This is a genomic window from Sphingomonas pollutisoli, assembly GCF_029167165.1.
Lineage (GTDB): Bacteria > Pseudomonadota > Alphaproteobacteria > Sphingomonadales > Sphingomonadaceae > Sphingomonas > Sphingomonas pollutisoli.
Map to the genome: position 1 here is coordinate 341745 of NZ_JARFNJ010000005.1, position 54023 is coordinate 395767.

General features: G+C 66.2%; 68 protein-coding genes and 1 pseudogene (2 of these 69 cut by a window edge). 46 read left to right on the forward strand and 23 right to left on the reverse strand.

Annotated features, from left to right (window positions below; genetic code table 11):
• The 4 genes from PX554_RS13450 to PX554_RS13465 all read left to right on the forward strand — a co-directional run.
• Positions 1-612, forward strand: the 3' portion of a protein-coding gene (locus PX554_RS13450) for a LacI family DNA-binding transcriptional regulator (protein ID WP_275502488.1). Its footprint begins 405 nt before the window's first position; the window shows 612 of its 1017 coding nt (coding positions 406-1017); its start codon lies beyond the left edge, outside the window; it ends in the stop codon at positions 610-612.
• On the forward strand, positions 612-1859 hold the full coding sequence (locus PX554_RS13455; RefSeq protein WP_275502490.1) for an MFS transporter: 1248 nt from the start codon (positions 612-614) through the stop codon (positions 1857-1859). Before PX554_RS13450 ends, PX554_RS13455 begins: the two co-directional genes overlap by 1 nt.
• An 84-nt stretch (positions 1860-1943) precedes the next feature.
• The gene (locus PX554_RS13460) at positions 1944-4433 is read left to right on the forward strand and encodes a glycoside hydrolase family 3 protein (protein WP_275502492.1); all 2490 of its coding nucleotides are present in this window, start codon (positions 1944-1946) and stop codon (positions 4431-4433) included.
• An 88-nt stretch (positions 4434-4521) separates the two neighbouring features.
• Positions 4522-4983: a GreA/GreB family elongation factor gene (locus tag PX554_RS13465; protein ID WP_275502496.1), complete on the forward strand. Its 462-nt coding sequence runs from the start codon at positions 4522-4524 to the stop codon at positions 4981-4983.
• Here PX554_RS13465 and PX554_RS13470 read toward each other — a convergent pair.
• Both PX554_RS13470 and PX554_RS13475 read right to left on the reverse strand, forming a co-directional pair.
• On the reverse strand, positions 4970-5377 hold the full coding sequence (locus PX554_RS13470; RefSeq protein ID WP_093222518.1) for a DUF805 domain-containing protein: 408 nt from the start codon (positions 5375-5377) through the stop codon (positions 4970-4972). The two genes, PX554_RS13465 and PX554_RS13470, sit on opposite strands and share 14 nt — an antisense overlap.
• Before the next feature lie 10 nt (positions 5378-5387).
• Positions 5388-6896 carry a YifB family Mg chelatase-like AAA ATPase gene (locus tag PX554_RS13475; RefSeq protein WP_275502498.1) on the reverse strand — a complete coding sequence of 503 codons (1509 nt, stop codon included), beginning with the start codon at positions 6894-6896 and terminating at the stop codon, positions 5388-5390.
• Positions 6897-7133: 237 nt separating this feature from the next.
• Between PX554_RS13475 and rpmH the strand changes: the two genes are divergently transcribed.
• From rpmH to PX554_RS13505, 6 genes and pseudogenes are all read left to right on the forward strand, one after another.
• On the forward strand, positions 7134-7268 hold the full coding sequence (gene rpmH / locus PX554_RS13480; RefSeq protein WP_083224946.1) for a 50S ribosomal protein L34: 135 nt from the start codon (positions 7134-7136) through the stop codon (positions 7266-7268).
• Between the two features lie 8 nt (positions 7269-7276).
• Positions 7277-7594 (forward strand): ribonuclease P protein component, encoded by a 318-nt coding sequence (gene rnpA / locus PX554_RS13485; protein ID WP_275502686.1) that lies wholly within the window; start codon positions 7277-7279, stop codon positions 7592-7594.
• A 109-nt stretch (positions 7595-7703) separates the two neighbouring features.
• Positions 7704-7916, forward strand: coding sequence for a membrane protein insertion efficiency factor YidD (yidD, locus tag PX554_RS13490; RefSeq protein WP_093222524.1), 213 nt, complete (start codon positions 7704-7706; stop codon positions 7914-7916).
• Positions 7917-7946: 30 nt separating this feature from the next.
• Positions 7947-9707 carry a membrane protein insertase YidC gene (gene yidC, locus PX554_RS13495; RefSeq protein ID WP_093222526.1) on the forward strand — a complete coding sequence of 587 codons (1761 nt, stop codon included), beginning with the start codon at positions 7947-7949 and terminating at the stop codon, positions 9705-9707.
• A complete protein-coding gene (yihA, locus tag PX554_RS13500) occupies positions 9704-10351 on the forward strand; it encodes a ribosome biogenesis GTP-binding protein YihA/YsxC (protein ID WP_275502502.1) in 648 nt (215 codons plus the stop codon). Before yidC ends, yihA begins: the two co-directional genes overlap by 4 nt.
• A 190-nt stretch (positions 10352-10541) precedes the next feature.
• Positions 10542-11204 (forward strand): annotated as a pseudogene (locus PX554_RS13505) (glutathione S-transferase family protein).
• 90 nt (positions 11205-11294) lie between these two features.
• Here the strand turns inward: PX554_RS13505 and PX554_RS13510 are convergent.
• A complete protein-coding gene (locus PX554_RS13510) occupies positions 11295-11759 on the reverse strand; it encodes a cupin domain-containing protein (protein ID WP_275502687.1) in 465 nt (154 codons plus the stop codon).
• A gap of 12 nt (positions 11760-11771) precedes the next feature.
• Between PX554_RS13510 and dapE the strand changes: the two genes are divergently transcribed.
• Positions 11772-12914, forward strand: a complete 1143-nt coding sequence (dapE, locus tag PX554_RS13515) for a succinyl-diaminopimelate desuccinylase (protein WP_275502504.1) — start codon at positions 11772-11774, stop codon at positions 12912-12914.
• 37 nt (positions 12915-12951) lie between these two features.
• Here the strand turns inward: dapE and PX554_RS13520 are convergent, their stop codons facing one another.
• Together PX554_RS13520 and PX554_RS13525 are read right to left on the reverse strand one after the other, a co-directional pair.
• Positions 12952-13689: a dienelactone hydrolase family protein gene (locus tag PX554_RS13520; protein ID WP_275502506.1), complete on the reverse strand. Its 738-nt coding sequence runs from the start codon at positions 13687-13689 to the stop codon at positions 12952-12954.
• A gap of 92 nt (positions 13690-13781) precedes the next feature.
• Positions 13782-14375: a cysteine hydrolase family protein gene (locus PX554_RS13525; protein ID WP_093222537.1), complete on the reverse strand. Its 594-nt coding sequence runs from the start codon at positions 14373-14375 to the stop codon at positions 13782-13784.
• Between the two features lie 77 nt (positions 14376-14452).
• Here PX554_RS13525 and PX554_RS13530 point away from each other — a divergent pair, with 77 nt between their 5' ends.
• The 4 genes from PX554_RS13530 to pncB all read left to right on the forward strand — a co-directional run bounded on the left by PX554_RS13530 (position 14453) and on the right by pncB (position 18538).
• Positions 14453-15166, forward strand: coding sequence for an NUDIX hydrolase (locus tag PX554_RS13530; RefSeq protein WP_275502510.1), 714 nt, complete (start codon positions 14453-14455; stop codon positions 15164-15166).
• A gap of 10 nt (positions 15167-15176) precedes the next feature.
• On the forward strand, positions 15177-16157 hold the full coding sequence (locus tag PX554_RS13535) for an SPFH domain-containing protein (RefSeq protein WP_275502512.1): 981 nt from the start codon (positions 15177-15179) through the stop codon (positions 16155-16157).
• A 171-nt stretch (positions 16158-16328) separates the two neighbouring features.
• Positions 16329-17222, forward strand: a complete 894-nt coding sequence (locus PX554_RS13540) for an NAD(+)/NADH kinase (RefSeq protein ID WP_275502514.1) — start codon at positions 16329-16331, stop codon at positions 17220-17222.
• Positions 17223-17233: 11 nt separating this feature from the next.
• The gene (gene pncB / locus PX554_RS13545) at positions 17234-18538 is read left to right on the forward strand and encodes a nicotinate phosphoribosyltransferase (RefSeq protein ID WP_275502516.1); all 1305 of its coding nucleotides are present in this window, start codon (positions 17234-17236) and stop codon (positions 18536-18538) included.
• A gap of 22 nt (positions 18539-18560) precedes the next feature.
• Here pncB and PX554_RS13550 read toward each other — a convergent pair whose 3' ends face one another.
• The 3 genes from PX554_RS13550 to PX554_RS13560 all read right to left on the reverse strand — a co-directional run bounded on the left by PX554_RS13550 (position 18561) and on the right by PX554_RS13560 (position 20671).
• On the reverse strand, positions 18561-18851 hold the full coding sequence (locus tag PX554_RS13550) for a type II toxin-antitoxin system RelE/ParE family toxin (RefSeq protein ID WP_093222550.1): 291 nt from the start codon (positions 18849-18851) through the stop codon (positions 18561-18563).
• Positions 18844-19089 (reverse strand): type II toxin-antitoxin system ParD family antitoxin, encoded by a 246-nt coding sequence (locus PX554_RS13555; protein ID WP_093222960.1) that lies wholly within the window; start codon positions 19087-19089, stop codon positions 18844-18846. The genes PX554_RS13550 and PX554_RS13555 overlap by 8 nt, the downstream gene beginning before the upstream one ends.
• Positions 19090-19165: 76 nt before the next feature.
• Positions 19166-20671: an adenosine deaminase family protein gene (locus PX554_RS13560; RefSeq protein ID WP_275502523.1), complete on the reverse strand. Its 1506-nt coding sequence runs from the start codon at positions 20669-20671 to the stop codon at positions 19166-19168.
• Between the two features lie 228 nt (positions 20672-20899).
• Here PX554_RS13560 and PX554_RS13565 point away from each other — a divergent pair, with 228 nt between their 5' ends.
• From PX554_RS13565 to PX554_RS13590, 6 genes are all read left to right on the forward strand, one after another.
• Positions 20900-23332 carry a DUF1592 domain-containing protein gene (locus PX554_RS13565; RefSeq protein ID WP_275502525.1) on the forward strand — a complete coding sequence of 811 codons (2433 nt, stop codon included), beginning with the start codon at positions 20900-20902 and terminating at the stop codon, positions 23330-23332.
• A gap of 121 nt (positions 23333-23453) precedes the next feature.
• Entirely contained in the window at positions 23454-24788 is a 1335-nt protein-coding gene (locus PX554_RS13570; protein WP_275502528.1) for a DUF1552 domain-containing protein, read from the forward strand.
• Entirely contained in the window at positions 24781-26151 is a 1371-nt protein-coding gene (locus tag PX554_RS13575; RefSeq protein ID WP_275502529.1) for an ankyrin repeat domain-containing protein, read from the forward strand. Before PX554_RS13570 ends, PX554_RS13575 begins: the two co-directional genes overlap by 8 nt.
• A 28-nt stretch (positions 26152-26179) precedes the next feature.
• A complete protein-coding gene (locus tag PX554_RS13580) occupies positions 26180-26647 on the forward strand; it encodes a c-type cytochrome (protein WP_275502531.1) in 468 nt (155 codons plus the stop codon).
• A gap of 9 nt (positions 26648-26656) precedes the next feature.
• Complete coding sequence (locus tag PX554_RS13585; protein WP_275502533.1) at positions 26657-27331, forward strand: cytochrome b/b6 domain-containing protein; 675 nt, start codon at positions 26657-26659, stop codon at positions 27329-27331.
• A gap of 9 nt (positions 27332-27340) precedes the next feature.
• Positions 27341-28084 carry a SapC family protein gene (locus PX554_RS13590; protein ID WP_275502535.1) on the forward strand — a complete coding sequence of 248 codons (744 nt, stop codon included), beginning with the start codon at positions 27341-27343 and terminating at the stop codon, positions 28082-28084.
• 256 nt (positions 28085-28340) lie between these two features.
• Here PX554_RS13590 and PX554_RS13595 read toward each other — a convergent pair whose 3' ends face one another.
• Entirely contained in the window at positions 28341-29762 is a 1422-nt protein-coding gene (locus PX554_RS13595; protein ID WP_275502536.1) for a M20/M25/M40 family metallo-hydrolase, read from the reverse strand.
• Between the two features lie 110 nt (positions 29763-29872).
• Between PX554_RS13595 and PX554_RS13600 the strand changes: the two genes are divergently transcribed.
• The 3 genes from PX554_RS13600 to PX554_RS13610 all read left to right on the forward strand — a co-directional run bounded on the left by PX554_RS13600 (position 29873) and on the right by PX554_RS13610 (position 32419).
• Entirely contained in the window at positions 29873-30553 is a 681-nt protein-coding gene (locus PX554_RS13600) for a Fe2+-dependent dioxygenase (protein ID WP_275502538.1), read from the forward strand.
• Entirely contained in the window at positions 30538-31659 is a 1122-nt protein-coding gene (locus PX554_RS13605) for an alpha-hydroxy acid oxidase (protein WP_275502540.1), read from the forward strand. Before PX554_RS13600 ends, PX554_RS13605 begins: the two co-directional genes overlap by 16 nt.
• Before the next feature lie 121 nt (positions 31660-31780).
• On the forward strand, positions 31781-32419 hold the full coding sequence (locus PX554_RS13610; RefSeq protein ID WP_275502542.1) for an outer membrane protein: 639 nt from the start codon (positions 31781-31783) through the stop codon (positions 32417-32419).
• A 340-nt stretch (positions 32420-32759) separates the two neighbouring features.
• Here the strand turns inward: PX554_RS13610 and PX554_RS13615 are convergent, their stop codons facing one another.
• From PX554_RS13615 to PX554_RS13655, 9 genes are all read right to left on the reverse strand, one after another.
• Entirely contained in the window at positions 32760-33065 is a 306-nt protein-coding gene (locus tag PX554_RS13615; protein ID WP_275502544.1) for a helix-turn-helix transcriptional regulator, read from the reverse strand.
• Positions 33065-33220, reverse strand: coding sequence for a hypothetical protein (locus PX554_RS13620; RefSeq protein ID WP_275502547.1), 156 nt, complete (start codon positions 33218-33220; stop codon positions 33065-33067). Before PX554_RS13620 ends, PX554_RS13615 begins: the two co-directional genes overlap by 1 nt.
• Before the next feature lie 504 nt (positions 33221-33724).
• Positions 33725-33892 carry a hypothetical protein gene (locus PX554_RS13625; protein WP_275502549.1) on the reverse strand — a complete coding sequence of 56 codons (168 nt, stop codon included), beginning with the start codon at positions 33890-33892 and terminating at the stop codon, positions 33725-33727.
• Positions 33892-34212, reverse strand: coding sequence for a hypothetical protein (locus PX554_RS13630; protein WP_275502550.1), 321 nt, complete (start codon positions 34210-34212; stop codon positions 33892-33894). The genes PX554_RS13625 and PX554_RS13630 overlap by 1 nt, the downstream gene beginning before the upstream one ends.
• Positions 34212-34451, reverse strand: a complete 240-nt coding sequence (locus tag PX554_RS13635) for a DUF2312 domain-containing protein (protein WP_275502552.1) — start codon at positions 34449-34451, stop codon at positions 34212-34214. The genes PX554_RS13630 and PX554_RS13635 overlap by 1 nt, the downstream gene beginning before the upstream one ends.
• Positions 34448-34663: a hypothetical protein gene (locus PX554_RS13640; RefSeq protein ID WP_275502554.1), complete on the reverse strand. Its 216-nt coding sequence runs from the start codon at positions 34661-34663 to the stop codon at positions 34448-34450. The genes PX554_RS13635 and PX554_RS13640 overlap by 4 nt, the downstream gene beginning before the upstream one ends.
• Entirely contained in the window at positions 34660-34857 is a 198-nt protein-coding gene (locus PX554_RS13645) for a hypothetical protein (RefSeq protein ID WP_275502556.1), read from the reverse strand. The genes PX554_RS13640 and PX554_RS13645 overlap by 4 nt, the downstream gene beginning before the upstream one ends.
• Positions 34854-35249, reverse strand: a complete 396-nt coding sequence (locus tag PX554_RS13650; protein ID WP_275502557.1) for an XRE family transcriptional regulator — start codon at positions 35247-35249, stop codon at positions 34854-34856. The genes PX554_RS13645 and PX554_RS13650 overlap by 4 nt, the downstream gene beginning before the upstream one ends.
• A gap of 127 nt (positions 35250-35376) precedes the next feature.
• A complete protein-coding gene (locus PX554_RS13655) occupies positions 35377-35841 on the reverse strand; it encodes a hypothetical protein (protein ID WP_275502559.1) in 465 nt (154 codons plus the stop codon).
• Positions 35842-36240: 399 nt separating this feature from the next.
• Here PX554_RS13655 and PX554_RS13660 point away from each other — a divergent pair, with 399 nt between their 5' ends.
• Positions 36241-36609 (forward strand): hypothetical protein, encoded by a 369-nt coding sequence (locus PX554_RS13660; RefSeq protein ID WP_275502562.1) that lies wholly within the window; start codon positions 36241-36243, stop codon positions 36607-36609.
• Here PX554_RS13660 and PX554_RS13665 read toward each other — a convergent pair.
• Positions 36566-36892 carry a hypothetical protein gene (locus PX554_RS13665; protein ID WP_275502563.1) on the reverse strand — a complete coding sequence of 109 codons (327 nt, stop codon included), beginning with the start codon at positions 36890-36892 and terminating at the stop codon, positions 36566-36568. The genes PX554_RS13660 and PX554_RS13665 overlap by 44 nt on opposite strands.
• 131 nt (positions 36893-37023) lie before the next feature.
• On the opposite strand from PX554_RS13665, the gene PX554_RS13670 reads away from it, so the two are divergent.
• Positions 37024-37227, forward strand: coding sequence for a hypothetical protein (locus PX554_RS13670; RefSeq protein WP_275502565.1), 204 nt, complete (start codon positions 37024-37026; stop codon positions 37225-37227).
• A gap of 7 nt (positions 37228-37234) precedes the next feature.
• On the opposite strand, the gene PX554_RS13675 is transcribed toward PX554_RS13670, so the two are convergent.
• Complete coding sequence (locus PX554_RS13675) at positions 37235-37432, reverse strand: hypothetical protein (protein ID WP_275502568.1); 198 nt, start codon at positions 37430-37432, stop codon at positions 37235-37237.
• On the reverse strand, positions 37429-37707 hold the full coding sequence (locus tag PX554_RS13680) for a transcriptional regulator (protein ID WP_275502569.1): 279 nt from the start codon (positions 37705-37707) through the stop codon (positions 37429-37431). Before PX554_RS13680 ends, PX554_RS13675 begins: the two co-directional genes overlap by 4 nt.
• A gap of 86 nt (positions 37708-37793) precedes the next feature.
• Between PX554_RS13680 and PX554_RS13685 the strand changes: the two genes are divergently transcribed.
• Both PX554_RS13685 and PX554_RS13690 read left to right on the forward strand, forming a co-directional pair.
• Positions 37794-38126, forward strand: coding sequence for a helix-turn-helix domain-containing protein (locus PX554_RS13685; RefSeq protein WP_275502571.1), 333 nt, complete (start codon positions 37794-37796; stop codon positions 38124-38126).
• A 331-nt stretch (positions 38127-38457) separates the two neighbouring features.
• On the forward strand, positions 38458-39087 hold the full coding sequence (locus PX554_RS13690) for an SOS response-associated peptidase family protein (RefSeq protein ID WP_275502573.1): 630 nt from the start codon (positions 38458-38460) through the stop codon (positions 39085-39087).
• Positions 39088-39182: 95 nt separating this feature from the next.
• On the opposite strand, the gene PX554_RS13695 is transcribed toward PX554_RS13690, so the two are convergent.
• Together PX554_RS13695 and PX554_RS13700 are read right to left on the reverse strand one after the other, a co-directional pair.
• Positions 39183-40115 carry a S1 family peptidase gene (locus tag PX554_RS13695; protein WP_275502576.1) on the reverse strand — a complete coding sequence of 311 codons (933 nt, stop codon included), beginning with the start codon at positions 40113-40115 and terminating at the stop codon, positions 39183-39185.
• A gap of 784 nt (positions 40116-40899) precedes the next feature.
• The gene (locus PX554_RS13700; protein ID WP_275502579.1) at positions 40900-41721 is read right to left on the reverse strand and encodes a hypothetical protein; all 822 of its coding nucleotides are present in this window, start codon (positions 41719-41721) and stop codon (positions 40900-40902) included.
• 128 nt (positions 41722-41849) lie between these two features.
• On the opposite strand from PX554_RS13700, the gene PX554_RS13705 reads away from it, so the two are divergent.
• The 18 genes from PX554_RS13705 to PX554_RS13790 all read left to right on the forward strand — a co-directional run.
• Positions 41850-43022, forward strand: a complete 1173-nt coding sequence (locus tag PX554_RS13705; RefSeq protein ID WP_275502581.1) for a RelA/SpoT domain-containing protein — start codon at positions 41850-41852, stop codon at positions 43020-43022.
• 83 nt (positions 43023-43105) lie between these two features.
• Positions 43106-43402 (forward strand): hypothetical protein, encoded by a 297-nt coding sequence (locus PX554_RS13710; RefSeq protein ID WP_275502583.1) that lies wholly within the window; start codon positions 43106-43108, stop codon positions 43400-43402.
• A 431-nt stretch (positions 43403-43833) separates the two neighbouring features.
• A complete protein-coding gene (locus PX554_RS13715; RefSeq protein ID WP_275502585.1) occupies positions 43834-44016 on the forward strand; it encodes a hypothetical protein in 183 nt (60 codons plus the stop codon).
• A complete protein-coding gene (locus tag PX554_RS13720; RefSeq protein WP_275502587.1) occupies positions 44016-44654 on the forward strand; it encodes a DUF3164 family protein in 639 nt (212 codons plus the stop codon). The genes PX554_RS13715 and PX554_RS13720 overlap by 1 nt, the downstream gene beginning before the upstream one ends.
• Positions 44651-45328, forward strand: a complete 678-nt coding sequence (locus tag PX554_RS13725) for a hypothetical protein (protein WP_275502589.1) — start codon at positions 44651-44653, stop codon at positions 45326-45328. The genes PX554_RS13720 and PX554_RS13725 overlap by 4 nt, the downstream gene beginning before the upstream one ends.
• A 110-nt stretch (positions 45329-45438) precedes the next feature.
• Positions 45439-45675 (forward strand): hypothetical protein, encoded by a 237-nt coding sequence (locus PX554_RS13730; RefSeq protein ID WP_275502590.1) that lies wholly within the window; start codon positions 45439-45441, stop codon positions 45673-45675.
• A 125-nt stretch (positions 45676-45800) separates the two neighbouring features.
• On the forward strand, positions 45801-46061 hold the full coding sequence (locus tag PX554_RS13735; protein WP_275502689.1) for an HNH endonuclease signature motif containing protein: 261 nt from the start codon (positions 45801-45803) through the stop codon (positions 46059-46061).
• 82 nt (positions 46062-46143) lie between these two features.
• The gene (locus PX554_RS13740) at positions 46144-46572 is read left to right on the forward strand and encodes a P27 family phage terminase small subunit (RefSeq protein ID WP_275502591.1); all 429 of its coding nucleotides are present in this window, start codon (positions 46144-46146) and stop codon (positions 46570-46572) included.
• Positions 46556-48400 carry a terminase large subunit gene (locus tag PX554_RS13745; protein WP_275502593.1) on the forward strand — a complete coding sequence of 615 codons (1845 nt, stop codon included), beginning with the start codon at positions 46556-46558 and terminating at the stop codon, positions 48398-48400. Before PX554_RS13740 ends, PX554_RS13745 begins: the two co-directional genes overlap by 17 nt.
• Positions 48397-49782, forward strand: a complete 1386-nt coding sequence (locus PX554_RS13750; protein ID WP_275502595.1) for a phage portal protein — start codon at positions 48397-48399, stop codon at positions 49780-49782. The genes PX554_RS13745 and PX554_RS13750 overlap by 4 nt, the downstream gene beginning before the upstream one ends.
• Positions 49763-50488: a head maturation protease, ClpP-related gene (locus PX554_RS13755; RefSeq protein WP_275502596.1), complete on the forward strand. Its 726-nt coding sequence runs from the start codon at positions 49763-49765 to the stop codon at positions 50486-50488. Before PX554_RS13750 ends, PX554_RS13755 begins: the two co-directional genes overlap by 20 nt.
• A gap of 83 nt (positions 50489-50571) precedes the next feature.
• The gene (locus PX554_RS13760) at positions 50572-51825 is read left to right on the forward strand and encodes a phage major capsid protein (RefSeq protein ID WP_275502598.1); all 1254 of its coding nucleotides are present in this window, start codon (positions 50572-50574) and stop codon (positions 51823-51825) included.
• 66 nt (positions 51826-51891) lie between these two features.
• Entirely contained in the window at positions 51892-52176 is a 285-nt protein-coding gene (locus PX554_RS13765) for a hypothetical protein (RefSeq protein ID WP_275502602.1), read from the forward strand.
• A complete protein-coding gene (locus PX554_RS13770; protein ID WP_275502603.1) occupies positions 52173-52496 on the forward strand; it encodes a head-tail connector protein in 324 nt (107 codons plus the stop codon). Before PX554_RS13765 ends, PX554_RS13770 begins: the two co-directional genes overlap by 4 nt.
• A complete protein-coding gene (locus PX554_RS13775) occupies positions 52496-52843 on the forward strand; it encodes a head-tail adaptor protein (protein ID WP_275502605.1) in 348 nt (115 codons plus the stop codon). The genes PX554_RS13770 and PX554_RS13775 overlap by 1 nt, the downstream gene beginning before the upstream one ends.
• The gene (locus PX554_RS13780; RefSeq protein WP_275502606.1) at positions 52840-53295 is read left to right on the forward strand and encodes a hypothetical protein; all 456 of its coding nucleotides are present in this window, start codon (positions 52840-52842) and stop codon (positions 53293-53295) included. The genes PX554_RS13775 and PX554_RS13780 overlap by 4 nt, the downstream gene beginning before the upstream one ends.
• Positions 53288-53677, forward strand: a complete 390-nt coding sequence (locus PX554_RS13785) for a gp17 family tail completion protein (RefSeq protein ID WP_275502608.1) — start codon at positions 53288-53290, stop codon at positions 53675-53677. The genes PX554_RS13780 and PX554_RS13785 overlap by 8 nt, the downstream gene beginning before the upstream one ends.
• Before the next feature lie 66 nt (positions 53678-53743).
• Positions 53744-54023, forward strand: the 5' portion of a protein-coding gene (locus PX554_RS13790; protein ID WP_275502610.1) for a phage tail tube protein. It continues 152 nt past the right edge of the window; 280 of the gene's 432 nt are visible here — the first part of the coding sequence; it begins with the start codon at positions 53744-53746; its stop codon lies beyond the right edge, outside the window.

Sequence of the window (54023 nt, forward strand, 5' to 3'; positions counted from 1 at the left end):
CAGTTGAAGGACGCGCGCATCCTGTGCGCGCGGATCGCGCCGACCCGGATGATCGACGCGGCGCCGAGCAACCTGATCGACGACGTCGCCGCCGCGCGCGAGATCGCCGAGTATATCATCGGCCTCGGCCACCGCGAGATCGCCATCATCCGCGGCGATCCCACCCACGCATCGACCGAGGCGCGGATGCTCGGCTACATGCAAGCCTTCTACAAGGCCGGAATCGAGCTGCGGCTCGAGCGGATCGAACCCGGACTGTTCACCTTCGACAGCGGCCTCTCCGCCGCGCGCGACATCTTCGGCCGCGGTGACCGGCCGACCGCGATCCTCGCGCAAAACGACGACATGGCGGTCGGCGCGATGATGGCCGCGCGCGAATTCGGCCTGTCGATACCCGACGATCTCTCGGTCGTCGGCTTCGACGATTCGGAAGTGTCGCGCATCACCTGGCCGCGCCTGACGACGGTGCGCCAGCCGGTGTTCGAAATGGCGATCGCGGCGACCGAGATGCTGATCGCCCAGCTCGAGGACCGCGCCGTCACGGCACGGATCACGCATCCGCACGAACTGCTGATCCGCGAATCCGCCGCCCCGCCCCGATCGCTCGGGTGATGCTTCGCCGGCGCGAAGTCTGGTCCTACGCTGCTGGAGATTTCGGTTTCAACACCGTCTGGCAATCGATCGAACTCTACCTGCTGTTCTATTACGTCCGCCAGCTCGGCATCGCGCCCGAGGTCGCGTCGCTGATCTTCCTCGCCGGCGCGGCGGCGGACTGGCTGATGGACGTGTTCGTCGGCGTCACCGCCGACCGGCTCGCGCCGCGCGTGCGGCTGGGCGCGTGGGTCGCGATCGGAGGCCCGCTATCGGTGCTGATCCTGTGCGCCGCCTTGGTGCCGCCGCCGGTGACCGGCGGCTATGTGCCCTATTATGCGCTCGCCACCTATCTCGCGCTGCGCTGCGCCTATGGCATCGGCAACATCCCTTATGGGGCGCTGACGGCGCGGATTTCCGCCGATCCCCAGGATCACCTGCGGCTGACCGGCGCGCGGATGCAGGCTGCCGCGCTCGGCGGTCTCGTCGCGGCGCTGGTCTATGCCGTGCTGCCCGCGGGCGATGCGGGCGGCGGTTTCTCACTCGGGGCGCCGGTCCTCGCGGGGATCGCGGCACCGACCTTCTTCCTCACCGCGTTCGGCACGCGCGAACGGATCAAGCCTGCCGCCGCCGCGCTTCGCTCTGATCGCGCACTCCTGGCGATGTTCGGATTGCTGGCACGGTCATCGGCGTTGCGGCGCCTGATCGCGACGATCCTGGCGGTCGGGCTGGCGGTGTCACTGCTCAACGTTTCGCTGCTGTTCGTGTTCGATCGGCTCGGCGCGCGGCGCTGGGGCTATTATGCCGCGCTGCTGCCGGCATTGTCGCTGCTGGTGACCACACCGCTTTGGACCCATCTCGCCACGCGAATCGGCCAGGGCGCGACGTTGCGCTACGCCGCCGTGCTGATGCTGGGCGCGGCGTTGTTTGGATGCTTCGGTGGCGGAGTCGTGATGGCGCTGGTCAGCGTGACCGGTGCGATCGTCGCCGGGCAAGGACTGTCGGTGATGTTCTGGTCGCTGGTTCCCGCGACCGTCAGCGCGTGCGAACAGGACGCGGCGGTCGTCGGCTATGCGGGGCGGGTCTATGCGGCGGCCACGATCGCGCGCAAGCTGGCACAGGCGCTTTCCACCCAAGCGCTTGCACTGGCACTGGTATTTCCGGCCCTACCGAGTCTCGGCGGCATCGCCATCGCGGCGCTGCTCGCGGTGCTGTGCGCGTTTTTCTACCGCCCGATCGAAAAGATGCGGCCTTCGCTTGCCCCTTGACACGGCCATGTCAACGTTGTCAGGAACGCGCCGTCGATAATGGGGATGCCGGTGGCCGCCTGAGCGCCGGCGATGGGAGCGGACATGATCTCGAAAACGGTGCTGGCGGGCCTTGCCTGCGCGACTGCGGCTGCCCTTCCCGCGCAAACCCGCCCCTCCACACCCGTAGCCCCCGTCCCGACGATCCACCCGGACATCTGGCCGAGCGCGACGTGGCCAGTGGCCGCCAAGCCGGCGGACGAGGCGCGCATCGCCGCCTTGCTCAAACGGATGACGCTGGAGGAGAAGGTCGGGCAGATCCTGCAGGCCAACATCACCAACATCACGCCCGACGAAGTGCGGCAATATCATATCGGCTCGGTGCTCAACGGCGGGAACGCCGGACCCGGCGGTGACGATTTCGCGCCGGCGCCAAAGTGGCTCGAACTGGCCGACCAACTCTGGGCGGCCTCGGTCGACACCTCAAAGGGCGGCGTCGGCATCCCGATGCTGTGGGGCACCGACGCGGTGCACGGCCACAGCAACATCGTCGGCGCGACGCTGTTCCCGCAGAACATCGGACTCGGCGCGACGCGTGATCCTGGGCTGATCGAGCGGATCGGCGCCGCCACCGCCGCCGAAATCCGCACCACCGGGCAGGAATGGACCTTCGCGCCGACCATCACCGTGCCGCAGGATTATCGCTGGGGCCGCGCCTACGAGGGCTATTCGTCCGATCCCGATCTGGTCGCGAGCTATGTCCAGCACATGATCCTGGGGTTGCAGGGGCCGCCCGACGGCAGCCGCATCCTTGCCGGGCCGCATGTGCTGGCGAGCACCAAGCATTTCATCGGCGATGGCGGCACCTTCGAAGGCCACGACCAGGGCGACGCCAAGATCAGCGAGACGGTGCTGCGCGACATTCATGGCAAGCCCTATGTTCCGGCGGTCGAAGCCGGCGTCGGCACCGTCATGACGAGCTTCTCGAGCTGGCAGGGCCGCAAGATCGCCGGTGAGAAAGGGTTGGTCACCGGCGTCCTCAAGGACCGCATGCATTTCGGCGGGTTCGTCGTCACCGACTGGAACGCCCACGGCCAGATCGCCGGTTGCACCAACGAAAGCTGCCCGCAGGCGATCAACGCCGGCATCGACATGTATATGGCGCCCGATAGCTGGAAGGCGCTGTATGGATCGCTGATCGCGCAGGTGAAGGACGGGACGGTGCCGATGGCGCGGCTCGACGACGCGGTGGCGCGAGTGCTGCGGGTCAAGCTGCGGCTCGGGCTGTTCGAGATGGGCAAGCCCTCGTCGCGCCCGCTGGCGGGCGACTGGCGCCTGCTGGGCGCCCCAGCGCATCGCGCGATCGCACGCGAGGCGGTCGCCAAGTCGCTGGTGCTGCTCAAGAACACCGGCGTCCTGCCGCTGCGCGCCTCCGCCAGCATCCTGGTCGCGGGAGACGGCGCCGACGATGTCGGCCGGCAATCGGGCGGCTGGACGCTGAGCTGGCAAGGCACGGGGCTGGACGCCAGCATGTTCCCCGGCGCGACCAGCCTGTGGGGCGGCATAAAGGCGGCCGTCGGCGCGGCGGGCGGCCATGCCGAATATGCGCCCGACGGGCGTTTCACGAAGCGTCCCGACGCTGCGATCGTGGTGTTCGGCGAGACGCCCTATGCCGAATTCCAGGGCGATCTGCGCACGCTGCAATTGCGCCCCGAATTGCGCAAGCCGGTGGAGACGATGCGACGGCTGAAGGCCGCGGGCATCCCCGTCGTCGCGGTGATGCTGACCGGGCGCCCCCTGTTCGTCAGCCCCGAATTGAACGCGGCAGACGCCTTCGTGGTGGCGTGGCTGCCGGGCACCGAGGGTGAAGGTGTCGCCGACCGGCTGTTCGGGGCGGGTGGCACGCCGTTCACCGGCAAGCTGCCCGCCGCCTGGCCGCTTACCGCCAAGCCCGGCGGGCCGGTACTCTATCCGTTCGGCTACGGCCTGAGCGGGCGCGAGCCCAAGGTGGCGTGGAAGCCTTTGTCGGAAGACCCCGGCATCGTCGATGACGGTGACACCGGCGTGTATATGGGCGCCGGCGTGGCGACGCCCGGCTGGTCGCTTCAAGTCAGCGACGGCGTGGTCGGCGTGACGCGGATCACGACGGTGCCCGCCCAGGCGCTCGGCGGTCGCATCAAGATCACCGCGATCGACCATGAGGTGCAGGAAGGCGCGCGGCACTTCGCGCTCGCGGGCGGCGGGCCGCAGGTGATCGACCTCCACACCCAGACGCCGGTCGATCTCACCCGCGAGACCAACGGCGACGTGCTGCTGCTGGCGACGATGCGGTTCGACACCGCACCACCCGCCGATCTGACGATCGGCGTCGTCTGCGGCCCGACCTGCACCGCTTCGGTGCCGATCGCGCCGGCCAAGCTGCGTGTCGGCGCATGGCGGACGATCGGCATTCCGCTCAAATGCTTCGCCAGGACCGCTGACATGGCACGGATCGAGACGCCCTTCCAGTTGCGCACCGCGCAACCGTTCGAGACAAGCATCGCGCGCGTCGCAGTCGGCACCGTCGCCGACGACGTGGTGGCGTGCCCGCGCTGACGCGGGTTTGATCCAGATCGCAACAATCCACTGGCCGCACCGTTACGGATGGGCGACAGGGGTCGATTGACGATCAGGAGAGAGATGCGTGAGCGTGGCATTCCGGCGCGAAAGCGACGAGGAGCATAAGGAACCGCGGTTCGAACTGCCGATCCCGCCCGGCCCCAATTTCGTCACCCCGCGCGGGCTGACGCAGATCGCCGCGCGGATCGAGGATTTGCGCGCCGCCGTCGCCGCCGCCACCGACGAAGATGCGCGCGCGCTCGCCGAGCGTGACCTGCGCTATTGGTCGACGCGCGAAACCACCGCCGAACTCGCCCCGCCCGCCAGCGGCGAAGCCGTCGCGATCGGCACGCGCGTGACGTTCAGACTGAACGGGGCGGAACGCGAGATCGAGATCGTCGGCTTCGACGAGAGCGATCCGGCGGCCGGCCGCATCGCGTTCTCCGCTCCGCTCGCCCGCGCGATGATCGGCGCGGAGAAGGGCGAGACGGTGGAGTTCGGCGGGAAGGCGGACGCGATCGAGATTGTGGCGATCACCAGCGTGTGAGTTCGTCCCGTGGGTCTGGGCCGTAGCGGTTCGCCCCCTTCGTGCCTGGTCGACACAAGAAGAACAGCAGGATCAACGGCCCAAGATAGGGAATGAGACCAAGAAGGAGGAACCAGCCCGACATCGCCTGATCGTGAAAACGTCGGACTTGCATCGCGACAAGCGGTATGAGCGTGCCAATAACGAAGGCCACGAGGAGCGCCATCAGCATTTGAAAGGCGAGAACCGGCGTGCCCGTCCCCGCTCCCCATTCGAAACCAACGATCACGGCGAACAGCACATACACCGCTGCCACGACCATCAACTGGCCAAGCTGAAAGCTCCATATTTCCGCCGCGCGCGATCGGCCGGCGAAGTCTGCATAATGTCTGAGCGCGCGCAGGATCAGAGCCATTGCCTGTCCTTCAATTGCTCGGCGCCCGCCGCCGGTAGCTGAGCGCCTCGGCGACGTGCAGCCGCCCTACTCCCGCGCTTCCGGCCAGATCGGCGATGGTGCGCGCGACGCGTAGGACGCGGGTGTAGCCGCGCGCGGACAGCCGCATCGCTTCGGAGGCTTGCGCGAGCAGCGTGCGTCCGGCGTCGTCGGGTGTGGCGACGGCGTCGAGCAGCACGCCATCGACTTCGGCGTTGGTGCGGATCGCGTGATCGGCGTAGCGCTCCGTTTGCACGGCGCGCGCCGCCGCGACGCGCGCGCGCACCTCGGCCGAGCCTTCAGCGGGGGGTGGTAGGACGAGATCGGCGGCGGAGAGCGCCTGTACCTCGACATGCAGATCGATCCGGTCGAGCAGCGGCCCGGACACCTTGGCCTGATAGTCCGCCGCGCATTTCGGCGCGCGCGCGCAGGCGAGCGCCGCGTCGCCGAGATGGCCGCACCGGCACGGGTTCATCGCCGCGACCAGTTGCACCCGCGCCGGGAAGGTGACGTGCGCGTTGGCACGCGCGACGCTGACCGTGCCGGTTTCGAGCGGCTGACGCAGCGAATCGAGCACCGCGCGCTGGAACTCGGGCAGTTCGTCTAGGAACAGCACGCCGAGATGCGCGAGGCTGACCTCGCCCGGCTTCACCTTCATCCCGCCGCCGGTAAGCGCCGCCATCGACGCGGAATGGTGGGGCGCGCGGTATGGCCGGGTTCGCGTCAGCCGCCCGCCGGCGAGCGTACCCGCGACGCTCGCCACCATCGACACCTCCAGCGCCTCGGCGGCGTCGAGCGGCGGCAGGATGCCGGGCAGACACGACGCCATCAGCGACTTGCCCGCGCCAGGCGGCCCGACCATCAGCAGATTGTGCCCGCCCGCCGCCGCGATTTCGAGCGCGCGCTTGGCGGTCTCCTGCCCCTTCACCTGGCGCAGATCGGGTCCGTGGACCGCGTCGATCGCTTCGCCCGGCGCGGGCGCGGCGATCAGCCCGTGGCCCTTGAAGTGGTTGACGAGCGCAAGGATGTCGGGCGCGGCGAGCACCCCGACAGAACCCGCCCAGGCCGCTTCGGCGCCCTGCGACGCCGGGCAGATCAGTCCCTTCCCCTCCGCCGCGGCGTGCAGCGCGGCGAGCAGCACGCCGGGCGACGGCGCGATCCGCGCGTCGAGCCCGAGTTCGCCGACCACGACGAAATCGCCGAGCTGCTCGGCATCGATCACCCCCATCGCGGCGAGCAGCGCGAGCGCGATCGGCAGATCGAAATGCGAGCCTTCCTTGGGCAGATCGGCGGGGGACATGTTGACGACGATGCGCTTGGGCGGCAGCGCCAGCCCGATCGAGGCGATCGCGCCGCGCACGCGCTCGCGGCTTTCCGCCACCGCTTTATCAGCGAGGCCGACGACATTAAACGCGGGCAGGCCGGGGATGAGCTGCACCTGCACCTCGACCGCGCGCGCCTCGAGCCCGAGATACGCCACCGTCGATACGCTCGCGACCATCTGTTAACCCCCCGGTTGGGCAAAGGCTTAGCGGCGGCGTGCTGTTTGGGAAAGCCCGCGTGAGGCCTGTCGCCAAGGTGTCTTGTATTTACAACACACCGCCGCCATCTTCGCGGCAGATGCTGCGCCTTCCGCCATCCCCGCGATTGACTTCGCACCGTCATCCGCTTAAGGGCACGCGCTACGAGGCCGTCCCTGTGGCGGCCCTTTTCTATTCAGACGATCAGGGAATGACTCATGAAGCGGACCTTTCAGCCGAGCAATCTGGTGCGGGCGCGTCGTCACGGCTTCCGCGCGCGGATGGAGACTCCGGGCGGTCGCAACGTGATTCGCGCGCGCCGGGCGCGCGGTCGCAAGAAGCTGTCGGCGTAATTCACGTTCTGGCGCGCCGCGCGCATTTCCTCGCGGCGAACGCCGGCAAACGCGCGCCGATGCCGGGCTTCGTGCTGCTGGTTCGGCCGCGCGATGATGGCGATCCGGCGATGCGGATCGGCTATACCGTTACCAAGAAGATCGGCAACGCGGTGGTGCGCAACCGGATGAAACGCCGGCTGCGCGCCCTCGCGCGTGATGTGCTGCCCGAATCGGGCGTGCGCGGCGCCGATCACGTGCTGATCGGCCGCGCCGGCGGCGTGGAGCGCGATTTCGCGCAGCTCCGCGGCGAACTGGCCAAGGCGCTGGCGAAGGTGGCGCGGTGAGACCTGCTCTCCGCCGTTCTCCCGCGAAAGCGGGAGCCCAGAGCCGCACCCGCGGCGTTTGCTGCCCTGAACTCCCGCCTCCGCGGGAGAACAGTTCAGGCGAAGATCGATGCTGACCCGCCTCCTCATCCTGCTGGTGCGCGCGTGGCAGATCGGGCCATCGGTCGTGCTGCCCTCCTCCTGTCGCTACCAGCCCTCCTGTTCCGCCTATGCAATCACTGCGCTTCGCCGCTATGGCGCGGTGAAGGGCGGCTGGCTGGCGGCGAAGCGGATCGGGCGGTGCCATCCTTTCGGCGGCTACGGCCCCGATCCGGTGCCATAAGCGCCACGAAACTACGAACGGGATTTCCAGGTGAAAGACGAAGGCAGAAATTTCCTCCTGTTCGCGGTGTTCGCGGCGCTGATCCTGTTCGGCTGGCAGTTCTTCGCCTCCAAATACCTGCCTGCGGCCAACCCGCCCGCAACCAAGATCGAAGCCGGCAAGACCGTCGCGGTCGCCTCCTCGACCGGCCCGGCCGGACCCGGCGCCGCCTCGCCCGAGAAGGTTCGCGATCGCGCGCAGGTGCTGCGCGAAGCCCCGCGCGTCCGCATCGAAACGCGCAGCCTGCAAGGCTCGATCAACCTCAAGGGCGGCCGCATCGACGATCTGGTGCTGAGCAAGTACAAGGAAACCGTCGCCAAGGATTCGCCGTCGATCCGGCTGTTCTCGCCGTCGGGCACCGAACACGCCTATTTCGCCGGTTTCGGCTGGTCCGGTGACGGCGTGACGACGCCGGGCGCCGACACGGTGTTCACCGCCAGCGCGCCGGTGCTCACCCCCGCGCAGCCGGTCACGCTTGCGTGGACCAATCCGCAGGGCCAGCGCTTCTCGATCCGCATCGCGGTCGACGATCGGTACATGTTCACCGTTCGGCAGACCGTCACCAACCCAACGGGCGCGCCGATCACCGTGCGGCCCTACGGCCTCGTCAGCCGCGCGGGCGTCTCGCCCGATCCCGATACCTGGACCGATCACGTCGGCCCGATCGGCGTGTTCGATCACGGCGCGACCTATGACATCACCTTCGCCAATCTGCAGGGCAAGGAAGCCAGCTTCATCGGCAAGAACCTGCTCGGCAACATCGGCAAGCCCGGCGACAATTATTTCGATTCGACCGGCGGCTGGTTCGGCTTCGGCGACAAATATTGGCTGGCCGCGCTGATCCCCGATTCGGGCGCGCAGATGCACGGCGGCTTCCGCGCGGCGGTCGGCGACAATTTCCAGGCCGACTTCGCGCTCCAGCCCAAGGTCGTGCCGGCCGGCAAGGCGCTGGTGACCACCGCCAAGCTGTTCGCGGGTGCCAAGGAGACCAACACGCTCGACGGCTATGAGGACAAGCTCAACGTCCGCCACTTCGGCAAGGCGATCGACTGGGGCTGGTTCGAGGTCGTCGAGAAGCCGATCTTCAAATATCTCGACTTCCTGTTCCGCGTGATCGGCAATTTCGGCGTGGCGATCATCGCGCTGACGTTGACGATCCGCGGCCTGCTGTTCCCGATCGCGCAGCGCCAGTTCGCCTCGATGGCGAAGATGCGCGCGATCCAGCCCAAGATGAAGGCGCTTCAGGAACGCTACAAGGACGACAAGGTCCGCGCGCAGCAGGAGGTGATGGCGCTCTACAAGTCGGAAGGCGTCAACCCGCTCGCGGGCTGTTTGCCGACCTTCCTCCAGATCCCGATCCTCTACGCGCTCTACAAGGTGCTGCTGCTGACGATCGAAATGCGCCACCAGCCGTTCGTGCTGTGGATTCGCGATCTGTCCGCGCCGGACCCCGCGACGATCCTCAACGCGTTCGGCTATCTGCCGTGGCATCTGCCCCCGATGCTCGCGATCGGCATCGTGCCGGTGCTGCTCGGCATCTCGATGTACTTCCAGTTCAAGCTCAACCCGGCGCCGATGGACGAGGCGCAGAAGCAGGTCTTCGCGATCATGCCGTGGGTGCTGATGTTCGTGATGGCACCGTTCGCGGTCGGCTTGCAAATCTACTGGATCACCTCGAACACGCTGACCATCCTCCAGCAGCGGCTGCTGTACGCGCGGCACCCCGAATTGAAGGTCGCGGCGGCGAAATGAGCGAGGACGCCGCCTTCGGCCCCGAAGCGATCGAGGCCGCGCGAAAGGTTTTCGCCGGCCCGGTCAGCTTCCTGAAATCGGCGCCCGCGCTGGATTTCATCCCCGACGCGATCGCGCCGGAGGTGGCGTTCGCGGGGCGTTCGAACGTCGGCAAATCGTCCCTGCTCAACGCGCTCGCCGGGCGCAACGCGCTGGCGCGCACCTCGAACACGCCGGGGCGGACGCAGGAGCTCAACTTCTTCGACGTGGGCGACCCGGTCGCGTTCCGGCTGGTCGACATGCCCGGCTACGGCTTCGCCAAGGCGCCCAAGGACGTCGTCAAGAAATGGCGGTTCCTGGTCAACGATTTCCTGCGCGGGCGCGACGTGCTCAAGCGCGCGCTGGTGCTGATCGACGCGCGCCACGGCATCAAGGAGGTCGATCGCGAGATCCTCGACATGCTCGACAAGGCGGCGGTGAGCTACCGGCTCGTCATGACCAAGATCGACAAGATCAAGCCGACCGAACTCGCCGAGGTGATGGCCGCGACCGCGGCCGAAGCCCGCAAGCGCCCGGCCGCGCACCCCGAAATCCTGCCGACCTCGTCCGAGACCGGCCTCGGCATCCCCGAATTGCGCGCGGCGGTGATCGAGGCGATCGGCTAAAGACACGCTATTGATCCTCCCCCGCCAGGGGGAGGTGGCGCCGAAGGCGACGGAGGGGGAGGACGCGAACTGCCGCGAGCTTCCCGCATCCTCCCCCTCCGTCACGCTATGCGTGACACCTCGCCCTGGCGGGGGAGGATTGGAAGGCGATCGGCTAGACCCCGCCGCCGCCGCCCGCTAAGCCGACCGCATGAAGCTCATCATCGGCAACAAAGCCTATTCCTCGTGGAGCCTGCGCGGCTGGCTCGCCGCCCGGCAATCCGGCCTCGTGTTCGAGGAGGTCGTCGTGCCGCTCTACGATGCCGAATGGGACAAGCGCCGCGAGGGGGACGAGTTCGCGCCGTCCTCGGGCAAGGTGCCGATCCTATGGGATGGCGACGCGGTGGTTTGAGACAGTCTCGCCATCATCGAATATCTCGCCGAGCAGACCAGCCGCGACCTGTTCTGGCCGGCCGATCCCGCCGCGCGCGCGATGGCGCGATCGATGTCGGCGGAGATGCATTCGAGCTTCACGGCGCTGCGCAAGAAGCACAGCATGAACATCCGCCAGGTCTTCCCGCCCAAGCGGCCCGACGACGATGTGCTCGCCGATCTCGCGCGGATCATGGAACTATGGGCGCAGGCGCGCGCGCGCTTCGGCGGCGACGGCCAGTTCCTGTTCGGCGCGTTCGGCGCGGCCGACATCATGTACGCGCCGGTGGTGACGCGGATCGTCACCTACAGCCTGCCGATCGCGCGCTTCGCGGCGAGCTATATGGACGCGATCATCAACCATCCCTTCATGCAGGACTGGATCGCCGCCGCGCAGGAAGAGGAATGGGTGATCGAAAAGTTCGAACAGCCGGTGGGCTAGCCCACGCCGTTCGTCCCGAGCGAAGTCGAGGGATTGGACCGGAGCGCAAGTGCCTCGACTTCGCTCGGCACGAACGTTTGGGGCTGGGGATTATCGTGCCCGCACCGACGGATATTCCGCCCCGTCCTTGGTCGTGTACCGCCCGTCGGCGGTGAACAGCATATCGATGTCCGAGTAGCCGCCGCCGAGATGCGGCCCCGCGCCGATCGCGATGAACACGCAATCGGCGTCGCTGCGGTTGACGAGCACATGCCCGTTGCGCTCGCCGCCGGGAAACGCCGCGCAGTCGCCGGCGCGCATCGGATATTCGCCGGTCTCGTCGATCAGCACCGCCTCGCCGGACAGCATCACGACGAACTCGTCTTCCCCGTCATGCCAGTGGCGCTGCGAGGATTGCGCGCCGGGCTTCAGCACGACGTGGCTCGCGCCCATGTGCGTGAGGCCACCGGCCGGCGCGAGCCGCCGATACCAGCGGCCGGCGACGACATCGGCGAACTGCGGCGGGTAACCGGTTCTGTTGGTCTGCGGGATTGTATCGAGATCGAGCTTGGGCAATGTCCGCTCCCCATGACTGACATGCCCCATCTGCCCGATCCGATCGCGCTCACCAAGACCCTGCTCGCCTGCGAGAGCGTCACCCCCGCGCGCGGCGCGGCGTTCGACGTGATCGAGGCCGCACTGCTGCCGCTCGGCTTCACGGTGGCGCGGTTCGTCGAGGGCGACGCACCGGACGGGCCGGTCGAGAATCTGCTCGCCACGCGCGCCGGCACCGGCCCGCATTTCGCGTTCGCCGGGCACCTCGACGTGGTACCGCCCGGCGCCGGCTGGACCGGCGACGCGTTCGTGCCGGAGGAGCGTGGTGGTTTGCTCTACGGGCGCGGCGCGGTCGACATGAAGGGCGCGATCGCCGCGTTCATCGCCGCCATCCCGGTGGCGCCGGACATCCCGCTCACGCTCATCCTCACCGGCGACGAGGAAGGCCCCGCCACCTATGGCACGCAGGCGCTGATGGCGCGGATGGCGGAGCGCGGCATCAAGCCCGATCTGTGCCTCGTCGGCGAGCCGACCTCGGCGGCGCGGCTCGGCGACACGATCAAGATCGGGCGGCGCGGCTCGGTCAATCTGTGGATCGACGTGCCCGGCCGGCAAGGCCATGTTGCCTATCCGCACCTCGCCGACAATCCGGTTCCCAAGCTGGTCGCGATCCTCGCCGAGATCGACGGCATCGTGCTCGATGAGGGCAACGCCTGGTTCCAGCCCTCGAACATCGAGCCGACCGATATTACCGTCGGCAACCCCGCGGCCAACATCATCCCCGGCCATGCCTCGGCGCGGCTGTCGATCCGCTTCAACGACGGCCATCGCGGCGCCGAACTCGTCGAGCGGCTGCGTGCCATCGTCACCCGCCACGCGCCCGAGGCGACGCTCACCGCACGGATTTCGGGCGAGGCGTTCCTGACGCAGCCGGGCGCGTTCTCGACGCTGATCGGGGACGCTATCGAGGGGCGACTGGGCTTGCGGCCCGAACTGTCCACGACGGGCGGCACCTCGGACGCGCGCTTCCTGTCGGCGCTGTGTCCGGTCGTCGAGTTCGGGCTGTGCAATGCGACGATGCACAAGCTCGACGAGGCGGTCGCGGTGGACGACCTCGTCGCGCTGGCGGGGGTTTATGGGGATATCATCGCGCGGGTCGGGGCGATGACGATCTAAACTCCGTTCGTCCTGAGCTTGCGGTGGGGCTGCCCGCCTACCCCAACGTCCGCTTGAACAGCGCCAGCATCTCGCGCCAGCCACGCTCGGCTGCCGCCTCGTTGTAAACGGGGAAATCCGGCTTCATCCAGCCGTGGTGCGCGCCGGGGTAGATCTCGGCCTTGTAGGTCACACCGGCATCGTCGAACGCCTTGGTTAGCCGCTCGGCCATTTCGGGCGGGTAGCTATTGTCCTCGTCGGCGCCCGCCACATAGACTTCGGCCGTGATCTTGGGCGCGAGCCGATGCGGACTGGTCTCGGCATCGGTGGCGAGGCTGCCGCCGTGGAAGCTGACCGCCGCCGCGACCCGGTCGGGGAAGGTGCCGGCCGCGGTGATCGCCATGCCGCCGCCCATGCAGAAGCCGACCGTGCCGATCTTCGTGCCCGCGACGTCCGTGCGCGTATCGAGATAGGCCAGGAACGCCTCGGTGTCGGCCGCGGCCTTGTCGTTGCCGGTGGTCGCCATCAGCGGGCCGATGATCTCGCGGAAGCCCTTGGCAAAGACCTCCTCGGGGTCGAACGGATCGTAGGGGCCGTAGCGATAGAGCAGATCGGGCACGAGCACGACATAGCCGTTAGCGGCGAGCCGCCGCGCCATTTCGACGACCGTAGGGCGCATCCCCAACGCGTCCATGTAGAAGATCACCGCCGGCCATGTGCCCTCACCCGCAGGCGTCAGCACGTGCGCCGGACAGGTACCGTCACGCGTCTGGATCGTGATCTGTTCGTCGCTCATCGAGATACCTCTCACCCAAATCGAATCGTTCCATCGCGCATCTGCCGGATTCCGGCGGGTGCCACCAGCATCCGCGCGATGAGATCAGCATATCACGCCAGCGTTTCGACCGGCGCGTCGGCGAAATCCTCCGCCAGTACCGTCTCGATCTGGCGCGCGATGCCGCGCGTCAGCGCGGCCGGCACGACCACCTCGAAGCCGCGATCGACCAGCCCCGCTACCGCCCAGCGTACGCAATAATCGGCGGCGACGCCGATCACCGTGACACGCCGCACGCCCGCATCCTTGAGCCGATCAAAGAAGCTGTCGCGCGGCACCGGCGGCATCGCGTCGCCGCGCGCATCCTCGATCAGCAAGCCGTCCTCGGCCCACATATCGAACACCCCCTTCTCGATCCGCCACGCCGGGATCGCGCGATCGACCAGCGCGGAATCGAGCATGTTGACCCAACCCGGCGTGCCCTTGATGCAATGCGCGGGGAATTCGCGCGCCTCTTCGGAGGCCGCGTAGATATCGGGCACGTGCGTGTCGAAGGTGAACAACACCCCGGCGTTGCGTTCGGATTCCAGCCCGGACAGCCACGCGCGCATCGGCGCGACCAGGGCGTCGGCGCCTGCGACGCTCAGCGCGCCATCGGTGGCCATGAAATCATACTGCGTATCAACGACGATCACGAAATCCTGCATCGGTCGATCTCCTTATGGGCATTGACATATATTTTTCTCGGTAATAAGTAAAGCGCATATTGCATATTAGGTGCCGCGTGACCGACGAAGCTCGTGACTATGATCCCAACGCCTATCAGCGGCCTTCGGTCGCGGTCGATCTGGTGCTGCTCGGGATTCACGACGGGCGGCTGGCGGTGCTGCTGGTGAAGCGTGATGCGCCGCCCTTCGCTGGCCGCCATGCGCTGCCCGGCGGGTTCGTCGGCATCGACGAGACGCTCGACGCCGCCGCCGCGCGTGTTCTGCGCGACAAGGCGGGGATCGTCACAGCGCATCTCGAACAACTCTACACGTTCGGCGCGGTCGCGCGCGATCCACGCATGCGGATCATCTCGGTCGCCTATCTCGCGTTGCTTGACGAAACCGCCTTCGCCGCCGCCCTCGATGCCATGCCGGGGCTGATCGCCGCGACGATCACCGTGCCGTGGGCGGGGGAAGCCGGCGGCGCGGTCGACATCGCCACGTCGAAGGGGCCGGTCCAGCTCGCCTTCGACCATGCCGACATCGTCGCGCTCGCGGTGCTGCGGTTGCGCGGCAAGCTCGATTATTCCGATGTCGGCTTCGCGTTTCTGCCCGAGCGCTTCACGCTGCGGCAGTTGCAGGACGTGCACGAAGCGGTTCTCGGCGTCGCGCTCAACAAGCCCGCCTTCCGCCGCCGCATGCTCGATCGCGGCTGGCTCACCGCCACCGGCGAGCGCGAGGGCGGCACCTCGTTCCGCCCCGCCGAACTCTATCGATTTCGCAGACCATAAGGAGAGTAACATGGCCACGATCCGCAACCTCCTGTTCTTCGCGCAGCTTCGCAGCGAGGCGAGCAGCCACATCATCCGCTATCGCAACGGCAAGGTCCGCCAGAGCGGGCGCGGTCTGGTCTTCTGGTTCCGCCCGGAAACCGCGAGCATCGCCGAAGTGCCGATGGACGACCGCGAGATGACCCTGTTCGTGCAGGGCCGCAGCCAGGACTTCCAGACGGTCTCGGTTCAGGGCACGGTCGGCTGGCACGTCGTCGATCCGGCATTGCTCGCCGACCGCGTCGATTTCACGATCAGCCCGTACAGCGGCAAGCCGCAAGGCGAGCCCGTGCCGAGCATCGAGGCGCGGATCACCGGCATCGCCAACCAGGCGGTGCTGCAATATCTCGGCACCGCGCCGGTGCGCGCCTTGCTCGACGCCGGGCCGGGGCCGCTGCGTGCGCAACTCGAGGCGGCGCTCGCCGCCGATCCGGCGCTGGCGGAGATCGGCGTCGCGGCGGTGTCGGTGCGGCTCACCAATCTCGCGCCGTCGAGTGAGCTCGAACGCGCGCTCCAGACCCCGACGTTCGAGGCGCTCCAGCAGAAGGCCGACGAGGCGACGTTCGAACGCCGCGCGCTCGCGGTCGAGAAGGAACGAGCGATCGCAGAGAACGAGCTGGCGACGCGGATCGAGCTGGCCCGGCGCGAGAAGTTGCTGATCGCGGAGGAGGCCGACAACGCCCGCAACCGCGCCGCCGGCAAGGCGGACGCGCAACAGGTGGAAGCCAAGGCCGAGGCCGACCGCATCCGCGTCGTCGAAGGCGCCAAGGCCGAGGCGGAACAGGCGCATATCGCGGTCTATCGCGATCTGCCGCCGGCGGTGCTGTTCGGCCTCGCCGCGCAGCAATTGGCGGGCAAGCTCGACACGATCGAGCATGTCAACATCACCCCCGATCTGCTCGCGACGGTGATGGGCGAATTCCGCAAGAGCCCGGTGGTGGTCGCGGATTGAGCCTTCAACACCGTTCGTCCTGAGTGCTGCTGAGTAGCCCGAAGGGCGTATCGAAGCAGCGTATCGAAGGACAGGCCCCGCGCGGGACGGTGCTTCGATACGTGCCTTCGATACGGCTCTTCGAGCCTACTCAGGCGCTACTCAGCACGAACGGTTTTTCAGGAGTACCCAGTGTCCAGCATTCCACCCCGCGCGGTGTTCGTCATCCGCGAGACCGACCTCGAACGGCTCATCGCGCGCCATGCGACACGCGATCAGGCGCGGTTCTTTCTCGAAACGCGCGGGCAGCGGATCGAGACGGTCGAGCAGCATCATCATCAGTTCCACGCCGCGCTGGCGGCGGCGCGCGCCGCGGTGCCGGCCGAGTGGCGGCAGGCGCTGGTACGCCGCGCCGAACTCGACCGCTTCCTGTTCGCGCGCGAGGATATCGTCATCGCGGTCGGGCAAGACGGCCTTGTCGCCAACGTCGCCAAATACGTCGCCGAGCAGCCCGTGATCGGGGTCAATCCCGCGCCCGATCTGTATGATGGCGTGCTCGCGCGGGTGCGGGTCGAGCGGCTGGCGCGATTGCTGCCGGGCGCGATACGATCCGATGCGCCGGTCGAGCGGCGCACGATGGTACAGGCGACGCTCGATGGCGGGGACGCGCTGGTCGCGCTCAACGAGATCTTCGTCGGGCACCGTAGCCACCAGTCGGCGCGGTACCGGATCGAGCTGACCGGCGACGGCGAGGAACATTCGTCGTCGGGGCTGATCGTCGCCTCGGGCACCGGCGCGACCGGCTGGGCGCGCTCGATCGCCGAGGCGACGCACCTGCCGCTGCCGCTCGGCACCGAGGAACGCGCGGCCGGCTATTGGGTGCGCGAGCCGTTCCCGAGCGTCGCGACCGGAACACGGATGCGCGCCGGCAAACTCACCGCCGATCCGCTGGTCGTCACCTCGCGGATGAACGACGGCGGCGTGATCTTCGCCGACGGAATCGAACAGGATTTCCTCGCGTTCGACTGGGGTCGGCGCGCGACGATCGCGCCCGCGCCCAATTCCCTTCATCTCGTGATCGGATAAGGATCGCACCCATGGCCGTTACCGACATCGCAACCCGCACCTACAACCACAATTTCCGGCTCGATCCGATCGTCCGGAGCCTGCTCGACACCGATTTCTACAAGCTGCTGATGTTGCAGATGATCCGCCACATCCACCCGGACGTGACCGCGACCTTCTCGGTCATCAACCGCAGCAAGAGCGTGCGGCTGGCCGAGATCATCGACGAGAGCGAGCTTCGCGCGCAGCTCGATCATGCCCGCACCGTGCGGTTCAGCCGCAAGGAGCTGATCTGGCTCGCCGGCAACAGCTTCTACGGCAAGCGCCAGATGTTCGCGCCCGATTTCATCGCCTGGCTCGCCGACTTCCAACTGCCCGAGTACGAATTGCGCAAGGTCGATGGCCAGTATGAGCTACGGTTCGATGGGCCGTGGACCGGCACGACGATGTGGGAGATCCCGGCGCTCGCGATCCTCAACGAGCTGAAATCGCGCGCGGCGACACGCGACATGGGCAAGTTCGCGCTCGACGTGCTGTACGCGCGCGCCAAGGCGCGGCTGTGGGAGAAGGTCGAGCGGCTGCGCGACCTGCCCGACCTCGTGCTGAGCGATTTCGGCACGCGACGGCGGCATGGTTTCCTGTGGCAGCGCTGGTGCGTCGAGGCGCTCAAGGAAGGGCTCGGCAGCCGCTTCATCGGCACCTCGAACGTGCTGCTGGCGATGGATGCCGATCTCGAGGCGATCGGCACCAACGCGCACGAACTGCCGATGGTCGAGGCGGCGCTGTCGAACAGCGATGCCGAACTCGCCGGCGCGCCGTACCGCGTGCTCGAACAATGGCGCGCGCATTATGGCGGCAATCTGTTGATCGCCTTGCCCGACGCGTTCGGCACCACCGCCTTCCTCAAACAGGCACCGGCGTGGCTCGCCGACTGGACCGGCTTCCGCCCCGACAGCGCGCCGCCGATCGAAGGCGGCGAGCAGATCATCCGCTGGTGGCAGGACCAGGGCGTCGATCCGGCGAGCAAGCTGCTGATCTTCTCGGACGGCATGGACATCGACACGATCGAGCAGACCTACCGCCATTTCCGCGGCCGCGTGCGAATGAGCTACGGCTGGGGCACCAACCTCACCAACGATTTCCGCGGCTGCGATCCCCGCGGCGGCCATGCGCTTGAGCCGATTTCGCTGGTCTGCAAGGTGACGCGCGCCAACGGCCGGCCGGCGGTGAAACTGTCCGACAATCCGGCCAAGGCGACCGGCGAACCGGACGAGATCGCGCGCTATCTGCGCGTGTTCGGCGGCGATGGACGGGCTGAGAGCGTGGTGAGCGTGTAAGAGGCGCTCGGTACGCTCAGGTTCAAAGGTGACGACTTTGATCCATACGCTGATGCAGGACGCGGATGATCGCGATCCCATAACGCGTCTGCTTGAAGTAGATCACATGCTGAGCCACGACCCGTCTGCGGAAACCCGGCCGGATTGCCGCACAGTCCTGCGACCTCTCAGGAGCGTTGGCTAGACTGGCGCACGCCGCTTCCAGCAGATCGGTGTAGTGGAGCGCTTGGGCCAAGCTCCATTGCTTGACCGTATACTCAAAAATGTCGTCTATATCCCTTTGAGCCTTTGGAGTGAGCCGAAACTCAGCCATGCTGCGCGGCTTTTCGTGTCTTAAAGGCCATGAAGTCGAAACGCTCCGGCTCTCCGCTCTGTTCGCCCTCGATAAGAGCCTGACGGATCGTCTCGATCTCCAAACCGCGTGCCTGCTCGCGCCGAATGAGATCGCGAATCGCTTCGCTGTCATTGGTGTAATGACCGGCAGCGATCTGAGACGCGATCCAGGCGTCTTGCTGCTCGGTAAGGGTGATGGTCTTGCGAACCGTTGCCATAGCCGGCTCCTCGACATTCATACTATTGGTGCAGTTTAGCGCCGCCGATACTCGAGCGCAAGACGCGGTGCCTACCTCACCGCACCCCCGCCTCAAACACGGTCAGCGCTCGCTCGACCTGCTCTTCCTTCGAAGCCTTGGGGTTCGCCGCAAGATACGCCTCGCACGCCGGCCCCGCCACCGCGCACACCGCCACCTTCGCCCTACCCGCGCGCCCGCGCCACAGGCTCGCGCCGGGCAGGAAGCTGTGGTGAATGCTGTCACGCACGATCTGCTTGAGGTCGGCATAGCGCAGCCCCTGCTCGATCACGGCGCGGACATATTCGTTGGTCATGTCGCTGCGCGAGACGCCCTCGTCGTCGGTCGAGAGCGTCACCGGCACGCCCGCCTCGCGGTACAGCGACAGCGGATGCGCCTTGCCCTTCACGCCGAGGATCACCGCGTTGCTGGTCAGGTTGATCTCGACGTCGATCTGCTTCGCCGCCATTTCCCTCAGCAACCCGGCGGCATCGTCCTCGTAGGAGATGTCGATGCCGTGGCCGATCCGCCGCGCGCCCGCCACCTCGACCGCCTCGCGGATATGGAAGGCGAGGTCGCGCGGCGGCACCAGCCCGAGCGTCAGTTCGCCCGCGTGGAGCGACAGCGCGACTTTGGGGTGGCGGGCCTTGAGATAGGCGATCATCCGCATGTGCAGATCATAATCGCGCACCGCGATCGGATCATGCTCGGGCGCGGCGATGTTGACCCCGACGAAGCGCGGGTCGGCCTCGGCCAGCGCGAAGCCGAGCGCGAGTTGCGCGAACGTGCCCGCCGGCGCGATCGTGCGGATCGCGGTGTAGAGATAGCGCATCTCGACCGCGCAGGCAGGCTTGGGCTTGGGCGTGCCACAGCCGTCGATCTGCGCCGACTCGGCTTCGAAGCGATCATATTCGGCGCGCGCGCGTGCCACCGCATCGGGCAGCAGCGGCGCGAGCTTCGCGGAGAGCGCGGCGAAGTCGGTCGGGTCGGTGTCCTTTACCGCCTCGATCAGCGCGCGGGCCTGGTGCGATCCGCTGCCGAGTTCGACATAGGAGACACGGTCCGCCGCCGCCTGCTCGCGAGTCAGCGCGAGTTCCTTGGCCTCGTTGCCGCGTGACGCGGTGCCGAACGCATCGAAGGTGGCGAAGAACCGGTCATAGCCCGACACGGTCGGCGCGTTGACGCCGGTCTCGAACCCACGCGTCGAGAGCGCGTCGAGCATCCGGCTATACAGCGCATAATTCTGCTCGAGCCCCGCCGCCGGCACACGGTTCGCGCGGTCGCACGGCGGCGGCACGATGCTGGCGGTGTCGGTGGCGATGCACAGTCCGCCCGCCGCTGCCCAGCGCAGCCAGTCCTCGGCGTAGATCGAGCCGCCCCCATGATTGTGGAGATCGCCGCCCTTGGGCATGGTCTGGAGGAATACGCGCAACCGTGGCGGGCTGTCGGCGATCGCGTCGAGCCGCGCGGCGGTGCGCGCTTCGCTGGATAACGATTTCGTCTCGCGGGCGCCGGCGGCGCCGCTCGCCAGTAACAGCGCGATGATGAGTGCGGCCGAACGCATGCTTCCCCCCGGATGTCCCCGGGGCGGCGCTAGGCGATTGACGGTGTCTCGCCAATTGCAATGAAAAGCACGATCCGTTGCGGAAATGCGCGCGCAGGGTGCACGAATTTTTCGAACCCATCGTGCCGTTAACGGCGATGGACGCTCGCACGCACGCGCTTACTAGCTCCGCAATCGCCAAAAACCGGGTTGCGCCTTGAAAGTTCCCTGTCTTCGAAAGCGTGCGTGGTGACGCTGGCACGACCCTCGCTCGGTGGTGCGCTGTTGCTGCTCGGCACCGCGGTCGCCGCGCTCGCGATCGCGACGCATTCGGACGGCGTGCGCGCGCAGGCGGTGCAACCCGCGGTCGCGCATGTCGAGGACGGCCCGCCCGAGCTGCTCGAACACTATTGCGCGCGCTGCCACAATGACGATGACAAGGTCGCGAACCTCTCGATCGCCGACCTGCGCGACAATGATCTGCTGATCGGCAAACACGCCGACGAATGGGAGAAGATCCTCCGCCGCGCCAGCCTCGACGAGATGCCGCCGCGCAACAAGCCGCAGCCCGATCCGGCGATGCGCGCGGCGTTCATTCAGTGGCTCAAGGGGTCGCTCGACGCTTATGCCGCCGCGCATCCCGATCCCGGCCGCGCGACGATCCGGCGGCTCAACCGGGTCGAATATGCCAATGCCGTGCGCGATCTGCTCGCGCTCGATGTGGATGTCAGCCGCGATCTGCCGCAGGACAATTCGGGCTACGGCTTCGACAATATCGCCGACGTGCTGACGGTTTCGCCGACGCTGATGGACCGCTATGTCAACGTCGCGAGCAAGGTCGCGCGGATGGCGACGGGGATGAGTTCGCCGCGCACGTTCGTCACCAGCTACGAGCTGCCCAAGGACGGCTCGGTGCTCAATTCGGGCCGTCCGGCGTATAACGAACGCGCCAGCGATGCGCTGCCACTCGGCTCGCGCGGCGGCGCTGCGTTTCCTTATTACGCGCGCCACGCCGGCGTCTATGAGGTGAGCGGCTGGCTCAACTCCAACACCAACAACGAAAGCGACCGGCTCAAAGAGGACAAGGTCAGCGTGCGGGTGCCACTGAAGGCGGGCGCGCATACTATCGGCATGACCTTCCACCGCACGCTCGCGCCGGACGAGAGCGTGCAGACGCTGCGCAACGATCTCGACAAGGTGCCGCTGCCGGTCGATGCGCCCAAGCCGCTGCCGCTCGACGTGCTGGTCGATGGCGTGCGTGTGAAGCAGGTGACCGTACCGTCGTACCGGCTGTCGCCGCGCTATTCGCAGCAGAATTTCCCGCGTGACGTGCTCCAGATCGACGTCGCCGGGCCGTATGACGCCAGCGCCAAGGACGACACGCCGAGCCGCAAGCGCATCTTCCTGTGCCGTCCGCGCGCCGCCGCGGCGGAGACAGCCTGCGCGCGGAAGATCATCACCGCGCTCGCGCACCGCGCCTATCGCCGCCCGGTTAGCGAGGCCGATGTCGCGCCGCTGATGAAGCTCTATGCGAGCGAGCGCGCCGCGTCCGACTTCGATCACGGCATCGCGGCGGCGGTCGAGGGTGTGCTGGTCGCGCCGCAATTCCTGTTCCTCGTCGAGAGCGATCCCGCCGGCAGCGCGCCGGGCAGCGTCCACCGCGTCAGCGATCTCGACCTCGCCTCGCGGCTGTCGTTCTTCCTGTGGAGCAGCATCCCCGACGACACGCTGTTGAAGGTGGCCGAGCAAGGCCAGTTAAACACGCCCGGCGCGATCGAGGCGCAGGTGACGCGGATGCTCGCCGACCCGCGCGCTGATGCGCTGACCAAGAATTTCGCCGGCCAGTGGCTGTATCTGCGCAACCTCGATCAGCAGCGGCCCGACATCAGCGTCTATCCCGCGTTCGACGCGCGGCTGCGCGCAGCGATGGCGCGCGAGACCGAGATGTTCTTCGGCTATGTGCTGCACAACAACCGCAGCCTGCTCGATTTCATCGCGGCGGATTACACCTTCCTCAACCAGCGGCTCGCCGCGCATTACGGGATCGCCGGGGTGAGCGGCACCGCGTTCCGCAAGGTGGCGCTCGATCCGGCATGGCATCGCGGCGGGCTGCTCGGGCAGGCGAGCATCCTCACCGTCACCTCCTATGGTAACCACACCTCGGTGGTGAAGCGCGGCAAATGGGTGCTGGAAAACATCCTCGCGGCCGCGCCGCCGCCGCCACCGCCCGACGTGCCCGCGCTTCAGGAAACGCACGACGGCCGCAAGCTGACCGCGCGCGAGCAATTGGAGATGCACCGCGCCAACCCGGCCTGCGCATCGTGCCACGTCAAGATGGACCCGATCGGCTTCGCGCTGGAGAATTTCGACGCGGTCGGCGGCTGGCGCAAGCAGGACGCCGGGCAGATCATCGACGCGGCGGCGGTGCTGCCCGACGGCACCAAGTTCGCGGGGTTCGACGGGCTTCAGAAAATCCTGCTCGCCCGCAAGGACGAGTTCGCCGGCGCGTTCACGCGCCGCCTGCTCACCTATGCGCTCGCACGCGGGCTGATCGCGCAGGACATGCCGACCGTGCGCCGGATCGCAGCGAGCGCGGCGGGCGACGATTACCGCATCCAGACGATCATCAAGGGCATCGCGACGAGTGCGCCGTTCACGCTCAGAAAGACCCCGGCGAAATGACGCGCGCCGCTTCCCCGACCACCCGTTCCCCCGCGAAAGCGGGGGTCCAGAGCCAAGCAGCGTCGCGCCCGCGGCTCTGGACTCCCGCTTTCGCGGGGGAACGTTCACAAAGGATTGTCCCATGATCCTCCCGCGCCCCGCGATCAGCCGCCGCACGATGCTGCGCGGCGCCGGCACGATGCTCGCGCTGCCGTTCCTCGAAGCGATGATGCCGAGCGCGCACGCCGCCGATCTCGCATCGCGGCCCAAGCGCTTGCAGGTGTTCTATTCGCCCAACGGCATGATGATGGACGCCTTCCGCCCGACCACCCAGGGCAAGGGCTTCGCGCTGCCATCGACGCTGGAGCCGCTCGCGCCGCACCGCGCGCAGATCAGCGTGTTCAGCGGGCTCGGCCATCCGCAGGCGGCGGCGATGGGTGATATCGCCGCCGGGCATGGCCGCTCCTGCCCCGCCTTCCTTACCGGCACGCATGTCAAACAGACCGAGGGCACCGACATCCGCTGCGCGGTGTCGATCGATCAGGTCTATGCGCAGCATCTCGGCGACGCGACGATGCTCAGTTCGCTCGAACTCGGCATCGATCCGGCCAGCCTGCTCGGCAGTTGCGACATCGGCTATAGCTGCGCCTACACCAACGGCATTTCGTGGATGAACCCGAACGTGCCGCTGCCCGTCACCGCCAACCCCCGCGACGTGTTCGAGCGGCTGTTCGGCGACGGCGACGCGCTCGACGCGCAAAGCCGACTCGCGCAGGCGCGCCGCCAGACCAGCATCCTCGATTTCGTCCGCGACGATACGCAGCGGCTGTCGGGGCGGCTCGGCGTGGAGGATCGCCGCAAGCTCGACGAATATCTCGAAGCGACCCGCGATATCGAGAAGCGCATCCAGCGCGCCGCCGTTTCCGGCGGGCAGCAGACCGACATGGAGCGGCCGGCGGGCATTCCCGAGTCTTTCGACGAGCATGTCCGCATGATGATCGACTTGCAGGTGCTGGCGATGCAGGCCGACATCACCCGCGTCGGCAGCTTCATGATCGGGCGCGAGCTGAGCAACCGCACCTATCCCGAGATCGGCGTACCCGATTCGCACCACATGCTCAGCCACCACGGCAACAGCCCCGAGAAGATGGCGAAGCTGGCCAAGATCAACCGGCACCACATGGAATATTTCGCCTATTATCTCGACCGTATGAAGGCGGTTAAGGACGGCGAGGGCACGTTGCTCGACCGCACGATGGTGATCCGCGGCTCTGCATTTGGGGACTCGAACCAGCACGACCACATGGACCTGCCGGTGATCGTCGCGGGTGGGCTGGTGCCGGGCGACCGCAGCATCGCGGTCCCCAAGGGCACGACCATGTCGAACCTGCTGCTTGCCGCGCTCAATGTGCTCGACGTGCCGACCAAATCCTTCGGAGACAGCACCGCGCCGCTCGCGGAGCTGGTGCATGCCTGATCGCGCGCGGATCGCGGTAGCGCTGGCCGCAGCGCTCGCACTGGCGAGCGGCACCGCGGAGGCACGCAAGCCTGCCGACGCGAGCGCGCTGGTCCGCGCGATCACCGCAGACGATCTCGCGGCGACGCAAGCCGCACTCGCGGCGAAGGCCGATCCCAACGCCCGATCGGATTACGGCGCGACGCCGCTCGCGCTCGCGGTCAACACGCAAGATCCCGAACTGGTCGCGACGATGCTTGCCGCGCATGCCAAGCCGAACACCGCCGACGCGGACGGCGTCACGCCGCTCGCGCTCGCCTGCGAACTCGGCAACGCCGCGATCGTCTCGCACCTGCTTGACGCGCATGCCGATGTCCGCGCCGCCGCGCCCGATGGCACCACGCCGCTAGCGATCTGCGCGCGGTTCGGGCCGGCGGAGGCGGTAACACGGATCCTTGCTGAGGGCGCCGGCCACGAGACGCCCGACGCGCGCGGCCAGACCCCGTTGATGTGGGCGGCCTCGGCCGGCCGCACCGAGGCGATCGCTGCACTGCTCAAGGCCGGCGCGGACGTGAACCGGGTTTCGAAGGGCGGGTTTACCCCGCTGTTCTTCGCGATCAAAAGCAACGGGCCGGCCGCGACCGCCGCGCTGCTCGCCGCGGGCGCGAAGGCCGACTTTCGCGGCCCGGAGAACACCAGCGCGCTGCAACTCGCACTGTACCAGCACAATTATTCAGCCGCCGCATTGCTCGTGCCCTATGGCTTCGATCTCGCCGCGCGCGATCGCGAGGGCAAGACCCCGCTCGATGCCGCCGCTGAAGGCGGTGATGCTACTCTGGTCAAGCTGCTGCTCGCGCGCGGCGCCGACGCCAATGCGCTGAGCGGCCCGTCCACGATCAAATGGGTGACAGAAGCCAATTTCGGCGTCGCGCCGCCGCCCGTACCACCGACCCCGCCGCTGCTGTGGGCGGCGCAGGGCGGCCATGCCGAGGCGATGGCGGCGCTGCTCGCGGGCGGCGCCGACCCGCATTTCGTAGCAGCCGATGGCACTAACGTCGTGCTCGCGGCCGCGAGGGGCGGCAGTGACGCGGCGCTCCAAGTCGCTTTGCAGGCCGCGCCCGATGTCAATGTCGCCAATGCGAACGGATTCACCGCGCTCCACATCCTGGTCAGCGGCCGCCCCTTCCCCGAGCTCGCGGCGATGCTGCGCACGCTCGCCGCGTATCACGCGCGGACCGATCTCAAGAGCAAATACGGCACCGCCGCCGAGATCGCGGACAAGGGGCTGAGCGGCGTGAAGACGATTTTCCGCGAAACCTTCGCCGATGGGACTGGCGCTATGCCGCCAAATCGGGGAGGACAGCACGTGGCCGCGCGGCCATGATCCACGTTACTTCAGGGCGAGACCGTTGATGATCGTACCAGCTTTCAAAACCCTCCGCGTTGCGGCGCTCGCCGCGATCCTGTCTGCGCCGGTGATGGCGGCGGCGCCTGCGCCGCAGGACGTCGTCAACGCGCGTGTCGCCGGCTTCAAGAAGATGGGCGGCGCGATGAAGGCGATCGGCGATCAGGTGAAGAGCGGTACGCCCGACAAGGCTGCCACGCTCGCCGCCGCGCAGACGCTCGCCACCACCGCCAAGGGCCAGGGCAAGCTGTTCCCCGCCGGCACCGGCCCCAGCGCTGGCGTCAAGACCGATGCTCTGCCCGCCATCTGGACCAACCGCGCCACGTTCGACGCGGCGATGGCCAAGCTCGTCGGCGAATCGAACAAGCTGGTGGCGGTCGCCGGAAGCGGTGACGCTGCCGCGATCGGCGCGCAGATGAAGGCGGTCGGCGCGGCCTGCGGCGCCTGCCATCGCCAGTTCCGCTCGGACGATTGATCGCGCGGCATGACGCCTGACACCAGCACCGCGCGCGTGTGGGATCTGCCGGTTCGGCTGTTCCACTGGCTGCTCGTCGCGCTGCTCGGCTTCTCGTGGTGGAGCGGCGAGCATCATGACATGGATTGGCATCGGCTCTCGGGCTACACGATCCTCGCGCTGCTGGTGTTCCGCATCTATTGGGGTTTCGCCGGCAGCCGCAACGCGCGCTTCAGTCAGTTCGTGCGCGGCCCACGCGCTGCTCTTGCCTATCTGCGCACGCTCGGCAAACGCCCCTATCAGGCGGCCGACGGGCATAATCCAGTCGGCGGGTGGAGCGTCATCGCGATGCTCGCCATGCTGGTGGTGATGGTGACGGCCGGGCTGTTCGCGGTCGACGTCGACGGGCTCGAATCGGGGCCGCTCGCAGATTACGTCAGCTTCGACACCGGTCGCGCCGCAGCGGAGGTACATCATCTCGTCTTCAACGTGCTGCTCGCGCTGGTCGTGCTGCATGTGCTGGCGGTGCTGTTCTATCTGATCGGGCTGCGCCACAACCTCGTCGCGCCGATGATCCACGGCCGCCGCAAGACCGGCGCGACCGCTGTTGCGGCGCGGCTCGGCGCGTCGCCGTGGAAGGCGGCGATCGGCGTGGCGATCGCGGTCGGCTTCGCCTATGCCGTGTCGAAGGGCTTCCGCTTCTAGGCGCACGGCATGGCGGGGGATGCTGTCACGCTGCACGGCGCGTTGCCGTTGTACGAGCGTATCGCGATCCTCGATGCGCGACGCCACGGGGACCGGGCGTTGCTGCCGGGCGAAGCCCGCTACCGCTTCGCTGGCGCCGCGCCGCTGATCGCAGTGACCACCGACGAATTCGAACGCGCCGCGCTCGACTACCCGATCCTGTTCTTCGCGGCCGAGCGCGAGGCAGTGGTCGTCACCGGGCTGAGCGCTGACCGCAACCTGTTCGTCGCCCCGGACGGACGCTATGCGCCCGGCGCTTATGTGCCGGCCTATCTGCGCCGTCACCCGTTCACGCTCGCGCGCCGCGAGCACGCAGATACCAACGTGATCTGCATCGACGAAGCCTCGGATCGCATCGTCCCGGTCGGCACGCCGGGCGCTACGGCCTTGTTCGAGCGCGGGCGACCCACCGCGCTGGTCCAGGAGGCGATCGGCATGTGCAACGCGGTCGATGCCGCAGAAGGCCGCACCCGCGCCTTCGTCGCGATGCTTGACGAGCTCGGGCTGCTGGAACCGCGCCGCGCCTATCACACGCCGCCCGGCGGCGAGCGGACGTTGGTGGTCGAATATGATGCCGTCTCGCGCGCCAAGCTCGACGCGCTGGCGCCAGCCGCCTTCATGAAGTTGCGCGACCAAGGCGCGCTCGCCTGGATATATGCGCATATGCTCTCGGCCGGGAACTGGGACGTGCTGCCGCTATGGGCGGCCGGCTGACGCGCCTTCCCCGGTTCGTCCTGAACGCAGCCGAAAGCCATGCCCCGCTGCCGTGCTTGTCGCAAGCGCTTCGACTTCGTTCAGCGCGAAGGGTTGGAAGCGGTTCGAGCAGTTCCAGCGGTTCGAGCAGTTCGCGTGGACCTTACCCCGTCGGCCACCCACCCCGTTCGTCCTGAGCGCAGTCGAAGGACGTACCACGCACGCCGCTTGACGCACGCGCGTCGATTTCGTCCAGCGTGGATGGGCAGACACCCGATCAGCCGGTGTACGCCTTGACCAACCGGTACAGGAACACGCGCCCGTCCATCAACGACCTGACGCGGATGCGCTCGTTGAGGCCATGCACCCCCTGCCCGTCCGGGTCCGAGAACAGCCCCGACACACCGTAGGTCGGAATGCCCGCCGCGTTGGTGAAGCGGCCGTCGGTGGCGCCGGTCGACAGACGCGGGATCACCGGGACGCCCGGCCACATCTCCTTGGTCAGCGCTTCGATTGGCGCCATGATCTGCGGGGTCAGCGGCGGCGCTGACGATTTCGGTTGGGGCGGATCGGCGAGCGCGACGCTCACCTTGGGGTTGGCCGCCACTTTCGTCAGCGTGGCGACGATCGCGTCGACGCTCTCGCCCGGAATGATCCGGCAATTGACGTTGGCGCTCACCGCCTGCGGCTGCGCGTTGGCGGCGTGCCCGCCCGAGATCAGCGTCGGGATGCAGGTGGTGCGGAGCGTCGCGTTCCAGCTCGGGTTTTCGGCGGACACCGCCGCATAGTCGGCGGGGGTCGCCGTGCCCGCGCCGATCGCCGCCATCGCGGCGCGCGTCTTGGGATAGAGCGCCGCCGACGCGCCGAAATACGCCTTGGCGGCAGGCGTCAGATCGACCGGGAAGTCATAAGCGTTGATCCGCGCCAGCGCCTCGGCCATCCAGCCGATCGCGTTGACGTGCGGCGCCTGGCGCGAGCTGTGCCCGCCGGGCGCGGTCGCGGTCAGCGTGAAATCCTGATAGACTTTTTCGCCCGCCTGAACGCCCTGGCTGACCGGCTTGCCCGTCTCGTCGAGCGACCCGCCACCGCCCTCGTTGAGCGCCCAGCCCGCCTGCAGCGTCTCGGGCCGGGTCTTGAGCAGCCATTCGACGCCGTTGAGCGCCTTCTCGGTCTCCTCGCCACAGGTCAGCGCGAGCTTGATCGTGCGCTTGGGTTTGTAGCCTTCCTGCCGGAAGCGGATCATCGCATCGGTGAACGCCGCCGCCATCGCCTTGTCGTCCGAGGTGCCGCGCCCGTAGAAATAGCCGTTCTCCTCGACCAGCGTGAACGGATCGCGGGTCCAGTCGCCGCGCTTGGCGGCAACCACGTCGATATGCGCGAGCAGCAGCAGCGCCGGCAGCTTGGCGTCGCTGCCGCGCAGGATCGCGGCGAGATTGCCCTCCTTGGGGTGCGCGGGATCGACGAGCACCTGCACGTCGGCGGCCGGATAGCCGGCCGCGGTGAGACGCGCGCCCATCCGCTCGGCGGCGAGCGTGCAACTGCCGTCGGGCCAGCTCGAATCGGTTTCGACCAGTTGCTTGTAGAGCGCGCGGAACGCCGACTCACCGCCGCGCGGATCGGCCGGGGCGGCGTGAAGCGGCGCGGCGCTGGCCAACACGGCCGCAAGCGCGACGAAACTGGAGCGACGAGCGGCCTTCATGACGATCCCCCTGTGACCCGAACCGGCCCAGCTTGGCCGAGCACGATCGCTTCGACAAGCCGCTTCGTTTTGCTACTGCCTCGCAATGGCTTTGTCGCTATGCAGGCGCCATGCTGGTCCACATCCCCGCCCTGTTCGCGCCCGACGAGGTTCGCGAGGCACGCGCGCTGCTCGAAGCCGCCGATTGGCACGACGGCCGGGCCACCGCCGGCCACCGCGCCGCGCTGGTCAAGCGCAACCTGCAACTGCCGCTCGACCATGATGTCGCCCGCCAGCTCGGCGCGCGCATCCTCGATCGGCTCGGGACCACGCCGCTGTTCATCGCCGCCACGCTGCCGCTGCGCGTACTGCCGCCGCGCTTCAACCGGTACGAAGGCGGGGGCGACTATGGCGCGCATGTCGATAGCGCGATCTTCCCGCTCCCCGGCACGGCCGAGCGGGTCCGCAGCGACGTGTCGAGCACGCTCTTCTTCAGCGATCCGCAGGACTATGACGGCGGCGAACTCGTCATATCCGACACGTTCGGCGAGCGCCGCGTCAAGCTCGCCGCCGGGGACATGATCGCCTATCCCGGCACCAGCCTCCACCACGTCACCCCTGTGACGCGCGGCACACGCTATGCCGCGTTCTTCTGGACGCAGAGCCTGGTCCGCGCAGACGAGCGGCGCCGACTGCTGTTCGATCTCGACACCGCGATCCAGGCGCTCGGTAGCGATCATCCCGATCATGCGTCGCTCGACACGTTGACCGGGGTCTATCACAATTTGATGCGACAATGGTCGGAGACGTGAGTCCGCTGCCGCCGCTGACGGTGATCCCGCCCGATCTCCAGACGCTCGCCGATTACGAGCGCCGCGCCGAGCACCACGTGCCCGCCGCGACCTGGGCGCACATCCAGGCGGGCAGCGCCCAGACGCTGGCGCGCAACCGCGCCGCGTTCGAGCGCCTCGCCCTGCTGCCACGCATGCTGAGCGATCTGCGCGGCGGGCATACGCGGCTGACGCTGTTCGGGCTTGAGCATCAGGCGCCGATCCTGTTCGCGCCGGTCGCCTATCACCGTCTCGTCCACCCCGAGGGCGAACTCGCCTGCGTGCGCGCGAGCGTCGCCATGGGTGTCGGCATGGTCGCCAGCACCTTGTCGAGCGTGCCGCTCGAGGCGATCGCCGAGACCGCGCGCGACGCGGCGCGCGCGCTCGGCGTCGCGCCGCCGCCGCTCTGGTTCCAGCTTTATCTTCAGGAGGATCGCGCGGTCTCCGCCGAGTTGGTCGCGCGTGCGCAGGCTGCCGGATATGAGGCGATCGTGCTCACGGTCGATGCGTCGGTGAAGACCTCGGGCTTCGCGCTGCCGCCCGGCGTCACCGCAGCCAACCTGCAGGTCGGCGCCGATCGGCGTCAGACCAGCGTGCCCGGTTCGCGCATCCTGTTCGGCACGCCGCTCGCCGATGGCGCGCCGACGTGGGCCGATGTCGCGTGGCTGCGCGCGCAAACACGGCTGCCGGTGATCCTCAAGGGTCTGCTCGCCGCCGACGACGCGCGGATCGCGGTATCGCATGGCGCCGATGCGATCATCGTTTCGAACCACGGCGGGCGCACGCTCGACGGTGCGCCGTCGGCGCTCGACGTACTGCCGGCGATGCTCGCGGCCGCCGGCGCGGTGCCGCTGCTGATCGACGGCGGCGTCCGCACCGGGCCCGATATCGTCAAGGCGCTCGCGCTCGGGGCGACGGCGGTGCTGGTCGGCCGGCCGCAACTGCACGGCCTCGCCGTCGCGGGCATGGCGGGCGCGGCGCACGTCGCCCATATTCTGCGCGCGGAGTTGGAACTGGCGATGGCGCAGCTCGGCTGCCCGACGCTGGACCGCATCGGCCCCGCCTGCCTGCTCCCCCGGTCTTCATAACGGTTCCGTCATATCTGTTGCGCCGCAGCAACAGCTTGCGACTTTCCGCACCGGGGGCGGATCGTCCTCGCCGGATGATGGTTAGGCACCCGCTGAATACAAAACACCAAAGGAACTTAGTATGCGTAAAGCCCTCCTCTCCGCCGTCGCCTTCGGCCTCGTCGCGTTTGGTGCGAACGCCGCGTCCGCGCAGGACACGACCGTGGCGGACACCAGCGTCGCCGACAGCAACCCCACGTTCCGGGGCATCCGCATCGAAGGCGATATCGGCGGTGACCGCTTCCAGTCGCAGGGCCGCCACCGTGACAAGTTCGGTTACGGCGCAACCGTCGGCTTCGACGGCGTGATCGCCGACCGGATCGTCGTCGGCCCGGAAGCATCGTACTGGCGCGCCAACGACTGGAGCGAGAATTGCTCGCGCGGCGGCGGCAACAGCCAGATCTGCCAGAAGTCGTTCGAGGAATATGGCGCGGCCGTGCGCGCGGGCTATCTCGTCACCCCGAACTTCCTCGTCTATGGCAAGGGCGGCTATGTGAACAACCAGCAGCGCAAGCGCATCGACGCGCCGACCGGCCAGAACATCGTGTATGATCGCTTCAGCACCGACGGCTATCAGGTCGGCGGCGGCGTCGAATATTCGGTCGGCCGCGACGTGATGCGGATGCCGCTCTTCGTCGGCGCGCAGTACGTTTATTCGCAGTATAACGACCACACCTCGCGTCAGCGCGTGATGGGCACCATCGGCTTCCACTTCAAGTAAGCGACGCTTCTTTCGGAAGTTCGGAAAAGGGCGGCTCGCGAGGGCCGCCCTTTTTTGCGTCTCGGCTCTGGGAGGGCCGCGCCCGCGCGTGGCGGCGCACACGCCTGCCGGACATACGGAAGCGCGCGGCGGAACAACGATATTACAAGTGAGAGACGGTAAGAGAGCGCCAGTAGGGGGCGGGCTTCTCGAGCCGGTATCGACACCCCGAGATGAAGGGGTGGTGGACAGGGCTGCTGCTAGAATATTCATGGTAACGTCCCTGATTTACGCCGTTTCTGATGCTTTTCATTTTTCAAATGCCCCCAGCGATGCCCCCGGCTGCGAAGGGGTTGCGGGCTTAGGCAGCGTTGCCGAGGCGACTCTCGACCCACGCCTCAACGTCGGCCTGCCACCAGCCGATCGCCCGCTTGGTAAGCTGGAACTGACGCGGGAAATCCGCCCGATCTATGAGTCGGTAGATCGTGGCGCGGCTCAGGCCCGTAATTGCAACGACATCGTTGATCCGCAGGAAGCGCCCGCGCTCGAGGACTGAGCCCCTGCTCTTTCGCTGCGCCGTGGTCAGCGAATGCAAAGCGTTGACCGGCTTGGCCTCTCCGCGCTCATCTTCTCCCCCGGCACCGTCGTGCTTTTGCGTATAGTCCATCACGAGATCGTCCCGAGCAGCCGCACGGCGCGACCGATGTCGTCATTTCGCACCACACTGTCCTTTGCCGCCGCCGACATGCCGATACGCGACCGCAGTTTGCCCGGGAGCTTGTCCCAATGGCGGCGACAGAACGGCGTGTTGCGATCGACCAAGGCAGAGCAACTTGGCGCGGCGCAGCACCTTGCGTGCCCGGTCATGCGCCCTGCCCCACGTCCAGCGCGGCACCGACGGGGATCGCATCCGTTCGGTCCCCGGATGGCAGTAGGCGCAATTGGACACCTTCGCCCGGATGCGCGCGATCAAGCGCACGGCATTCCGGACATGCGCAGGGCTCATGCCGCCCGCCTGGCGGATCGGCGTTGATGCCGGCTACCCGCGCCATCAACGAGGCTCCGCCCGGCGCGCAGGATCGCGAGCCCGCCCAGCCCGCCATGCCTCGAACGCGGCCGCATGTTCGGGACACAGATCCTTGTTTGCCGCCGGCGAGGTGCTGCAGGTCCGACAGATCGGCGCGTCGCACGTCCCGCTTCGCCTGGTCGGCACCTTCCAGTCGCACAATCGGTTCGCCACGCGGCCGCACGCGCATCGCTGCCGGCGGCGCGACGAGCAGACGATGGCCCGGCCGCCACCTGGCAGGGTGATGTGCTCGCAGGGCATCAGCGGACGATCTCGTATTCGCGAATGTCCGCGGGGATGCCCCTGATCGTCCAGTTGCAGCCGTGCTTACCGTCGGCTGGCCACTGACGGCGGTTGCCGTTGGCGAGCAGCACCTCGACGCGCTTGCCTGCGGCCTCGGCCGGGCAGAAGCCAGGGTTCGGGGACATCAGTGTAGCGCCCGATCGAAGGGCAGTGCTGGCTGATGCGCCGTCGCGGGTTCGGAGATCCGCGCGTCAAGAACTTCAACCTTACCGCGATCATGCGAGAGTTGCTCGACCGCGAGCCGCTTCGCCTCCTCGGCATCGCGCGCGAGCACGATGACGGTTAAGCTTTCTTCGTGCGTGATCTCATAGTCGATCGAGACACGGACCTCGCGCGGCTCGGCGTCCGGGTCGAAGCGGCACCAGTCAGGGTCGAGCCAGCGGCGCACGGCTTCGCGACTCGCCGGGAACGGCATCGCGGCGATCTCTTGGATGGTGGGCCGCATCACGCCATGCCCAGCGCGTGCATGTAGAGCTCGAGCGTCGCCTCCGCTTCGTCGCGGTGGTGCTTCTCCATCTTGCGCAGGCGGACGATCTGCCGGATTGTCTTGACGTCAAACCCGGTCGATTTCGCCTCGCCGTAGACATCGGCGATATCGTCCGCGATGCCCTTTTTCTCTTCCTCAAGGCGCTCGATGCGCTCGATCAGCAGACGAAGCTGGTCGGCGGAAATCGGCTCGCTCACAGCCCAAACAGCGCACGCAGCGCCTCCTCCAGATTGCCCGATGCTGCGACCAGCAGGAAGCCGATCCCCATGCCGCCAGAGAACAGCAGCGTCGCGCGCGTGACGGGATCGAGCGGGCGCCGCCCGCCTGGGCAGTCGGGGCAACGGCAATCCTGCCGGTGGATGAAAGGCGCCGGTACAGGCCGGTCGAGCGTGGCAGGGTCAGGCTTCATCGGGAAATCTCCCTCATGATGACGACGAACGCGGTGACGGCGACCAACAGGGCGACCGCGAGGGTCACCAGCGCCGGGGCGGGAAGACGGCAAAGGGCGAAGGCGACGGCGACGCCGGCTGCGACGATCGCGAAGTCGATCGCGATGCGCGCGCGGCGTACCGCGCGGGATGAAGTGGGCGGTAGATCGTTCACGCGGCCGCGCTCGCGAGCGATGGGCTAGCGCAGGCCGAGCACAGATCGGCGGCAACCCAACTGCACGGACCGAAGGTGGTCCGCCCCACGCACGGATCGAACTCGCTGCAGGCGCAGATTCGGCACAGGCGCGGTGCTGGCAGATCCGCGCCGAGGCTGATCCGCTCGAGCGTGGCCAGCACCTCGAGGTCGAACGCATAGACGTTGTTGAACACGACGATCGTCGCGAAGCTCGCCGGCGCCGCATCCGCCTCGATCAGCTCGATCAGTTCGACACGGGCGTGCTCAGCCAGCCTCGGCGCCGTGGCGATCCGCGCGGCGACGTCGGCAACCGACATCTGGGCTGCGCAACGGCGCATCTTCAGATACGCGCCGGGTGTGAGCGGGCGCATCAATGCGGGCGCGCGAGGGTCATGTCGGCAGGGCATGCGGCGGGGTTCCAGGCAGCAGTTTCCCGCCCCGGCGATCGACAGAGATCATCGGGCGGCTTGAATTCCGAAATGGCGGGACAGCGCCCGCTTACGGTGGCTGCGGGTGACGTTTCTGGAGGGCGACGCGAACGGCCTGGACCGCCTGCGACTGCGCGGCGATGGACTCTTCCGTTTCGCGCAGCGCGGCGCGAAGATCGTGGTCGGTTGCGTCCGGTTGCGAGGCGATGAACAGCGCGAGATGCGCCTCGCCATCCTCCTTGAGCACGCCCTTTGTGGCGCGGCCGATCGCCACAGCATCCGCGTAAATCTCGGCACGCGCCTGCGCGATGAGCGCGCCATAGGCGGCGAACAGTGGCGTCGTGCCGTCGAAGGCGAGATGCTCGACATCGAGCTTGTGCATGTCGTGGACGGTGAGGCGTTGAGGCCGATCGGGATCGCTCGCCTCGCGCAAATATGCCTCGGCGCGCCCGGTGATCAGCGCGCAACGGGCCGGCGTCAAATCACCCAGGACGCGCAGCAGTGCGTCTTCGAAAATCGGGCGCGCCTTGGTCATACCAGACGCGCCAATAGGGACGACGCCGACGGACATGGGTCAGGTCCGCCGGCGCCGCTCGCCGCCCGAATGGCGGCCGAGCTCATGATACGAAAACGAGGTGTCGATCCGCAGCGACGAACAATCCGGCGCGGGGTACCCGAGATTGGCGGCACCGACCGGGGAGGAGGTCGATCGATGCCGCCGGTACGCGGGTACGGCAGACACCCAAGGAGCTCCCGCTGAGTCGGGCACGATTTCGCGCGCTCCGCCTTGCTGGGGCATCGGCCGGTCTGCAAGCCGCCGAAGAGGGAAAGGATTGGTGATGACGAAGGTATGCGGCCTTCAGGGGCCGGGCTGGACGCCCGACCCCATCCAGCTATCGTGTGATTGTCGAGACCAACACGAAGAGGTGAAACTGTGTCCGAAAAACCGTTTGGCTGGCGTCCGTTCACGGAAGAGCGACGCCGAGAGCTGGCGAACGAAGGATTCTCGGCAGAAGCCATCGCCACCATGGAAGAGAGCAGCGTATATTCACCGGTGGAGAACGCCGTGTGGGCGCTGGAACTCGGCGTGGCTATACTGCATGCTGCCGGTAAGCGCTTCGGCCCCGACTTCGCGCTCGATGTCAAAGAAACGCTCGAGCGCCGCGCAGAAAGATTGCGATCGAGCGAGCACGTGGAGGATAAGGTGGAGGCGCCCATCCTCGACACTTTCATCGAGAGCATGGATTGGCAGGCAGTCATCACCCGAGCTTCCGACCCGAATTGGGGGACAAAGCGCGAGTAACCGCTACAACCTGGTTGCCGAAGCGGCACACGGCCGATTCGATTTCCTCGCGCGCGATATCGCGGATGCGTTCGTCCGCGCCCTCTCGTCCGAATTTGAGGCCATCGCCTACGCCGGCCTTCATAAGCAGCGACCCGACTGGACCTGCGCTCGACGATATCTCGGCGAGCGCGTTCATGATGCTCACGAATCGAGCGCTCCCTTCGGCAGCTTTTTGAGCCAGCGCGTCGGCGATCATTTCGCCGACGCGCGCTTCCTGCTCAGGCGTGAACGGCTCGCTCACAGTACCGGCTCCATTGCGCCGAAGTCCGTCGGCGTCGGGCCGAAAACGGCACCTTCGGGGGAGCAGCTTGCGGCTGCTCCCCGCCCGGCTACAGTCAGGGTGTTCAAAGCACTGACCGAAGGGAAACCCACATGCACGTTACGACAGGCGACGCCGGCGCGCTTATTGCTGCTACGCTTACTCAGGCCGAATTGGCGTATCGCGGCAGCGTGGAAAGCAGTTCGCCGGCGCAGACGTTGGCCAGAAGAATGGGCGCGCGGGCCACAGTCGTCGCCACGTATGAATATTATCATACGCTCGTCACCACCGGTCAGCCGCCCGTTACCGAAGAATAGCTCGAGCTTAGTCACGAGCCGGGCTGCCAAGAACGAAATCCGCGAAGAGCTTGGCTGTTGGCAGCACATCGCCCGCGGGAAGATTTGTTTGCGCGGCAATCTTCAAACAGTGAAGCCGGATCGAGCGCGGGTCGAGCGCCGCCTCGATCGCGGCCTGCTCGATCTGGAGCTGCTGGTGCGGCGTGCGAGGTACGTCTTCGCTCATCGTGCCGGCTCCATGTCGCCTAAATCGTGACCGGGCGAGCGGCGGACCTCCGCGGCCGACACCTGGGGGTAGAGATCGGGGCGAAGTTCGTGGCGCGAGATGCCGGTTCTGGCCTCGACGTTGAGGACGTGTTCCGCAGGCAGGGGTTTGTCGTTCGACAACCAATCGTACACGGTTTGCTGCGCGCGGCCGATCAAACGGGCAAAGGCGCTTTGCGACCCCGCGATGCGAACAGCGCGTGCCAACGCCGAATCGGATTTGTGTTCTACCGCCATAACGGTAGGCCTACCGCTTCATCGGTATGTGAGTCAACCGCATCTGCGGAATATCCTTCTACCGATCAGCCGGTAGATTGCGCGGCATGAGTTTGGGAGCCAGGATTGAAGAGCGTATCAACGCGCTAGGCATCTCGCAGGCCGAACTGGCGCGGCGCGCGAAACTGCCGCAGACGACCGTCAACAGCTTGATTCGAGGAGGCCGAAGATCGTCGCCGCATCTCGTCGTCCTCGCTCGCGAGCTTGGCACGACGGCAGCGTACCTCGCCGGCGAATCGGACGATCCGAAGGCCGAGACTTGTCACCCGCGCCAGATCAGTTCGAACGCTCGTGAGTTGCTGGATTGCTTCGACACTCTTAGCGAAGACGAGCAGAGAGCCCTGTTGCAAGTCGCTCGATCGATGTCAGGCCGTGGATGATCTTGCACTGTCGGCGACCGATTTCCGCATTTTGTCAGTGCCTTAGATGAGCTTCGGGGGATATTGTTAACGAGCCGTCCACCATCTTCGGTTCGCACGCCATCGCCGGCGTGCGCGCAAACCGGGAGTGGGGCGAACAATGGAACTCGGGGAGACTATCCTTGCACCGGAGGAAATCGAAATGCTCCGGCAGTTTCGAGGATTATCCGCAACCGATCGAATAGCGATCGCGCATGTCATCGCAACGATGGCTCGGCGGTCGAGGCGCATGGCCAACCCGGTGAAAGGTGGGGCAGCGGCAAGGGAGCAGGCGTAATGGGTAGGATCGCTGATGTGTAATCGCGCGCGCACCAGCGCCGAGCCGGAGACGCTCTTCTCCCGCTTCGGCGCGGACTGGGCGGCCGAACGGCCGATGGACAATCGCTTCAACCCGGTCGAGCTCGTGCCGCGCGGTCGCGCCTACGTGATTCGCGAGGACGCCGGCCGGCGCGGCCTCGACATCATGGCCTGGGACGTGCTCGGCGGCGGCGGCAAGTTCCCAATGACGAACGTGCGTCAACTCGGTCTGCCGCAGTGGCGGCGGCTCGCGGAGCGACCCGAGAACCGCTGCCTCGTGCCGCTCACCGAGTTTTGCGAGTGGACGCCGGACGCAGTTGATCTGGGCGACGGCCGCAAGCCGGTCAAAGGCGAAATGTGGTTCGCGGTGCCCGAGCAGCCGATCTTCGCCGTCGCCGGCTTCTGGCAGCGCACCGCCAAGGGCAATGGCTTCACGATGGTGACCTGCGACCCGAACGCCCTTGTCGCCCCGATCCACCCCAAAGCGATGATCACGATCCTGCGTGAAGAGGATCACGAGCTTTGGCTGCGCGGCAGCTATGACGAGGTGGTGGCGCTCCAGCGCCCCTACCCCGCCGACCGGATGACGGTACGCGGCCCGGTCTTCCCAACCAGGACGGGTTAGGCGTTACGAGGTGACGGCTGCCGCCCAATTGCGAACATAGGGTCTGGACGAAACCTTCACCGGGCGGCTTAAGCGCGTTCCGAATAAGCGCGCCTTTAGGCGCGCGAAGAATCTTCGGAGGTAGGCATCGCTGTCGGCAGTCGTGTAGCCGAGGTCCGGGCTATGCCTATTTCAATCTCCTGCAACTTACCAAACGCGGCTCCGCCGGGTTCAAACATTTCCTTCAAATAGCGGGCGGGCACTACACCCATAATCCCGCTATTTGCCTGCACCTTATAGCCGCTCGGCAACTCAGTACCGGATGCGTCACAGACAGTTTCCCACGTGGGAACCGAACACCAATTCACACCAAGGAGCCACGGTCCTGTAGGATAGTGTCCAACGCCAAGGATTGACCCATCCGGCCCGGTCTTAGAGCCAGCAGCCCATGGTCGGTAATAAGCCGCGTTGAGGTAAACGAACACTGGAGAGCCAGAGAACCCACCAATCGAACGAATCTCAACTAAATAGCTATCGATCGACTGACCGCTCTGCACGATTGGCTCTGTGTCAATTTGGGCGATTTGCCCGAACCGCGTCGTGGGTGTATTCTTCTGCTTGCCATCGTGGCCGATAAACCGGCCTATCGTGAAGCAAGGGTCTCCCGGACCAATCTCCAGGGCCTTCTCCCAATCCTCCGTAAGAAGCCATTCGCTGGCCAAGTAACTAAACTTGTGGATGTCTTGGAATAGCGCCAACGGCCGAACGGCCAAGTCGGTCCGAGGGTGATAAATCCATTCTCGATCGTCGGTATCGATGCATGTGATGCCACCGGCTTTGAGATTGAGCCGAATTGTCCAATTGTTGCTCTCGATGACATGCTTATTTGTCACGGCCCATAGGGTATGTCCGCTCCCCAAATGCGGGGGTAAGTCATGACCATACAAGAAGCCGCAGCCTCCTGCGGACTCCCCGGCACTTGCAGCAACCTCATCTCGATAAAGGTAGATTGGCACCCCAAGCAGGCTGTCACGAATCCTAAAGGTCATCTTGTCCCTACGTCGAGCAGCCAGGTGGCGCCCCACGCGATATGAAGGCGCGACCAATGGCCTAAGAAGGGCTACCACTTAACCCTCCCGGACGCCATTGGGGTACGGGATGCATAATAATGCCTTTTCTAAGGGGCGGCTCCCGCCCAAAGTCGGTCATTGCCGTCATCTCCGACCATCCCGATAGCGGACATGCAACAGTCGGTGTAAGACCTCTGCATGGTCCGGCTCCGCTTCTATTCGTTAATCATGTCGCTGCCGCTCTTGCTGGTGTCGACCGGTGTAATTTGGTTTCTCGCGGCTGATGGCGGAAAGGAAATGATCGGCTGGTATATCGGCGCAGCAGGCGTCGGATTGCAGCTCCTATTCGGCTTACGATCGCCTGTCCGAAATGTGGTAAGTCTCCGTACGCCTTGGGACCAAGCTGGGGGCCTTTTGGATGGGCATATACACCCGTACCAGAAGCGATCTGTTCGAAGTGCGGCTTCGACTTACGCGCAGGGGATGCGACGACCGCTATTAGCTGATTATGACGACAAGCGGCCTGTCCGCTTCCCACCAGGCTGAGACATTCGGGTGTACGGCCCAGCGCCCAAGAGGGGTAACGCGGGGGTACGATAACGGTCTTCTAGCGCGGAGCACGGCCAAAATCCGGGTTCTTCGTGAACGCGCGGCGGAGGGCATCTCCGCCGCTTTAGGAGGGCGTTTGGGCAAGACATGCCGTCGCGATGCCCGATCAAAAGGCGAAAAGTCGCGAGTAAGGCCTCAAGTATCTCGATGGAGTTCAGGGTGACGGAGGCGCGGGTGGCGGAGGTGCGGGTGGCGGAGGTGCGGGTGGCGGAGGTGCGGGTGGCGGAGGTGCGGGTGGCGGAGGCGCTTTCGCAGCCGGCGAAAACTTATTCGGATCCAAAAGATAGCGGGCGCGCTCGACTTTATAGTAAGATTTCTTCTTCAACAGTTTCTTATAATATTGCTCATGGGCCACCAGAGTAATTATAAGTAGTATAATTATAAATATTACGAGAGTCGTAATAAAATAACTCGCATATTCATCTAAGGCGCGAGATAGAGAGCTTCTAAATTGATATTCCTCGTTGGCTGGCCAACTATATGTTATTCTGAATGCGCCTTCGGATGAATATGTTCTGAAAACGCTAGGAAACGTAAATGATGCAAAAGGCCCCCACATCATTACAACGATTTTATCTCCGGGCCTCATGTCCGGAAGTATAATTCGCTTAACATTATGAAAGCTTTTGTCATGTCCGTCTATTTTAGTTACTAGAACATCCTCAAAAAACCACGGAGAGAGCAATCGTACATTTACATCACTTATAAGCTTATTGCTTTCATTTGTAACTAGTAGCCTAGCTACTCCGAAGTTTCCATCATCGTCTAAGCTTTTCCATATACCAACTTGCTTAAGTGAATCTGGTTTATTTGAAAGTCTGTTCGGCTTTTCATACCATGGCGAGAGTTGCACTTCCGCCCGCAGTTTGTCTCGACTTGCCCAATCATCTATTGGACCTTTCAAAAGCGCAGCGACCCACGTGGTGAGCGCAAGCACTATCAGAGTGGTGAGAATACCACCGACCCACTTACCCATCGCGTCAACCTTTACCCCCTTTGCGCAGCAATGAGCTTATGAACGCTCGCGGAACTGCCGTCTAGGAACTGGTCCGCGCGGGATTAGCTGGATCGTAGCCGGGCTCTTGCGCGAAGCAGGGCGCTGATATGAGGAATATCCTGCAGACGTGGCGGAGGGGTTCTCCGCCGCGCAGACAGATTGCCAAGCGGTGGGAAGTAGGAGAAAAGAGACTTGTGAATTCACCTGAGGATTACCCTGGCGGCTCGCGGAAGAGGGTCAGCCGCGCCGGTGAGGCGATCAGGGATGGCCGAGCGACTCCCGACGATTTGGCCGTTCTAGACCGCTGGAGAGCGGCTCACCGTCACGTCTTGAATAGCTTCCAGGCACTTTTGCGAAATCGCACTCGGCACCGCGATATCATCGTTGCTCAGCGGCACAAGCGGCGACAGACTATCATGGGAAAGCTGCGGCGCCATCCTGACATGAAGCTTCATCGTATGGATGATGTGGCAGGCTGCCGGCTTATCTTTCAAGATTACGAAGCACTAACCGCTTTTCGCTCTGAATTCCAAAGAGCGAAGTTTAAACATGAACTGCGCAACGATTCAGGTAAGTATGACTATATAATCAACCCTAAGGCTGACGGCTACAGGGGAATACATGACGTCTACAAATATGACGTCAACAGTCATCATGGAGCGACTTACAAGGGGCTGCAAATTGAATTGCAGTACCGGACTATTTATCAGCATGCGTGGGCGACCTGCGTCGAAGTTGTCGGGCTTATCACAAAGAGCAATCCCAAGTTCAAGCAAGGGGATAAGCGGTACGAGCAGGTCATGGTATATGCCAGCGAGATGATCTCTCGCGTTTGGGAGAGTCAGCGAGGACCAGTGCCTGATATGGGCGATGTTGAACTCGCGATCGCGTTTGATGAGCTAGATTCGCAGCTTGGCCTAATGGATATGCTGCGCGAGCTGGACGCAAGCGACGCTTTGAAGGGAGGTAGGAACCACAACATCATTCTTATATTTTCCGAAGATGCGCCTATGGAGATCAAGACTTTTCGAGACGCCACGCAGGCCTTGTTGACGCTCTTCGATCTAGAGGAAGAAAATGCCGGAAACTCCAAGGACATCGTTTTGGTGCGCGGCAATAGGCAAGACGTGAGAACTGCTTTCCGTAACTACTTTTCGGATGCAAGTGATTTCATTTACTACATCGAAGAAGCTCGTTCTCTGCTATACGGTTCACCTGCCGTTGCTGATGACCTATATCGCGCTGCGGCCGCGATCTCGTTTGGGCCAGAGCCAGACTGAAAAGCGGCATTAAGACTGCCCTGATCCCTTTTTCCTACCGCTTTCCTATCGTTCCCTATTCGTTCTACATCGCCCAGATGGGCATGAACCGCAAGTTCGAATCGCTGTGGGACGTCACCCGCTGGGATGCAAATTTGCACGTCCAATGCACGTTTCATTGCGGCAACGAGAGCGTCGTCGACGCGAAGCGCATGGCGCGATGGTACCGCATCCACTGCTGGACGATGGGCATGGGGCAGGTCGGCCAGCACCTTCGCTGCTCACGCTGCTTGGGTCGGCCGACCCACATCCGCGTCACCTATAACCCGCCAACCGGGCCGCGCTGGGGGCCACAAACCGAGGAAGAATGGGTAAAGACCGTGCGGCGGCTCAGAGGATGAACCGTGCCGATGTAGCGGCGAGCCGAAAGCAATGTTATGTTTCCGACATGAAGGGGGCAGCACCAGCACCGCTCCGCAGAGTGGAAGCGCTGGCATACATCGTCGAGCGGATCTCACGATCCGGTACCGCTCCGTCGTATGACGAGATCGCTCGTTCAATGCGTCCTAGTGTCCATAGATCGCGCGCAAGGCATTTCGTCGACCAGCTTGTGCGTGAAGGATACCTGGAGCGCCCGCCAGCTTCGCGCAGGGGCATTGCGATCCGTGACCTAGTGCGGTGCCGGCATGCGATCGAACAGGCGCTCGGCATGCTTGGCTACGCGCACGCCTCCCCGCTCGGCCAACTCGTGCAGCCCCCCTCTACATTTGGTCACCTCCGGTCGATTCCTCCGTTCGAGTACATCCCCGACGTAGATTGAGCCGGGGGTTCCATGATCAACGTTGCAAGCGCGAGGGCCGCTCTGGACGCCATCGAGGGCGAGAAGGTGGAGCTCACGAAGGCGCAGTACAGCGAAATACTGACCGAGGTCGCCCGCGGGAACGCCGCGCGGATCTCGCTCACCAATGTCCGCTCGATCCTCGGCGCCAGCGCGCTTGCGGCCGGGATCAACTGATGAGCGGCGCTCAGCATCCGGCCGCGATCGAGGTTGGCGGCCTGCCCTATCTGCGCGACGCCAAGGGCGCGCTCGTGCCGATCGCCGCGATCAAGCCGGCCGATCTGCTCATGGACGAGCTGGTACGCAGGCTTCTGGGCGACGCCGTCGATCTCTCCACGTTGCTCAGCGGCTTCAAGCGGCAAGTCTTCGACCAGGTTGGCGCGCACCAGGCGCTGATCGCGCAGGAGTTCGGCGCGAAGATCGGCGGGACCAAGGGCAACATCACGCTGACGACGTTCGACGGAACCATGCGTGTGCTCGTCAACGTCGCCGATCAGATCGAGTTCGGCCCCGAGATCCAGGCGGCGAAAGCGCTGATCGACGAGTGCCTGAGCGAATGGGCCGCCACCGGTGGCGTCGAGCTGCGCGCGTTGGTCAACCGCGTCTTCCAGGTCGATCAGCAGGGCACGATCAACCGGGCTGAAGTGTTCATGCTGCTGCGCGTGCAGATTGAGGATCCACGCTGGCAGCGCGCGATGGATGCGATCCGCGACAGCATGCGGGTCATCGGCTCGAAAACCTACGTGCGGTTCCAGCAGCGCGACGCCGGCGACGCGCCCTGGCGATCGGTGACGCTGGACATGGCCTCGGCATGAAGCCTTGGATCATCCTTCGGACGAGCACCGGCAACACGCTGCCGCTTTCACGGTCGCTCAACGAAGCGGGTTACGAGGCATGGACGCCCGAGCGCACGCTGCGCCGCTACGTTCGGGCGAACACGCCGTCTGGCAAGCGCGCGATCGAGAGCCAGATCCCGATCCTGCCGACCTTCGTGTTCGCCCAGGAGCAATTCCTCGCGGACCTAGTCACCATCGCCAATTCCGACCGGACCGCGCACCCGACGTTTTCCGTCTTCAATGTCGACGGCCGCGTCCCGCAAATCCACGAAGCGGAGATCGCCGGCCTGCGGAGAGAGGAAGCCGAAGCGGCCGCGACGATCAAGGCTATGCACGAGGCGGAAAGCCGGGCCGCGGCCGAGAAGATCCGCATCGCCGCGATAAAATCCGCGAGCGCTCGCCGGCGGGCCGAGCAGGAGCTCGAGCGCGATCGGCGCGCAGCGTTGCGCCGGTCACCGATCGCGCTTCAGGATGGCGCTGAAGTCGAGGTCGCCGATATGCCGGCGCTGGTCGGCATTCGCGGCGTGTTCGAACGTGCAGACGGTCCGTATGCACACGTGCGCTTCGGCACACGTTCATGGAAAATTGAGGGTTGGCGCGTATGCCCTGCCCCGCTAAACGACAACGCAGCTCTTCGGAGCACCGCCGCCTAAGCGGCTTCCGGGAAAGACGAACTGGGGCATCGACCCTTGCGCGCCCGCTCTAACTTCCACGCGATGCGTCGCGGCGGAAGTCGTAAGCATATCCAGTCTCGGAGGTGGCGATGGCCGCACCAACAGCCCGCTCGCCAGGCGATCGCCTGCGCGATGTCGCCGATCGTCTGTATGCGCTGGCCGAGCGCTGGGACACGCCGACCCGCACCCTGGCGGCACGGCAGGCCTTACACGACGACACTGAGAACGCCGCCGGCGACGTACGTGCGGTCGTTCGCGGGAACCCAGGCCGTCCGGTCAATCCCCCGCTCGAGATCAGCGCAGACGGGCGGCGCTGCGGCTGGTGAGCGCCGCACCGGCCAAGGTTAAACGTCTTCGCGGCCGAGCCGGCCAGGCGCAGCGCCTACGCCGGCTGAAGCGTACCAATGGCCTTTGCGAGATGTGCCTGGCCGCCGGTCGAACGGCCATTGCTATGGTGGTCGACCACATCAAGCCGTTGGCGTTGGGCGGCAGCGACGAGGATCGTAATACCCGAAATCTGTGCGATCCCCACCACCTCGAGGTGACGGCCGAGCAGTTCGGGCACGCGGTTGCGCGAGGCGCTCGAGGCGTTGGCCGCGACGGCCGCCCCGTCGGACGCGACCACGAATGGAACCGATCCGGTCATATCACCCCCTCGCCTGCTGCGGGTCGCCGACCGACCCCCCGGGGGGGTCGAAAGTCCGAGGGCTGACCGGCTGGACACCGCATCGACCCTCCGTACGCACCGCGAGGTGTTTCAAAGTAAAAAGTTCGGGCCGGAAAGGCGGGGCGCGATGACGAAACGAAAGGCGGACGCGATCGTCGCGGAGCCGAAGTGGGCGACGCTGCTGCCCGACCCGGCCGAACGGAAGGTCGCTGCCGACCACTGGCGCCGAATCGCGGCCGAGATGAAGGAGCGCGAGATCCTCTCGGCGTCGAACGGTCACGCTCTGCAGCGCCTGGTGAACGCATATCTCGTCTATGACCGCTGCTCGCAGGCGCTCGGCGAGAACGGCATCATCGACGAGCCCAATCCCGAAAACCCCAAGGCGATCGCCCGCCTCTCGATCCACTACAAGGCGATGTGCGAGGCCGAGAAGACGGCCGAGCGCCTCGAGGCGCATCTGGGTCTTACCCCCGGTCGCCGCGGCCGCGTAGCGAAGGTCGCAAAGAAACGGGAGCGGACCGCCGGCGCCGACGCGTTCCTTGGCCCGGCGGCCTAGGAGCGGGTCGGACGATCCGACAACCGCTTGGGCGAAGGCGGCGGTCCGTGGCGACTTCGTCGTCGGTGAACTGGTCCGCTATGCGGCCGAACGCCACCTGCGAGATCTCCGCGATGCCGAGCGGCGCGGGTATTTCTGGCGGCCCGAGCTCGCGCAGCGGGCGCTCGATTTTTTCCCGTCGCTGTTCACCATCACCGATGGGCCCGCGGCCGGAAAGCCCTTCAACCTCCTGCCGTACCAAGTGTTCGTCGTTGGCTCGCTGATGGGCTGGGTGAACGCGAGCGGGCGGTGGCGCTTCCGCCTCGCGTATGTCGAGACCGGAAAAGGTCAGGCCAAGTCGCCGATGATGGCGGGTCTCGGCCTCTACGCGATGGGCTGGTGTGGTTTCCCCCGCAGCCAGGTCTATTCGATCGCGGCGAACAAGCAGACGTCGATGGTGCTGTTCAAGGACGCCGTGGCGATGTGCCGCGCGCCGGTGCCCGGGTACGACGAACACGAATCGGTCGAGGCGCTCGGCCATGTCACCCTGCGCGGCAAGGGCGACAACGTCTGGAAGATCGAGCATCCGGCCTCGCGATCGTTCTTCCTGCCGCTCGCCGACGGCACCCAGCAATCGGGTCCGCGCCCGCGCATGGTGCTCGGCGACGAGATCCACGAATTCACGACCGGCGCGCAGATCGAGATCTGGCGCCGCGCGATCACCAAGGTCGCCGGCAGCGCGATGATGGTGCTGGGCACCAACACGCCGGCGACCGCACAGATCGTCGGCACGGCCTATTCGGAGACGGCCCAGGCGATCGCCCAGGGCAAGAAGAACGACGATACGCAGTTCGCGTTCGTCGCCCGGGTCGACAAAGCCGATCGCGAGACGGTGTTCACCAACGAAGCGTGCTGGGGCAAATCGCTTCCCGCCATCGGCATAACCTACCCGGTCCAGAATATCCGCGAGGAAGTCGCGACCGCGCAGACGCAGCTTTCGACGGCCGCGTCGGTCAAGCGGCTGTATTTCGGGATCCCGACCGGCGCGGCCGACTTCTGGCTCGACGAGGCGAAGTGGGCCGCGGTGCTCGCCGACGTCGGTGACGAGATCATGGCGGCGCTGAAGGGGTGCCCCTGCTGGCTCAGCCTCGATCTGTCGAAGAAGAACGATCTCACCGCCCTCACGATAACGTGGCGGGATGGCGCCGGCATCCTCTGGCAGAAGACCTGGTACTGGACGACCAAGGACGGGCTCCCGGATCGCGCGAAAGCCGACAACGCGCCGTATGAGGAATGGGTCGAGGCAGGGTTCCTGACCGCAGTGCCCGGCGCCACGATCGACAAGACGTTCGTGGCGGCTCAGGTCGCCAAGCTCTGCGCCGAGCAGGACGTGCAGGAGCTCGTGTTCGATCCGGCGCAGTTCGCCGATTTCGAAACCGCATGCGAGGAAATCGGCTTCGAGGCGTGGACCTACGAGGGGCCGGATAAGCCCGCCGGGCGCGGCCTGAAGATGGTCAAGCACGCGCAGGGTCCGAAGGTCATGTTCGAGGGCAAGCAATATTGCATGCCGCGCTCGATCGAGCGGTTCGAGGATCGCATCCTCAAGGAGACGATCGTGATCGACAACTCGCCCGTCACCTACATGTGCGCGTCCAACGCGGCGCTCACCTCGGACGGCCAGAACAACCGCGCGTTTGACAAGAAGCGCTCGCGCGGCCGCATCGACGGGATCATCACCTCGGCGATGGGCGCCGGCGCGGCCGATGGCGCCGAGCTCGCCGCCGACACCTACGAAGGATCGTTCGTCGTCGACCTCGATGCCGAAGACGAGGACGAGGACGACGCATGACGCTTGCCGGCTACACCCTGTCGGCGCGCGCCGCGGCGGCCGAAGCCGCGCGATCGGCGCGATCGGCGCCGGCGGCGGCGGCGGCGGCGGCGCCCGTGCAGAACGCGGCGACGGACGCGATCGCGATCGTCGCCGGCGAGGGCAACGTGTTCGAATGGTACGGCAGCGGGCAACAGGCCGCCGGCGTCAACGTCACCCCGGAAACCGCGATGCGCTCCTCGGCGGTGTGGCGGTGCGTCACGCTGATCAGCGGCACCATGATGTCCGCGCCGCTCGGCGTGTACGAACATTTGCCGGATGGCGGCCGGCGCTACCTGCCGGATCATCCGTTCAACCGTTTCCTCCAGGTCGAGCCCAACGAGGAGATGAGCGGGCCGGAGTTCATCGAGCTCCAGGCGATGGCGATGCTGCTGCGGGGCAATGGCTACGGCCTGATGCGCCAGGCGCGCAATGGCACGATCACCTCGATCGACTATTACCACCCGGCCCGGGTGCTGCCGTTCCGCTCGACCGACAACAGCGTCTGGTACCGCTTCACCAACATCGACGGCACGACCGAGACGCACCACGGTTCCTACGTGATTCACCTGCGCGGGCCTGGCCGCGACGCCGGCGGCATCCGCGCGCTGTCGGCGATCTCGCACCACGCGCAGTCGATCGGCATCAACCTCGCGACGCGCGAATATACCTCCGGGCAGTTCGAGCGCGGGCTGCTGACCAACGACTATTTCCAGTTCCCCGAAGGCAAGACGATCTCGAAAGAGCAGCGTGCCGCCTTCAAGGAGTATCTGCGCAAGCGCGCGCTCGGCGTCGCCAACGCCCATAACCCGCTGCTGATCGAGAACGGCGGCGAGTGGAAGCGCGTCTCGGTCACCGCCAAGGACGCGCAGTTGCTTGAGCTCCTGCAATATTCGGTGGTCGATGTCGCGCGGATCTTCGGCACGCCGCCCCACATGATCGGCGAGACCTCGGCCGCGACCAGTTGGGGCACCGGCATCGAGCAGATGACGGTCGGGTTCAAGCTCTACACGGTGATGCCGCACATGCGCCGCTTTGCGAAAGAGCTTACGCGCAAGCTGTTCCCGGTGATCGGCGCGAAGGTGCCGAAGCTGTTCATCGACTTCGACGCAGAGGCCCTCCAGGTCGGCGACAGCAAGGCGCAGGGCGAATATTTCAGTCGCGCCCTCGGCGGCAACCAGCTCCCCGGCTGGATGAGCCAGAACGAGGTGCGGCGCATGAAGAACCTCGCGCCGCTGGCCGATCCCAACGCCGACAAGGTCTATTTTCCCGTCGCGACCGCGCCAGCCCCGATCGGGCACAATGGCGGCCCGACGCTGGACGAACCCAACGGAGACGCCGAAGATGCACCGCAAGCTGCTTAATCTCGCCCAGGACAACCGCGGGAAGGGCTCCGGCCTGCGCTCGGAGGCGACCGGCGCGGACACCACGACGGTCTATGTGTACGACGTGATCGACGGCTTCTGGGGCGTTTCGGCGGCCGACTTCGCGCGCGAGCTCGCCGCGATCACCACCCCCAAGGTCAAGCTGCGCATCAACTCGCCGGGCGGCGATGTGTTCGAGGCGCGCGCGATGATGACGGCGATCGCCGAGCACCCCGCCACCTTCACCGCGCAGATCGACGGCCTCGCCGCCTCCGCCGCGACCGCGCTGACGATCGCCTGCGACACCGTTGAGATCGCCGAGGGCGGTTTCTACATGATCCACCAGGCGTGGACCTTCGCGATGGGCAACGCCGACGACCTGACCGCGACGGCCGCCCTGCTCACCAAGATCGACGATGTGCTGATCGCCGGCTACGCGAAGAAGACCGGCAAGCCCGACGCGGAGATCTCCGCGCTGATGAAGGCCGAGACCTGGTTCAGCGCGCAGGAGGCGGTCGACAACGGCTTCGCCGACGCGATCGCGGCCGCGCCCGATAAGGCTGCGAAGGCGCAGGCCCGCGCCTTCAACCTCGCCGCCTTCGCCAACGCGCCGAAGGCGCTCACCGAGAAGCAGATCGAGATCGACGAGACGGTGCGCGTGCGCATGCTCGCCCGCCTCAATCTCTACGAGCGAACGGCCGCTTAACGCCGATCCACCCTGGCGCCGGTCCCCCGGCACCCCCTGAAGCCTCGCCTGATCCGGCGGGGCTTTTTCTTTGGAGAAGACCCATGATCAACATCAAGGCGCTTCGGGACCAGCGCGCCGCCAAGGCGAAGGAAGCCCGCAACCTGCTCGACACCAACACCGGCGACAAGTGGTCGAAGGACGTCGAGAAGCAGGTCGACGATATCTACGCCGAGATCGACCGCATCGATGCCCAGATCACCCGCGCCGAGCGTCAGGCCGAGATCGACGGCGAGATCGCGGCCGACGAGGGCTCGCGTGAGGCCGGCGAGCGTGCGCTCAACAACCTTTCGCCCGACGAGCGCGAGGCCGCGCAACGCTACAGCGCCGCCTTCCGCAACTTCCTGATCCGTGGCGAGCGCGGGCTTACCCAGGAAGAGGCGCAGACGCTGCGCACCGGCCGTCCGCAGAACGCACAGTCGGTCGGCAGCGGCGCCAGTGGCGGCTATCTCGTGCCGCAGGGCTTCGGCGGCGAACTGCTCGAGGCGCTGAAGGCGTTCGGCGGCATGCGTCGCGTCGCCACCACGATCCAGACCGCGTCGGGCGCGACGCTTCCCTGGCCGACGGTGGACGAGACCGGGCAGATGGGCGAGATCGTGGCCGAGAACACCGCGGCGAGCGCGCAGGACGCCAGCTTCGGAACGACCAACATCGGCTCGTACAAGTGGTCGTCGAAGGTGTTCACGCTGCCTTTCGAGCTCCTCCAGGATCAAGGGCCGGGCATGGACGTCGAGGCGTTCGTGCGCCGCGCGGCCAGCACTCGCATCGGTCGTGCGCAGAATGCCAAGTACACCAACGGCACCGGCACCAACGAGCCGACCGGCATTGTGACCTCGGCGCCGGTGGGCCGCGCCGCGCCGAATGGGCAGACCACGACCGTCACCTATGACGACATGGTCTATATGGAGCATTCGATCGATCCGGCGTATCGCGAGATGCCCGGCGTGGGCTGGATGTTCCACGACACCACGCTGCGCAGCCTCAAGCTGTTGAAGGACGCGCAGGGGCATCCCCTGTGGCTCCCGGGCTTGTCGGCGAAGGATCCCGACACCTTCCTGCGCTACCGCTACACGATCAATCAGGACATGCCGCAGCAGGCCGCGAGCGCGAAGTCGATCCTGTTCGGCGACATGTCCGAGTTCCTGATCCGCGACGTGATGGAGGTGACGCTGTTCCGCTTCGACGACAGCGCGTTCACCATCAAGGGTCAGGTCGGCTTCCTCGCCTGGGCGCGCGGTGACGGCAAGCTGGTCAGCGGCGGCACGCCGGTGAAGGCGTTCCAGCAGTCGGCGACCTGATCGCGCGCGGCGCCGGGCGAACGCTCGGCGCCGCTTCGCCGTCCACCCCAACCGAAGGAGAGCGAAATGGCTCGCACCCCCACGCCGACGGCCAACGCCCCGGCAAATGCACCCGCCCCGATCGATGCAGCCGCAGCAGCGCCAGCTCCCGACACCACCGACACGACCGATTTCGCCCCGCCCGTCGGGGACGATCATGAGCGCCATGAGGCACGCGTGCTCAACGCCTTCAACGGCTACGAGCCGAACGATATCGCCCTGCTGACCGAGGATGAGCTCGCCAGCCGTGACGGCATCGACGTGGACAGCCACCCGGCCGCGATCGAATACGCGACGAGCCTCATCGCGTGAGCGAACCCGTCGCGCTCGAGGACATCAAGACGCACCTGCGCCTCGATCCCGGCGCGACGGACGACGACGTGTACCTCAACAGTTTGATCATTGCGGCCCGTCGCATGGTCGAACGGGAGACGCAGCGAACGATCGTCGGCCCCGCGCCGACGATCGTCGATGACGATCTCGAGGTCGCCAAGCACGCGATCCGGCTGCTCGTCGGCAACTGGTACGCGAACCGTGAGCCGGTGATCGACGGCAAGATCGTGGAACTGCCGCATTCGCTGCGCTGGATATTCGACGGGCTTCTCGCCTGGTACGACGGAGGCGAAGACTGATGCCGCTCGCCGCCGGTCGCCTGAAGCACAGGATCGAGCTTCAGGAGCAAAACCGCGTCAGCAACGGCCGTGGAGGCTTCACCACCCCGCCGGGCGAGGAACCCTGGCGCACGATCGCCACGCGCGTACCGGCAGAGGTGATCGCCCTCCGAGGTGACGAGGCGGTACGCCATTCGATCGAACGATCCGTGCAGCTTTGGCGCGTCACGATCCGGCCGCGCGCCGGCGTCACGCCGACACACCGCCTGATCTGGAACGGCATCGCCATGAATATCAAGTCCGCCGCGCTCAACGTCGCCGGCGACGAGCTCGTGATGACATCCGAGAGCGGGGCGAACGGGCAATGAGCTCCAAAGTCAAAGGGCGGCGCCAGTTCCGGCGAATCGTGCAGCAGATGCCCGATGCGGCGCGCGAAGAGGTCATCGAGGCGTTTGGCCGGGCCGGCCTGCGCGCCCAAGCCGCGATGCGCGCGCGCGCGAAGCACAAGACCGGCACGCTTCAGCAAGGCGTCAAATACAAGGTGCTGCCGAAGACGCTGCGCCTTCAGGTTGGCCTGCTGGGCACCAAACGCGGCCGCTCCAAGCTGTTCTACGGCTTCGTGCTCGACAAGGGCCGTAAGGCGCAGACCGTGACAATCTCGCGCGGGAAGCGGACCGGGAAGACGATGAAGGTCCGCCAAATCGTCGGCGATCACTTCGTCAGCGGCAGATATCCTGATCTGCGCGACTCGGTCATCCGCGAGGTGAAGCCGCTCTTCAACCGTATTCTCGCGCGCATCGGCGGCGGTGGGAATGACTAGCGCCACCGCGGCGACCGAGATCCTCGCCTATGAGCAGTTGAGCGCCGGCATCGCCAGCGCCGCGGTTTACCAGGACGTGCCCGACGACGCGCCACTGCCGCTAGTCATCATCGGCGACCTGGAGAGCGTTCCTTTCGCCGGCTCGGACGATCCCGATCGCCGCATCACCCTGACGCTGGTGGTGCTCACCGAAGGCGACGAGCGCGCGCCCTGCACCGATCTGCAAGAGCAGATCGAGGCGATCCTGCCCGGCCGTTCCTTCACGGTCGGCGAGTGGAACCTGCACGTGTCGCTTGAGAGCAGCGACGCCGCCCTTTCCGACGATGGCTCCGGCTACGTCGGCACCACGATCCTGACGATCCTCGCCTTCCGCGAGGACTGATCACCACCCCTTCAATCCACCCCGCCCCGCCTCGCCAGCGGGGCTTTTTCGTATGGGAGAAGCACGATGGCGAAGAAGCTCGGCAACGATTACCTGCTCTGGATCAAGGGCGACCAGGACTTCGCGCTGGTGAAGGGCCAGCAGACGATCTCGATCAGCCGCGACGCGGCGAGCGTCGATACGTCGACCAAGGATGACGCGGGCTATGGCACCTCCGCGCCGGGCCTCAAGACGCTGAAGATCAGCCTCGACATCATCCCCAACCTGCCCGACGCGAACGGCTACACCGCGCTCGAGACGAACTGCAACACGGTCCCGGCCGCGCCGTTCGAGATCCAGATTCGCA

Excerpts from the sequence above, each read along its gene's own strand:
- PX554_RS13670 (WP_275502565.1), top strand. The coding sequence starts at position 37,024 with ATGCACGTTACGACAGGCGACGCCGGCGCGCTTATTGCTGCTACGCTT.
- PX554_RS13460 (WP_275502492.1), top strand. The coding sequence starts at position 1,944 with ATGATCTCGAAAACGGTGCTGGCGGGCCTTGCCTGCGCGACTGCGGCT.
- PX554_RS13740 (WP_275502591.1), top strand. The coding sequence starts at position 46,144 with ATGACGAAACGAAAGGCGGACGCGATCGTCGCGGAGCCGAAGTGGGCG.
- PX554_RS13600 (WP_275502538.1), top strand. The coding sequence starts at position 29,873 with ATGCTGGTCCACATCCCCGCCCTGTTCGCGCCCGACGAGGTTCGCGAG.
- PX554_RS13610 (WP_275502542.1), top strand. The coding sequence starts at position 31,781 with ATGCGTAAAGCCCTCCTCTCCGCCGTCGCCTTCGGCCTCGTCGCGTTT.
- PX554_RS13735 (WP_275502689.1), top strand. The coding sequence starts at position 45,801 with ATGGTGGTCGACCACATCAAGCCGTTGGCGTTGGGCGGCAGCGACGAG.
- PX554_RS13785 (WP_275502608.1), top strand. The coding sequence starts at position 53,288 with ATGACTAGCGCCACCGCGGCGACCGAGATCCTCGCCTATGAGCAGTTG.
- PX554_RS13755 (WP_275502596.1), top strand. The coding sequence starts at position 49,763 with ATGCACCGCAAGCTGCTTAATCTCGCCCAGGACAACCGCGGGAAGGGC.
- PX554_RS13555 (WP_093222960.1), bottom strand. The coding sequence starts at position 19,089 with ATGGCAACGGTTCGCAAGACCATCACCCTTACCGAGCAGCAAGACGCC.
- PX554_RS13605 (WP_275502540.1), top strand. The coding sequence starts at position 30,538 with ATGGTCGGAGACGTGAGTCCGCTGCCGCCGCTGACGGTGATCCCGCCC.
- yihA (WP_275502502.1), top strand. The coding sequence starts at position 9,704 with ATGAGCGAGGACGCCGCCTTCGGCCCCGAAGCGATCGAGGCCGCGCGA.
- PX554_RS13570 (WP_275502528.1), top strand. The coding sequence starts at position 23,454 with ATGATCCTCCCGCGCCCCGCGATCAGCCGCCGCACGATGCTGCGCGGC.
- PX554_RS13780 (WP_275502606.1), top strand. The coding sequence starts at position 52,840 with ATGAGCTCCAAAGTCAAAGGGCGGCGCCAGTTCCGGCGAATCGTGCAG.
- PX554_RS13595 (WP_275502536.1), bottom strand. The coding sequence starts at position 29,762 with ATGAAGGCCGCTCGTCGCTCCAGTTTCGTCGCGCTTGCGGCCGTGTTG.
- PX554_RS13675 (WP_275502568.1), bottom strand. The coding sequence starts at position 37,432 with ATGAGCGAAGACGTACCTCGCACGCCGCACCAGCAGCTCCAGATCGAG.
- PX554_RS13585 (WP_275502533.1), top strand. The coding sequence starts at position 26,657 with ATGACGCCTGACACCAGCACCGCGCGCGTGTGGGATCTGCCGGTTCGG.
- PX554_RS13695 (WP_275502576.1), bottom strand. The coding sequence starts at position 40,115 with ATGACCTTTAGGATTCGTGACAGCCTGCTTGGGGTGCCAATCTACCTT.
- PX554_RS13575 (WP_275502529.1), top strand. The coding sequence starts at position 24,781 with ATGCCTGATCGCGCGCGGATCGCGGTAGCGCTGGCCGCAGCGCTCGCA.
- rpmH (WP_083224946.1), top strand. The coding sequence starts at position 7,134 with ATGAAGCGGACCTTTCAGCCGAGCAATCTGGTGCGGGCGCGTCGTCAC.
- PX554_RS13475 (WP_275502498.1), bottom strand. The coding sequence starts at position 6,896 with ATGGTCGCGAGCGTATCGACGGTGGCGTATCTCGGGCTCGAGGCGCGC.
- PX554_RS13750 (WP_275502595.1), top strand. The coding sequence starts at position 48,397 with ATGACGCTTGCCGGCTACACCCTGTCGGCGCGCGCCGCGGCGGCCGAA.
- PX554_RS13630 (WP_275502550.1), bottom strand. The coding sequence starts at position 34,212 with ATGCGGCCCACCATCCAAGAGATCGCCGCGATGCCGTTCCCGGCGAGT.
- pncB (WP_275502516.1), top strand. The coding sequence starts at position 17,234 with ATGGCCGTTACCGACATCGCAACCCGCACCTACAACCACAATTTCCGG.
- PX554_RS13725 (WP_275502589.1), top strand. The coding sequence starts at position 44,651 with ATGAAGCCTTGGATCATCCTTCGGACGAGCACCGGCAACACGCTGCCG.
- PX554_RS13710 (WP_275502583.1), top strand. The coding sequence starts at position 43,106 with ATGAACCGCAAGTTCGAATCGCTGTGGGACGTCACCCGCTGGGATGCA.
- PX554_RS13680 (WP_275502569.1), bottom strand. The coding sequence starts at position 37,707 with ATGGCGGTAGAACACAAATCCGATTCGGCGTTGGCACGCGCTGTTCGC.
- PX554_RS13615 (WP_275502544.1), bottom strand. The coding sequence starts at position 33,065 with ATGGACTATACGCAAAAGCACGACGGTGCCGGGGGAGAAGATGAGCGC.
- PX554_RS13655 (WP_275502559.1), bottom strand. The coding sequence starts at position 35,841 with ATGACCAAGGCGCGCCCGATTTTCGAAGACGCACTGCTGCGCGTCCTG.
- PX554_RS13590 (WP_275502535.1), top strand. The coding sequence starts at position 27,341 with ATGGCGGGGGATGCTGTCACGCTGCACGGCGCGTTGCCGTTGTACGAG.
- PX554_RS13535 (WP_275502512.1), top strand. The coding sequence starts at position 15,177 with ATGGCCACGATCCGCAACCTCCTGTTCTTCGCGCAGCTTCGCAGCGAG.
- yidD (WP_093222524.1), top strand. The coding sequence starts at position 7,704 with ATGCTGACCCGCCTCCTCATCCTGCTGGTGCGCGCGTGGCAGATCGGG.
- dapE (WP_275502504.1), top strand. The coding sequence starts at position 11,772 with ATGACTGACATGCCCCATCTGCCCGATCCGATCGCGCTCACCAAGACC.
- PX554_RS13580 (WP_275502531.1), top strand. The coding sequence starts at position 26,180 with ATGATCGTACCAGCTTTCAAAACCCTCCGCGTTGCGGCGCTCGCCGCG.
- PX554_RS13525 (WP_093222537.1), bottom strand. The coding sequence starts at position 14,375 with ATGCAGGATTTCGTGATCGTCGTTGATACGCAGTATGATTTCATGGCC.
- PX554_RS13720 (WP_275502587.1), top strand. The coding sequence starts at position 44,016 with ATGAGCGGCGCTCAGCATCCGGCCGCGATCGAGGTTGGCGGCCTGCCC.
- PX554_RS13520 (WP_275502506.1), bottom strand. The coding sequence starts at position 13,689 with ATGAGCGACGAACAGATCACGATCCAGACGCGTGACGGTACCTGTCCG.
- PX554_RS13730 (WP_275502590.1), top strand. The coding sequence starts at position 45,439 with ATGGCCGCACCAACAGCCCGCTCGCCAGGCGATCGCCTGCGCGATGTC.
- PX554_RS13625 (WP_275502549.1), bottom strand. The coding sequence starts at position 33,892 with ATGTCCCCGAACCCTGGCTTCTGCCCGGCCGAGGCCGCAGGCAAGCGC.
- PX554_RS13640 (WP_275502554.1), bottom strand. The coding sequence starts at position 34,663 with ATGAAGCCTGACCCTGCCACGCTCGACCGGCCTGTACCGGCGCCTTTC.
- PX554_RS13690 (WP_275502573.1), top strand. The coding sequence starts at position 38,458 with ATGTGTAATCGCGCGCGCACCAGCGCCGAGCCGGAGACGCTCTTCTCC.
- PX554_RS13470 (WP_093222518.1), bottom strand. The coding sequence starts at position 5,377 with ATGGCTCTGATCCTGCGCGCGCTCAGACATTATGCAGACTTCGCCGGC.
- PX554_RS13705 (WP_275502581.1), top strand. The coding sequence starts at position 41,850 with ATGAGGAATATCCTGCAGACGTGGCGGAGGGGTTCTCCGCCGCGCAGA.
- PX554_RS13715 (WP_275502585.1), top strand. The coding sequence starts at position 43,834 with ATGATCAACGTTGCAAGCGCGAGGGCCGCTCTGGACGCCATCGAGGGC.
- PX554_RS13550 (WP_093222550.1), bottom strand. The coding sequence starts at position 18,851 with ATGGCTGAGTTTCGGCTCACTCCAAAGGCTCAAAGGGATATAGACGAC.
- PX554_RS13700 (WP_275502579.1), bottom strand. The coding sequence starts at position 41,721 with ATGGGTAAGTGGGTCGGTGGTATTCTCACCACTCTGATAGTGCTTGCG.
- PX554_RS13650 (WP_275502557.1), bottom strand. The coding sequence starts at position 35,249 with ATGCGCCCGCTCACACCCGGCGCGTATCTGAAGATGCGCCGTTGCGCA.
- PX554_RS13775 (WP_275502605.1), top strand. The coding sequence starts at position 52,496 with ATGCCGCTCGCCGCCGGTCGCCTGAAGCACAGGATCGAGCTTCAGGAG.
- PX554_RS13455 (WP_275502490.1), top strand. The coding sequence starts at position 612 with ATGCTTCGCCGGCGCGAAGTCTGGTCCTACGCTGCTGGAGATTTCGGT.
- PX554_RS13685 (WP_275502571.1), top strand. The coding sequence starts at position 37,794 with ATGAGTTTGGGAGCCAGGATTGAAGAGCGTATCAACGCGCTAGGCATC.
- PX554_RS13760 (WP_275502598.1), top strand. The coding sequence starts at position 50,572 with ATGATCAACATCAAGGCGCTTCGGGACCAGCGCGCCGCCAAGGCGAAG.
- PX554_RS13560 (WP_275502523.1), bottom strand. The coding sequence starts at position 20,671 with ATGCGTTCGGCCGCACTCATCATCGCGCTGTTACTGGCGAGCGGCGCC.
- PX554_RS13765 (WP_275502602.1), top strand. The coding sequence starts at position 51,892 with ATGGCTCGCACCCCCACGCCGACGGCCAACGCCCCGGCAAATGCACCC.